This is a genomic window from Janthinobacterium sp. 1_2014MBL_MicDiv (assembly GCF_001865675.1).
GTDB lineage: Bacteria > Pseudomonadota > Gammaproteobacteria > Burkholderiales > Burkholderiaceae_D > Janthinobacterium.
Genome location: NZ_CP011319.1, coordinates 5,579,822 through 5,635,064 on the forward strand (window position 1 = coordinate 5,579,822; position 55,243 = coordinate 5,635,064).

General features: G+C 64.8%; 55 protein-coding genes (1 of these 55 only partly in view). 11 read left to right on the plus strand and 44 right to left on the minus strand.

Going from position 1 to position 55,243, the window contains the following annotated elements; genetic code table 11:
• Positions 1-53: 53 nt before the first annotated feature.
• Positions 54-572 carry a hypothetical protein gene (locus YQ44_RS24130; protein WP_071325546.1) on the plus strand — a complete coding sequence of 173 codons (519 nt, stop codon included), beginning with the start codon at positions 54-56 and terminating at the stop codon, positions 570-572.
• 1 nt (position 573) lies between these two features.
• Here YQ44_RS24130 and YQ44_RS24135 read toward each other — a convergent pair whose 3' ends face one another.
• From YQ44_RS24135 to YQ44_RS24165, 7 genes are all read right to left on the minus strand, one after another.
• Positions 574-1,374, minus strand: a complete 801-nt coding sequence (locus tag YQ44_RS24135; protein ID WP_071325547.1) for a hypothetical protein — start codon at positions 1,372-1,374, stop codon at positions 574-576.
• 12 nt (positions 1,375-1,386) lie between these two features.
• Positions 1,387-2,406 (minus strand): DUF4424 family protein, encoded by a 1,020-nt coding sequence (locus YQ44_RS24140; RefSeq protein WP_071325548.1) that lies wholly within the window; start codon positions 2,404-2,406, stop codon positions 1,387-1,389.
• A complete protein-coding gene (locus tag YQ44_RS24145) occupies positions 2,406-5,237 on the minus strand; it encodes an ATP-binding protein (protein WP_071325549.1) in 2,832 nt (943 codons plus the stop codon). The genes YQ44_RS24140 and YQ44_RS24145 overlap by 1 nt, the downstream gene beginning before the upstream one ends.
• Positions 5,238-5,245: 8 nt before the next feature.
• Positions 5,246-5,995: a hypothetical protein gene (locus tag YQ44_RS24150; RefSeq protein ID WP_071325550.1), complete on the minus strand. Its 750-nt coding sequence runs from the start codon at positions 5,993-5,995 to the stop codon at positions 5,246-5,248.
• Positions 5,988-7,358 carry a hypothetical protein gene (locus YQ44_RS24155; RefSeq protein ID WP_156894969.1) on the minus strand — a complete coding sequence of 457 codons (1,371 nt, stop codon included), beginning with the start codon at positions 7,356-7,358 and terminating at the stop codon, positions 5,988-5,990. Before YQ44_RS24155 ends, YQ44_RS24150 begins: the two co-directional genes overlap by 8 nt.
• Positions 7,359-7,582: 224 nt before the next feature.
• On the minus strand, positions 7,583-8,347 hold the full coding sequence (locus YQ44_RS24160) for a DUF3108 domain-containing protein (protein WP_071325552.1): 765 nt from the start codon (positions 8,345-8,347) through the stop codon (positions 7,583-7,585).
• Positions 8,344-9,471, minus strand: coding sequence for a DUF3108 domain-containing protein (locus YQ44_RS24165; RefSeq protein WP_083412026.1), 1,128 nt, complete (start codon positions 9,469-9,471; stop codon positions 8,344-8,346). Before YQ44_RS24165 ends, YQ44_RS24160 begins: the two co-directional genes overlap by 4 nt.
• A 148-nt stretch (positions 9,472-9,619) precedes the next feature.
• On the opposite strand from YQ44_RS24165, the gene YQ44_RS24170 reads away from it, so the two are divergent.
• A complete protein-coding gene (locus YQ44_RS24170; protein WP_071325553.1) occupies positions 9,620-10,348 on the plus strand; it encodes a PhaM family polyhydroxyalkanoate granule multifunctional regulatory protein in 729 nt (242 codons plus the stop codon).
• A gap of 28 nt (positions 10,349-10,376) precedes the next feature.
• Here YQ44_RS24170 and YQ44_RS24175 read toward each other — a convergent pair whose 3' ends face one another.
• From YQ44_RS24175 to pdxR, 11 genes are all read right to left on the minus strand, one after another.
• Positions 10,377-10,592 carry a hypothetical protein gene (locus YQ44_RS24175; protein WP_010394693.1) on the minus strand — a complete coding sequence of 72 codons (216 nt, stop codon included), beginning with the start codon at positions 10,590-10,592 and terminating at the stop codon, positions 10,377-10,379.
• 64 nt (positions 10,593-10,656) lie between these two features.
• Positions 10,657-12,387, minus strand: coding sequence for a tetratricopeptide repeat-containing response regulator (locus tag YQ44_RS24180; RefSeq protein WP_071325554.1), 1,731 nt, complete (start codon positions 12,385-12,387; stop codon positions 10,657-10,659).
• 11 nt (positions 12,388-12,398) lie between these two features.
• On the minus strand, positions 12,399-13,118 hold the full coding sequence (locus tag YQ44_RS24185; RefSeq protein WP_071325555.1) for a sensor histidine kinase: 720 nt from the start codon (positions 13,116-13,118) through the stop codon (positions 12,399-12,401).
• Between the two features lie 174 nt (positions 13,119-13,292).
• Positions 13,293-15,128, minus strand: coding sequence for a family 2A encapsulin nanocompartment cargo protein cysteine desulfurase (locus tag YQ44_RS24190; RefSeq protein WP_071325556.1), 1,836 nt, complete (start codon positions 15,126-15,128; stop codon positions 13,293-13,295).
• Positions 15,103-16,035: a family 2A encapsulin nanocompartment shell protein gene (locus tag YQ44_RS24195; RefSeq protein ID WP_071325557.1), complete on the minus strand. Its 933-nt coding sequence runs from the start codon at positions 16,033-16,035 to the stop codon at positions 15,103-15,105. The genes YQ44_RS24190 and YQ44_RS24195 overlap by 26 nt, the downstream gene beginning before the upstream one ends.
• A 118-nt stretch (positions 16,036-16,153) precedes the next feature.
• A complete protein-coding gene (locus YQ44_RS24200) occupies positions 16,154-16,378 on the minus strand; it encodes a helix-turn-helix domain-containing protein (RefSeq protein ID WP_034784364.1) in 225 nt (74 codons plus the stop codon).
• 7 nt (positions 16,379-16,385) lie between these two features.
• Positions 16,386-17,387, minus strand: a complete 1,002-nt coding sequence (gene epsC, locus YQ44_RS24205) for a serine O-acetyltransferase EpsC (RefSeq protein WP_071325558.1) — start codon at positions 17,385-17,387, stop codon at positions 16,386-16,388.
• Between the two features lie 19 nt (positions 17,388-17,406).
• Positions 17,407-17,904 carry a rhodanese-like domain-containing protein gene (locus YQ44_RS24210; protein ID WP_083412027.1) on the minus strand — a complete coding sequence of 166 codons (498 nt, stop codon included), beginning with the start codon at positions 17,902-17,904 and terminating at the stop codon, positions 17,407-17,409.
• A 240-nt stretch (positions 17,905-18,144) separates the two neighbouring features.
• A complete protein-coding gene (gene mnmC, locus YQ44_RS24215) occupies positions 18,145-19,776 on the minus strand; it encodes an FAD-dependent 5-carboxymethylaminomethyl-2-thiouridine(34) oxidoreductase MnmC (protein ID WP_071326734.1) in 1,632 nt (543 codons plus the stop codon).
• The gene (locus YQ44_RS24220; RefSeq protein WP_071325559.1) at positions 19,776-20,339 is read right to left on the minus strand and encodes a DNA-3-methyladenine glycosylase I; all 564 of its coding nucleotides are present in this window, start codon (positions 20,337-20,339) and stop codon (positions 19,776-19,778) included. Before YQ44_RS24220 ends, mnmC begins: the two co-directional genes overlap by 1 nt.
• 38 nt (positions 20,340-20,377) lie before the next feature.
• Positions 20,378-21,880 (minus strand): MocR-like pyridoxine biosynthesis transcription factor PdxR, encoded by a 1,503-nt coding sequence (gene pdxR, locus YQ44_RS24225; RefSeq protein ID WP_071325560.1) that lies wholly within the window; start codon positions 21,878-21,880, stop codon positions 20,378-20,380.
• 111 nt (positions 21,881-21,991) lie between these two features.
• Between pdxR and YQ44_RS24230 the strand changes: the two genes are divergently transcribed.
• On the plus strand, positions 21,992-22,453 hold the full coding sequence (locus YQ44_RS24230; RefSeq protein ID WP_071325561.1) for an OsmC family protein: 462 nt from the start codon (positions 21,992-21,994) through the stop codon (positions 22,451-22,453).
• Complete coding sequence (locus YQ44_RS24235) at positions 22,454-23,107, plus strand: FMN-binding negative transcriptional regulator (RefSeq protein WP_071325562.1); 654 nt, start codon at positions 22,454-22,456, stop codon at positions 23,105-23,107.
• On the opposite strand, the gene YQ44_RS24240 is transcribed toward YQ44_RS24235, so the two are convergent.
• From YQ44_RS24240 to YQ44_RS29180, 4 genes are all read right to left on the minus strand, one after another.
• Complete coding sequence (locus YQ44_RS24240) at positions 23,091-24,044, minus strand: AEC family transporter (RefSeq protein WP_071325563.1); 954 nt, start codon at positions 24,042-24,044, stop codon at positions 23,091-23,093. The genes YQ44_RS24235 and YQ44_RS24240 overlap by 17 nt on opposite strands.
• Before the next feature lie 115 nt (positions 24,045-24,159).
• Positions 24,160-24,600: a CHRD domain-containing protein gene (locus YQ44_RS24245; protein WP_071325564.1), complete on the minus strand. Its 441-nt coding sequence runs from the start codon at positions 24,598-24,600 to the stop codon at positions 24,160-24,162.
• Between the two features lie 191 nt (positions 24,601-24,791).
• Positions 24,792-25,349, minus strand: a complete 558-nt coding sequence (locus YQ44_RS24250) for a winged helix-turn-helix transcriptional regulator (RefSeq protein ID WP_071326735.1) — start codon at positions 25,347-25,349, stop codon at positions 24,792-24,794.
• A 75-nt stretch (positions 25,350-25,424) separates the two neighbouring features.
• The gene (locus tag YQ44_RS29180; protein WP_156894970.1) at positions 25,425-25,613 is read right to left on the minus strand and encodes a hypothetical protein; all 189 of its coding nucleotides are present in this window, start codon (positions 25,611-25,613) and stop codon (positions 25,425-25,427) included.
• Positions 25,614-25,623: 10 nt separating this feature from the next.
• On the opposite strand from YQ44_RS29180, the gene YQ44_RS24255 reads away from it, so the two are divergent.
• The gene (locus YQ44_RS24255; protein ID WP_156894971.1) at positions 25,624-25,851 is read left to right on the plus strand and encodes a hypothetical protein; all 228 of its coding nucleotides are present in this window, start codon (positions 25,624-25,626) and stop codon (positions 25,849-25,851) included.
• Here YQ44_RS24255 and YQ44_RS24260 read toward each other — a convergent pair.
• The 4 genes from YQ44_RS24260 to YQ44_RS24275 form a co-directional block, all read right to left on the minus strand.
• Positions 25,848-26,855, minus strand: a complete 1,008-nt coding sequence (locus YQ44_RS24260; RefSeq protein WP_071325566.1) for a Csu type fimbrial protein — start codon at positions 26,853-26,855, stop codon at positions 25,848-25,850. The two genes, YQ44_RS24255 and YQ44_RS24260, sit on opposite strands and share 4 nt — an antisense overlap.
• On the minus strand, positions 26,855-29,215 hold the full coding sequence (locus tag YQ44_RS24265) for a fimbria/pilus outer membrane usher protein (protein ID WP_083412028.1): 2,361 nt from the start codon (positions 29,213-29,215) through the stop codon (positions 26,855-26,857). The genes YQ44_RS24260 and YQ44_RS24265 overlap by 1 nt, the downstream gene beginning before the upstream one ends.
• Positions 29,216-29,281: 66 nt before the next feature.
• Positions 29,282-30,016 carry a fimbrial biogenesis chaperone gene (locus tag YQ44_RS24270; RefSeq protein WP_232250986.1) on the minus strand — a complete coding sequence of 245 codons (735 nt, stop codon included), beginning with the start codon at positions 30,014-30,016 and terminating at the stop codon, positions 29,282-29,284.
• 11 nt (positions 30,017-30,027) lie between these two features.
• A complete protein-coding gene (locus tag YQ44_RS24275; RefSeq protein ID WP_071325568.1) occupies positions 30,028-30,558 on the minus strand; it encodes a Csu type fimbrial protein in 531 nt (176 codons plus the stop codon).
• 348 nt (positions 30,559-30,906) lie between these two features.
• On the opposite strand from YQ44_RS24275, the gene YQ44_RS24280 reads away from it, so the two are divergent.
• On the plus strand, positions 30,907-31,713 hold the full coding sequence (locus YQ44_RS24280; RefSeq protein ID WP_071325569.1) for a response regulator transcription factor: 807 nt from the start codon (positions 30,907-30,909) through the stop codon (positions 31,711-31,713).
• 13 nt (positions 31,714-31,726) lie between these two features.
• Here YQ44_RS24280 and YQ44_RS24285 read toward each other — a convergent pair whose 3' ends face one another.
• Together YQ44_RS24285 and pnuC are read right to left on the minus strand one after the other, a co-directional pair.
• Positions 31,727-34,285 (minus strand): TonB-dependent receptor, encoded by a 2,559-nt coding sequence (locus YQ44_RS24285; RefSeq protein ID WP_071325570.1) that lies wholly within the window; start codon positions 34,283-34,285, stop codon positions 31,727-31,729.
• A gap of 329 nt (positions 34,286-34,614) precedes the next feature.
• Positions 34,615-35,205 (minus strand): nicotinamide riboside transporter PnuC, encoded by a 591-nt coding sequence (pnuC, locus tag YQ44_RS24290; RefSeq protein ID WP_083412029.1) that lies wholly within the window; start codon positions 35,203-35,205, stop codon positions 34,615-34,617.
• A gap of 228 nt (positions 35,206-35,433) precedes the next feature.
• Between pnuC and YQ44_RS24295 the strand changes: the two genes are divergently transcribed.
• The gene (locus YQ44_RS24295) at positions 35,434-36,186 is read left to right on the plus strand and encodes a substrate-binding periplasmic protein (RefSeq protein WP_071325571.1); all 753 of its coding nucleotides are present in this window, start codon (positions 35,434-35,436) and stop codon (positions 36,184-36,186) included.
• Positions 36,187-36,193: 7 nt separating this feature from the next.
• Here the strand turns inward: YQ44_RS24295 and YQ44_RS24300 are convergent, their stop codons facing one another.
• Positions 36,194-36,895: an isochorismatase family protein gene (locus YQ44_RS24300; protein WP_198043809.1), complete on the minus strand. Its 702-nt coding sequence runs from the start codon at positions 36,893-36,895 to the stop codon at positions 36,194-36,196.
• A gap of 87 nt (positions 36,896-36,982) precedes the next feature.
• Positions 36,983-37,849 carry a pirin family protein gene (locus YQ44_RS24305; protein ID WP_071325572.1) on the minus strand — a complete coding sequence of 289 codons (867 nt, stop codon included), beginning with the start codon at positions 37,847-37,849 and terminating at the stop codon, positions 36,983-36,985.
• A 119-nt stretch (positions 37,850-37,968) separates the two neighbouring features.
• Here YQ44_RS24305 and YQ44_RS24310 point away from each other — a divergent pair, with 119 nt between their 5' ends.
• Positions 37,969-38,874 (plus strand): LysR family transcriptional regulator, encoded by a 906-nt coding sequence (locus YQ44_RS24310; RefSeq protein WP_071325573.1) that lies wholly within the window; start codon positions 37,969-37,971, stop codon positions 38,872-38,874.
• A gap of 46 nt (positions 38,875-38,920) precedes the next feature.
• Complete coding sequence (locus YQ44_RS24315) at positions 38,921-39,724, plus strand: metallophosphoesterase family protein (RefSeq protein ID WP_071325574.1); 804 nt, start codon at positions 38,921-38,923, stop codon at positions 39,722-39,724.
• Here the strand turns inward: YQ44_RS24315 and YQ44_RS29400 are convergent.
• Positions 39,721-39,894, minus strand: a complete 174-nt coding sequence (locus YQ44_RS29400; protein ID WP_198043811.1) for a hypothetical protein — start codon at positions 39,892-39,894, stop codon at positions 39,721-39,723. The two genes, YQ44_RS24315 and YQ44_RS29400, sit on opposite strands and share 4 nt — an antisense overlap.
• Positions 39,895-40,216: 322 nt before the next feature.
• Positions 40,217-41,173 carry a subclass B3 metallo-beta-lactamase gene (gene bla, locus YQ44_RS24320; RefSeq protein ID WP_071325575.1) on the minus strand — a complete coding sequence of 319 codons (957 nt, stop codon included), beginning with the start codon at positions 41,171-41,173 and terminating at the stop codon, positions 40,217-40,219.
• A gap of 139 nt (positions 41,174-41,312) precedes the next feature.
• Here bla and YQ44_RS24325 point away from each other — a divergent pair, with 139 nt between their 5' ends.
• Positions 41,313-42,116, plus strand: a complete 804-nt coding sequence (locus YQ44_RS24325) for a metallophosphoesterase family protein (protein ID WP_071325576.1) — start codon at positions 41,313-41,315, stop codon at positions 42,114-42,116.
• On the opposite strand, the gene YQ44_RS24330 is transcribed toward YQ44_RS24325, so the two are convergent.
• Positions 42,113-42,640, minus strand: coding sequence for a dihydrofolate reductase family protein (locus tag YQ44_RS24330; protein WP_071325577.1), 528 nt, complete (start codon positions 42,638-42,640; stop codon positions 42,113-42,115). The genes YQ44_RS24325 and YQ44_RS24330 overlap by 4 nt on opposite strands.
• Positions 42,641-42,681: 41 nt before the next feature.
• Here YQ44_RS24330 and YQ44_RS24335 point away from each other — a divergent pair, with 41 nt between their 5' ends.
• Positions 42,682-43,269, plus strand: a complete 588-nt coding sequence (locus YQ44_RS24335) for a TetR/AcrR family transcriptional regulator (RefSeq protein ID WP_198043813.1) — start codon at positions 42,682-42,684, stop codon at positions 43,267-43,269.
• A gap of 9 nt (positions 43,270-43,278) precedes the next feature.
• On the opposite strand, the gene YQ44_RS24340 is transcribed toward YQ44_RS24335, so the two are convergent.
• The 11 genes from YQ44_RS24340 to YQ44_RS24390 all read right to left on the minus strand — a co-directional run.
• Positions 43,279-44,757, minus strand: a complete 1,479-nt coding sequence (locus YQ44_RS24340; protein WP_071325579.1) for a serine hydrolase domain-containing protein — start codon at positions 44,755-44,757, stop codon at positions 43,279-43,281.
• Between the two features lie 173 nt (positions 44,758-44,930).
• Complete coding sequence (locus tag YQ44_RS24345; RefSeq protein ID WP_071325580.1) at positions 44,931-45,710, minus strand: enoyl-CoA hydratase; 780 nt, start codon at positions 45,708-45,710, stop codon at positions 44,931-44,933.
• Between the two features lie 73 nt (positions 45,711-45,783).
• Positions 45,784-46,980 (minus strand): acetyl-CoA C-acyltransferase, encoded by a 1,197-nt coding sequence (locus YQ44_RS24350; RefSeq protein ID WP_046682137.1) that lies wholly within the window; start codon positions 46,978-46,980, stop codon positions 45,784-45,786.
• Between the two features lie 60 nt (positions 46,981-47,040).
• A complete protein-coding gene (locus tag YQ44_RS24355) occupies positions 47,041-47,538 on the minus strand; it encodes a PaaI family thioesterase (protein WP_232250987.1) in 498 nt (165 codons plus the stop codon).
• Positions 47,539-47,549: 11 nt separating this feature from the next.
• Positions 47,550-49,949, minus strand: coding sequence for a 3-hydroxyacyl-CoA dehydrogenase/enoyl-CoA hydratase family protein (locus tag YQ44_RS24360; RefSeq protein ID WP_071325582.1), 2,400 nt, complete (start codon positions 49,947-49,949; stop codon positions 47,550-47,552).
• Between the two features lie 14 nt (positions 49,950-49,963).
• On the minus strand, positions 49,964-51,754 hold the full coding sequence (locus YQ44_RS24365; RefSeq protein ID WP_071325583.1) for an acyl-CoA dehydrogenase C-terminal domain-containing protein: 1,791 nt from the start codon (positions 51,752-51,754) through the stop codon (positions 49,964-49,966).
• 66 nt (positions 51,755-51,820) lie between these two features.
• Positions 51,821-52,447: a TetR/AcrR family transcriptional regulator gene (locus YQ44_RS24370; RefSeq protein WP_071325584.1), complete on the minus strand. Its 627-nt coding sequence runs from the start codon at positions 52,445-52,447 to the stop codon at positions 51,821-51,823.
• A gap of 280 nt (positions 52,448-52,727) precedes the next feature.
• Positions 52,728-53,117: an RNA-binding S4 domain-containing protein gene (locus tag YQ44_RS24375; RefSeq protein ID WP_071325585.1), complete on the minus strand. Its 390-nt coding sequence runs from the start codon at positions 53,115-53,117 to the stop codon at positions 52,728-52,730.
• Entirely contained in the window at positions 53,114-54,277 is a 1,164-nt protein-coding gene (gene clsB / locus YQ44_RS24380) for a cardiolipin synthase ClsB (protein ID WP_071325586.1), read from the minus strand. Before clsB ends, YQ44_RS24375 begins: the two co-directional genes overlap by 4 nt.
• A gap of 9 nt (positions 54,278-54,286) precedes the next feature.
• Entirely contained in the window at positions 54,287-55,108 is an 822-nt protein-coding gene (locus YQ44_RS24385) for an endonuclease/exonuclease/phosphatase family protein (protein ID WP_071325587.1), read from the minus strand.
• 91 nt (positions 55,109-55,199) lie between these two features.
• Positions 55,200-55,243, minus strand: the 3' end of a protein-coding gene (locus tag YQ44_RS24390) for a hypothetical protein (protein ID WP_071325588.1). Its footprint extends 250 nt past the window's final position; 44 of the gene's 294 nt are visible here — the last part of the coding sequence; its start codon lies off the right edge, out of view — the gene reads right to left on this strand; it ends in the stop codon at positions 55,200-55,202.

The following is a 55,243-nucleotide window of genomic DNA, read 5'->3' on the forward strand; positions in this document are numbered from 1 at the left end:
CCTTCGCCCCCATCTGGCTTACAATCGCTGTTTTCTCCGCCCCGAATGCATACATGGAAACCACCACCCTCGCCCTGCTGCTCCTGGTCCCGCTGCTGGTCTGGCGCATCTATTCGCGCCTGAAGAAACTGGTGGCGCGCCAGAAATCGCAGCTGTGGCGTCACTGGACGGTGGCAATCGCCTTCCCCGCGCTGCTGCTGTTCCTGGCGACGACGACGAAATTCGAGCTCTTGCCCCTGTCCAGCCTGGGCGCGGCGGCGCTGGCCGGCGGCTGGCTCGGTGTGCTGGGCTTGAAGCTGACGCGCTTCGAGCACGTCGGCAAGGACTTCTTCTTCACCCAGCACCGCTATCTGGGCCTGGCCATCACGATGCTGTTCATCGCCCGTCTGCTGTACCGCGGCATGGAAATCTACCTGAACACGCGCCTCGACGTGCCCGTGCCGCCGCCGCCGTTCGGCCAGAGCCCGCTGACCATGGCCGCCTATGGCCTCGTCATCGGCTACTACGCCGTGTACGCGTGGGGCCTGGTGCGCTGGCGCCAGCGCAACAAGCCCTTGCAAGCCGCGGAATGACTCAGTAGTACTGGCACAAGCCGTCACAGCTGGTCACGGCCAGCGCCTGGCGTATCGTCGCCAGCGACGGCGCCAGCGCAGGATCGAGCTCCTGGTCCACCCCGTCCAGGCTGGCCAGCAAGCGCTCGCGCAGCGGCGGCGGCATCAGTCCCACATGCACAGCCGCGTGCTGCGCGGCCGCTTCCAGCATCCTTTTCTTTTGCGCCACGCTCCAGAATGGCGCCAGCACGAACTGCACCACGCCCGTGTAAGCGGTGGCCGATCCCTTGCTGAACGCGCGGGCGCGCAGGCGCTCGGTCCCGCTCACCTCCTGCACCGGCTGGCCGCTGAACTCCTGCGCCATCAAGCCGATCAGGTGCGCATGGCAATGCACGCCAAAGGCGAACATGGTGCTCATTTCATCGCCATACTCGGCCAGGTTCTGCGTCACCTGGTCCTTGCGCGCCTGCTGCAGCTCGGCGCCGGACAGCGGCAGCGGCCGCTCAAGGCCAAACGCGTAATAGGCCTTGCCCAGGTTGGTTGCCCGCTCGCACAGGGCCACGCTCTGGTTCATGTCGTGCAGCGCGCTAACGGGCGCCTGGAACAGGCGCGGACCGTCGGCGACGTGGGCAAACAGCTGCGCCACGGCAGGGTCGCGCAGGCGCGGCAAGCCGCTTTGCACGGTGGACGCGGCCATCATGGCTTGCAGGCGCGCGCTGGCTTGCTGGAAATCGGTATAACTGTCGGCCCAGGCGGCGGGCGCGGCAAGCAGCGCGCCCAGGCACAGGATACGCAGACGGCGGTGGAGAACAGTAGTGGGCAAGGTACGGTCTTTCTATTGCATTAACAAGTAATTGGCACGCAGCGCAGGCGCCTCGCCCGTATTCTCGCTGCCATCCTCGACATTGCCGAAGTAGACGTTCAGATCCTGCTGCGGGCGGAAGTTGCGCAGCTTGACTTGCAAGGTGGTGGGATTGATCTTGGTGAAGGTGCCGGGGAAGCACAGGCTGATCAGCTCATCCGGCTTGCCCTTGACCAGGTTCAAGGTAAAGTCTTCGATGCCGTTCTTCCAGGTGTTGCCGGTCTTCAAGATGTACGAGACCCACTTGGCATTGACGAAACCGCTCTCGCCCTGCTTTTTCGCCAGCCGGTTCCAGCTCGCGTAAAAGGCCTTGTCGCCGCAATATTTTTGTTCAAATTCCTTGCCTTCCCCCAAGTAGGAGGCACCAGGGCCGGCCGCCACGAAGGGGGCATACTGATGGCGCACGCGCACCGTTTTGCCAGCAGGAAATTTCTGCCGCCATTGGTAGACCACCGTCACGGACCAGGCCGGCACCCATGCTTCGTCTTCGGACAGCTTGGCCAGCAAGCCGTCGGCGATCATGGCCTTTTTCTGCGCGGCATTCAAGGGCGCCACCTCTTTTTCGAACGGGCTGAACGACGGGAAATAAGCGACTTGTGCATCCGACAGGCCCAGCTGCGCCAGGCGCGCCGTCACGTCAAGGCCGTCGAGCTTGGCGACCAGCACGGTCTGGTAATCCTTGCGCCTGCCGTCGACCTCGATCGAGAACTGCCGCGGCTGGCCATAGTACGTGGGCGACTGGTGGTAGCCGGCCTGGTAGGCGGGCAGCGGGAAGATGATGGTCTCTTCCACATCGCTTTTCGATTCGTTGAGAAACTCGTACTCGACCTTGATCAAGTCCGTGCTGACAGTCAGCACTTCCTTTTTCATGGCCACGGCGTCGGTCTTGCCGACGATAATGCCGCCGGCACTGACCGAGCCGATGCCGTCATTGGCCATGGCTGGCGCCGAGCATGCCAGTGCCAGCGCGGCCGGAAGCAGCCAGCGGCGCATCACGCCGCCTTGCCCGGCACGGGCTCGACCCGGCGCTGCAGCACGAAAATCGGCTGCGCCCATTGCGTATCCTTTTTCTTCTTGCTCGTGATCAGAGTGAGCTCCGAAGGGTCGTAGACGTCCGTGTTGTGCGTCAACGGCGTCGTCATCAGGTATTGCGCTTCCGTGTTTTTCAGGAACTCGCCGACCAGCTGGATGTTGCGGATATCGAGGTGGGCAAACGGTTCGTCGATGAAGACGAAGCCGCCGGAACCATCTTCCGATTTCAGCAGGCCAATCAGCAGCACCAGCGATTTCATCACCTGCTGGCCGCCCGACGCTTCGCCATCGTTCATGCCGATGACGCCCTTGCCGTCGAACTTGAAGCGCACGTGCAAGCCCGCCTGCGACAGCTGCACGTCGTCGTTTTCCAGGCGCACGGGGTCGGCATGCACTTCGATGCCGGCCAGTTCGCCCAGCTCCTTGATGTTCTTGCTGTAGGTCTTGATGGTGTAGCGCAAGCGTTCCATGTAGGCGCCACGGGCATTGCCCGTCGCTTCGATGGCGCGGTTGTTCTGGTAGCGGCGCTCGTCCGTTTCCGACTGGCGGCCATGCAGCTGGTCCGACAGGCGGTGGTGCTGGTCGATGACGGTGGCGTCGAGTTCCCAGTCGTCGCGCGCCAGGCTGCTTTGCAGGCTGGCCACGCGCAAGTCGACCTGGTGCGCATTCTGGTGCTCGGCCACGAGGGCCGCGCGGCGCGCGGGCCGGCGCCAGCTTTTCGGCAGGTGGCGCCAGGCGTGGCGCAAGGCCAGCAAGGCGCGCGCATGTTCGGCGCGCTGCTCGATCTGTTTCTTGTAGCCGAGGCGTGAACCGGCTTCCGCTTCCGACAGCGCCAGGCGCGCGTTTTGCCACACGGTATCGGCGCGCGTGCGCGCCACGGTGGCGTTCTTCGTCAGATTGCCCAACTCGCCCAGGCGTCCGCCCACTTCCAGGCGCTCGTCCTTCAACGGCTTCGAATTGCGCAGCGCTTCGGCGAACTCTTCCTGGCGCGCGCTGAGCTCCTTGGCCGCATCGACGCCGGCGATGCGCGCTTTCAAGGCGCCCACTTCGGCCGCCAGTTTCGAGATCGCCAGGGTCAGCGTATCTTCCTGGCCTTCCAGGCCTGGTAGCGAGCGCAGCAGTGCTTCCAGGCGGCCGCTGCGGCCAGCCTGGCCGAAGCGGTAGCGCGACGCTTCGACGAACAGCGAGCGCCCGCCGCGGCGTTCGCGGTGATACGCCTCGGGCGTGATCCACTCTTCGTGGCTGCCCAGCTTGAAACCGGCCTCGACGGAATCGACGCGGGAGATGCGCGACAATTGCTCGATCAGCCAGCTTGGCACGGGCGCGGAAAATTTCACCACGGCCAGCAGGCTTTCGTCTTTCGCGACCGGTGCCGTGACCAGGTCGGGCACGATGAAGTGGCGGTAGCGTTCCTTCTCGGCCAGGCGATAGGCGGCGGCCGCATCCTTGGCCTTGTCCAGCAAGACCACGGAGGCATAGCCGCCCAGCACGCCTTCGACGGCGCCCTGCCAGCGGCTGTCCGTCACTTCGACGATGTCCGACAGCATGGCGTGGGAAATCCCCGCATCGCGCAGCGCGCGGCGCATGCCGCGCACATTGTCCGGCTCCGGCATGGCCGTCTTGCCTTGCAGCGCGGCAATGGTTGCCTGTTCGCCCGCGATGCGCGCCGACAGGGCGTCGCGCTGCTGGCGCTGGCGCAGCAGATCCGCTTCCTTCTGTTCCAGCTGGGCCGCCACTTCGGCGATGTCGCTGCCCGAATCGGCCGCCAGCTTGTGCAAACGCTCCTTCTGTTCCAGCAGGCTGTCCAGCGGTTTCAGTTTCGCGTTGATCAGGGACAAACGGCTCTGCAAGCCGATCGACTCCTGCTCCAGCAAGGTTTCATTCATCTGCGCGTCGGACAGCGCCTTCGCCTGCGCCGCCAGCGCATTGCGTTTATCGGTCAGCTGCTGGTCCGCCTGTGCCATCGGTTTGCGCGCATCGCGCAATTGCCGGCTGGCCGCGGCCGCCTTTTCGCGCGCCTCGTGGTACTGCAGGCTGGGCAGCACTTCCTCGAGCAGGTTGCGGCGTTCCTTGTGCAAGCCTTCCCACTGATGGTAATTGGCCACGCGCAGGCGCAAGCCTTCCAGGTTGGTCTTCGACGCCTCGAGTTCCGTTTCGAAGCGTTTCAGCTCCACTTCCGTGTCGCGCTGGTGGCGCTTGGCTTCATCGTAGGCGTCCAGCACTTCCTTGTCGCCGAACACCTGGAACACGAGGTCGAGCAGCTGGCGCGGCGCGTATTCGCACAGCTTGTCCGTCTCGCCCTGCTCCAGCGCCAGCACCTTCGACATGGCCGGCGACAGGCCCGCATTGGCCAGGCGCTTGCGGTAGTTTTCCACCCCCAGCCAGTCATTGGCGTCCGTGATGTCCTCGATCTGCACATTGCCCGGACGCATCAGATACTGGCGCTTCCAGTCGCCGCCGTTCTTCTGGATCTGGCAAAACAGGGTCACTTCATCGTCGCTGAAGAAGCCGGAACTGCGGAACGGCCGGTTCGACAGCTGCTTGCCCACGTTCTTGTTGTCGACCACGGCGCGCAGCCAGGCCGTCTGCTGGCCCGAGTGGCGCGCATAATGCTTGTACGTGCGCCCCATCGAACAGTCGAGGCCGAACAGGGTGCGCAAGGCGTCGAGCAAGGTGGTCTTGCCCGAGCCGTTCTGCCCTGCGATGGTGATGATCTTCGCGTCGAGCGGAATATTCTTGATGCGCTGCCAGTAATCCCAGTGCACCAGTTCAAGTGATTTGATATGAAACATGGCCGCTTTCAGTGAGGGAGGTCGGACGACGGCGTATCACCCGCGTCGGTGATGTCGGTGGACACATCGGCGTCCACGTCGGCGTCGAGCTCGGCGTCCGCCAGCGCATCGCCGCCCACGACGACCAGGCGCGCTGGCGCCCGCTTGAACACGTCGGCCAGGGCGCCGTTGATGATGCGCTCCTTCAAGACGTCCGTGTCCATCATCAGGTCCAGCAGCGGGCCTTCGAGGATAAAGTCGCCGCGCCGCTCGATGAAGCCCAGCTTGGCCAGCGTGCCCAGGTTCATGTCCATGCGCGTCTTCTTGCCCAGCTTGTCGCCGAAGTCCGACAGCAGCGCCTTGTAGGAAATGCCGATCGACGCGTCTTCCGCGCGCGGCAGCGGCTTTTCCGTGCCGAACATGTCATTCTGGTCATCATCGGCGTGCTGGTGCGTTTCCTGGCGTTCGCGCTTGGGCAGGATGATCTGCGCCCACAGCACCACCAGCAAGGCCACGCCATCGCGCGCCAGGCCGAAATTATTGTTTTGCCACACGTCGCGCGCGCCGAAGATCTTCGGCTCGATGGTGCGCGTCAGGGCCAGCGTGACATGGTCGGCATACACGTTGTCGAGCAATTTCAGGCCGCAGGCCAGCAGTCGCGCATCGATCTCGGCGCGGAACAGTTCGTCCGACAGCACGCGCTTGACCAGCTTGTCGTCGCGGCGCAGGGTTTGATGCGTGAGCAGGCGCGCAATCAGGATTTGGGAATCGTCATTCATCGGCGGTGCCGCTATCTAAATCAAGTGAAACATTCAGTGAAAGCGAGGCGATCGACATGGCCGCCACGTGGGGGTCGGTCAGTTGGACCATCTCGTCGGTCGGTGTAAAGGTGATCGGCAAACGGGCCAGTTCGGCCGTCGAACCCTGCAGGCTTGCTTCGGAAACATCACCGAGCAGCGGCAGCATGGAGGCGCGGTACGAGGCAACGGCAAAGCTGGCCGGCAGCAGGGAATCCTGCACGGGCACGCTCTTCGGCCCCTCTTCGCCGATGCTGGGGAAATTGCCCAGGCTGGCGAAGTTCGACAGGCGGTCCAGCAAATCGTCGAGTTCAAGCTGCATGGCGGGTCCGTCGCTGATGGTGGTGGGCGCGTCCTCGCCGCTGGGCAGGCCCGTGTTGATGACGCCCGCCGCCCGTTCGGACAGCAGCTCCGTTTCGGCCACGTCGATCATCTCGGCCGGCGTGGCGAACAGGGGCACGACGGGCTGGTCGATGGCGCCCTCGGCCAGGCTGGCCAGGTCCTCATGCAGCAGCAGCCAGCGCTTGATGTCGGTCGTCGACAGGCCCGACTGGCCCAGGTGCACCCTCTGGCGCTCGATCTGGTTCAGCGCGCGCGAAAACATGCCTTGCATGTTCAGCAACTTGCTCTGCGCGCGGCCGATCGCCTGCGCCGCCTTGTGCGTGGCGCTGTCCGCGTTTTCATCGGAGGTAATCGCCACGAGGATTTCCGAGCCTTTTTCCACCCAGTCGCAGGCCATGTTCCACTTCGCCTGCGCCGTGCGCAAACGGAATTCGGAACCGGAGGCGATGGCGTCGGAGAATTCCTCCGTCAAGTCCACCAGGCGCCCCAGCAGATGTTGCAGTTGCTCCACCGACACGCCGCCCACGGCTTGCGCGCCCGCCACCTGCGACAGCAAAAAGCCCATCTCGGCTTCGTCTTCCGTCTGGCCCAGGCCCAGCAGGCTGTCGATGGCCGACAGCACGTTGCGCGCCATCGGCGTGACGCGGTACACGCCCTGCTGCGCATCCCAGGCCAGCAGCTGGTTCGAACGCAGGCGCAGCAAGACCGTTTCCAGGCTTTCCGGCAACAGATAAGCGAGCCGGGTATTGATGTCGGCGCGCGTGTAGGCGGACGTGGCCGCATCGGCGGCCAGCTCGCGCAACACGAGCAGGCGCACCAGCACGCCATCGAAACCGCCGTGGAACAGGGCCGTAAACACTTGCAGCAAGGGTTGCGCCCGCTTCAAATGGAATACCTGCTCGATCTCGTCGGCCGAAATATTGGGCTGGAAATGCGCCTGCAAGGAATCGTGATGCTCTTGCTCTGTCTGATTTGCATCCGTAGCCACGGCTGCACTTGCCATTATATCAATCATTCTATTCCGGATGAGTGTTCAGCGGGCGGCGCTGCGGGCTAACGCGGCGCTGCGGGGCGGGGGCGTCAGTATATCAGTTCTGACATGCAATTCGACACGTGGCGGGGGGCACTGCGGACAGGGCGCAACACGCAGGCGGCACCAGCGCACGCGGCGCCTGCCAGATGGCGGGGGCGATCCGGCAGATCAGCCCCCGCAACAACAGTGAACGCTTACTTTTTAATGATCTTCTGCAAAGTCTGCTCGACATAATCGCCGTCTTCATCGGCAAATGTCACCTTCACGGGATACCATTCCAGCGACGGCGCCAGCCACAGGTCCACCTGCTGGCCCTGCTTGTTCGACGGCGGCGCCTTGACCAGGTGAATGGCGGCAACTTCGCCCAGGCCCGTAGCCACCTTGTCTTCCTTGACGACCTTGAAAGTCCACGGTTCGGCGTCGCGGCGGCCGGCGACGAAGAACGTCCATTCCGAGCCGGCGACGAATTTCTCGGGCGCGGCGCGCGCCACGCTGGCCAGTTGCCAGACAGTGCTGTTGCGGTCCTGCTCGCCGCCTTTCAGCGGATAACTGTCATCGCCTTCGCTGAAGACGATGGTCTTGCTGTCGCGCTTGAACGTGGTCGTGGCCGCCTCCTTGCGGAAGCGTTTTTCCACGAACTGCGCGGGCGCCAGGCCGTAATCGTCGACCGTGCCTTCGCTGCGCTGCTCGAAGATCTTGCCAAACAGGGCAGCCTTGGTTTCGGCCAGCAGCGAATACTTGCCGTCGCCCGCGCGCCAGTTGCTGACGGACTCGCCGGCCAGCGAAATGCCGCGCTGCCGGGCCTTGATGGAATAGACGAGGTCTGCCGATGGCGCCAGCTTGTACGGGCGCTTGATGACGGGATGCTCCACGGGCTCGTCCGCCGCCATGGCGGGAGACAGGGTGGCGGCCAGCAAGCCGGCGGCCAGTACATGTTTCAAGGTGCTCAAAGAATTCATTTATTTTCCTGTGATGTCGGTGCTGCGTTGACGCTGATCTTGGTCACGGTTTGCGTGGTCAGCGCCCCGTTCGCTTCAGTATTGCGTATTTGTACCGGATACCATTGCATGGACGGCGCCAGCCAGATATCGAGTTGCGACGAATAGGTGCCGGGTTTCGGCGGCCGGCGCAGATGCCAGGTCACCAGGCGCCCCATCTTCGTGTCGAGCTCTTCCTCGCCCACCAGCTGGAAGCGGAACACGGTCGCTTCCTTTTCTTCGCCGACGAGAATGTCGATATTGCCCACCAGCTGGTTGACGTCGGCGCGGCCGATGGCGGCCAGCTGGAATGGCACGGTGGCCTTGTCCTGCACGCCCTCCTGCCACGGCGCCGTGACCGTGCTGGCCGAGAACGTGATGGTCTTGGCATCGCGGTTGAAATGCGTGGCCGTCTGCGCGCGGCCCTTGCGTTTTTCCGTGGCCGTGACGGGCACGACGCCGCTGGCATCGATCATGCCTTCGCTCGTCAAGACCAGCAGGTTGATGCGCGTGATCAACATGCTCAAGCCCACTTCCAGCTTCAACTGGTAGCTGTCGCCGTGGTTTTGCCACGCCATGGATGCGACGCCCTGCCATTTGGTGCCATCGGCATCGCGCCGGTCCACGTGCAGGTCGAACTGGGCCGACGCCGGCGCATTCGCCTTGTAACGCCGCGCCTGCTCTACCGCAGGCGGCGGCGCGGCGGCCGGCGCCGGCGGCGCCGCTTCGGCTGGCGCGGGCGCCGTGATGGCCGGCGCGCCTGCCGCCGCGGGAGCGGGCGCGGCGGGGACTTCCGGCACGTCGCTGGGCGGCGCCGTCAGCTGGGCCGTCTCGCTCGACGGCAACTCGGTCGGCGGCGGCGGCGGTGGCGGCCGCGGCTTGGGCACGGGCTTGGGTGTCGGCGGTGGCGGCGGCGTCACCGGCAAGGGCTTGGGCGCTTCGGCAATCAATGCCATGCTGACCACATGCGCCTTGTCCTGTCCCGCAGGCACCGTGCCGGCATGCGACGTGAGCCACTCCAGCGCCACGTAATGCAGTGCGCCGATGATCGCAACAAAGACGACGGTGCGGCGGCGCGGCGGTGAGAAGAAGGAAGCTGGCATCATAAGCCGTAGTGTAACGCTTTCGCCCCGCCACTGCCCCTTGCCCGTGCTCAACTCCTGATGTTTTATGTAAGAAAATGTTGGCGACTTTGCGTCAGTTGCAAGCTGATATCTGCTACGCTAGGACTATCCATCCAACAGGAGATTTCGCATGGCAAACCCGCAAATGCCCCAGATTCCGGGCGCAGCAGTTGTGACCGATACGCTCGACTTCGTCAAAAACCTGTGGGGCAGCATGAGCGTGCCTGGCATGGGCGTGCCTGGCATCACGGCACCGACCATGTCGGTGGAAGAGCTGGACAAGAAAATCAACGACTTGAAAGCCGTCGAAGCCTGGCTAAACCTGAACACCAGCATGCTGCGCGGCAGTATTCAGGCGCTGGAAGTGCAGCGCGGCACCATCGCCACCCTGAAGTCGATGGGCGCCTCGCTGGCCGCCGCCATCACCCAGCCTGGCGCCAGCGACACCTCGCTGTTCGAATCCGTGCCGTACGCGTCCGCATTTTTCCAGCAGCCGACGCCCGCAGCGGCGGCGCCGAAAGCGCCCGCACCGGCCCCCGCACCAGCGCCTGAGCCGGCGCCCGCACCAGCGGCCAGCGCGCCCAGCGAGGCGAATGCCCATGCGGCAGCCCAGCTGGCCAATCCGAGTGCTTGGTGGAATTTGTTACAAGATCAGTTCAAACAGGCGGTATCGACGGCAATGTCGCCCGATACGGCCAGTGCGGCGGCCAGTGCAGGCAGCGCGGCCAAGGCCAGGCCGGCAGCGGGCAAGCCGGCCAAGCCTGCCGAGACCGGCGCGGTAGCCAAGGCCAAGGCGGCGCCACGCAAGGCGCCGGCGAAACGCGCGGCGCCCAAGGCCAAAGCGCCAGGCAAGTCCTAGCGCTTCAAGACCTCAAGCAGCGATATGATCAGGCGATACGATGAATGCGGATCGCCTCGATCATATTGTCGGCCTGGCGTTTTACGTCACCGATCGTGATCAGGCCTTCGTCCGCCAGCGCCTTGGCGTGCTCGTACGAAGACTGGAATGTTTCCAGCGTGTCTCCCTTGGCGGCGACCGGGCGTACCCAGGCAATGCTGCCGACTTTCATTTTTTTGTACACTTCATTGACCACATCACGCATAGTTTCTTCCTTATTGTTGTAAAGCAACTCAAGCACGGGCAAGCCCACGCTGGCCCCTAGTTTATCATCCGGCGCGCTCGCGCACGGATTTTCCGGGATTTTCGGCTGCCGGCGGCGCTTTTTCCAGGGCCACGAGTTCCGCTTCCGGCGCGGGCGGCGGCGTCAGCTGCACCAGTTGCTCCATCAATTGCGCGAAACGCTGCTGTCCTGGTGCAATTTTGTCTACATACAACAACACCTCCATGGCCTCGGCCGCCAGCTCCGCCTGGTAGCCGCGCTGCTGCAGGAAAGAGACGATGATTTGCGCCGAATTGAACAGGATGCGCAGATTGTTCGGCAGTTTTTCGCGCGCCGCGCGCATCCAGCTGACCGCTTCGTTGAGCTTGTCCGTCTTCCACAGCAACACGCCCTTGTTCATCAAGTCCGACGCTTCCTTGCGCGACGCGATGATCATGCTCGTGCCTTCGTCACCCATCTTCGCCTTGTCGAAGATTTTCTGCACCTCGTCCTGCACCACCTGGTTGTCGTGGTTGTTTTTCACCACGTAGCACAGCAGGCCGGCCGGCGCGTCCTTGACGCCGACGGCGAACAGCAGGGTCGCCAGCTCCATGCAGATGCTTTTCTCGGGCCGCGCCGGATCCTCGGCCAGCATGGCTTCGAGCTCGTCGCCGCACTTGCGCGCGCGCCGGTAATCGCCCGTTTCGTGGTGCACCATGCCTTCCGTGATCTTGGCGCGCAAGCCGATCTGCTCGGGAGAAAATTCGCGCTGCGCCAGCAGCAGCCACTGCAGCGCCTCCTTGGCATCCTTTTTGAGGCCGCATACGCGCGCCAGGCCCAGGTAGGCATCCGGCGTCTTCATGACGGAAAACTCGCCGATGGAAATGCACTTGCGGAAGGCCTTTTCCGCCATGCCGACATTGCCGATTTTTAGCGCCGCCAGTCCCAGGTTGCGCTGGCGCGGCACGGAGTTGGGCGACAGGCGCGCCGCTTTTTCCAGCACGCCGCACGCTTCCTCGTGCTGGCCCATCAGCTGGTAGGCGACGGCCATCTGGTCGTAGGCGTCGATGTAGTACTTGTTTTCAACGATCACGCCCTGGAAGATCTGCCGCGCCGCCTCGTGTTCGCCGTTATTCATGCGAATCTTGCCCAGTCCCGCCCTGGCCCAGCTGTAATCGCGGTCGGCCAGCACTTTTTCATACACGGCGCGGGCTTTTTCCGGTTCGCCGCTTTTCAGCAGCAGGGAGGCCTTCATGCGCAGCAGTTCCAGCTCGTGCAGCTTGTTGACCTCGATCTGCGCATCGCACAATTTGGCCGCGCGCAGATAATCCTTTTCCATGCACGCCTGGTCGATTTCGCGGAATACCTGCTTCTTGTGCCAGACGCGGTTCAGGCGCGTCAGCAGCACGCCTTCCGTGATGGGCTTGATCAGGTAGGCGTCGGGCTGGTGTTCGGCCGCGCCCATCACCGATTCCACGCTTTTCTCGGCCGACACCATCAGCCACACGCTCGATGGCGCCGTCAGGTTGCGCACGCGCGTCTCTTCCAGCACCTGCTGGCCGTTCTTGCCTTCGCCGAGGTTGTAATCGCACAGCACCACGTCGTAGCGCGTCTTGGCCAGCAGTTTCATGGCTTCGCCGCCGCTGGCCGCCTGGTCGATATGGCGCGCGCCCAGATTGCGCAGCGATTCGCGCAGCAGGATGCGGATGCCGATGAAGTCGTCGACCAGCAGATAATGCTTGTCGGCCCAGTCGGTGCTGCCCGCTTCGGCGGCGGTGGCGTGGCTGTCTGTCGTCATGGCGTCCTCGTTCAGGGCAGGCGCAGGATGAAGCAGCCGCCGCCCAGGGCGCCGCCATTTTCCAGCGCGATGCTGCCGCTGCTGCCCCGGTGCTTGTGCATCTTCGCCACTTCGCTGGAAAAATACAGGCCCAGGCCCGTGCTGTTGGTGGAGAAATTCACGCCGGCCGCCATGCCGTCCATGGCCGCGCTGCCCGCCTCGAGCAGCGCCTGCGAATAGCCGTCGCCATTGTCTTCCACGCGCAATTCCAGCAAATCGCCGTGCTCCCGCACGGACAGGCGGATCGTGTCCCGCGTGTAGCGGATGGCGTTGTTGATCGCATGCGCGAGCACGCCGATGACGAGGTCTTCATCGAGTGTCCAGATCAGGTCCGGCGGGCATTGCGTCTCCAGGCGGATGCCCTTCGACAGCAGCAGGATCTTTTCCTGGTCCACCACCTGGTCGATGACCTGGCTGACCAGCTGCGGCTGCACGTCGAACGGGTAGCCGGGCTTGCCCACTTCCTTGTACAGGGCCAGCAGCTGGATCAGGTTATCGTTCAGGCGCTTGGTCTGGTACAGCATCTGCGCCATCTGCAGGTAGGCGGGGTCGGCCTGCGGGACGTCTTTCGCCTGCTCGGCCGCCAGCAGCGATTCCAGGGTGCCGCTGACCACGCTGATCGAGTTTTTCATGTCGTGCACGGTCGACGCCAGGAACAGGAAAAGCTCGGGCGAGCTGTGTTGATCTTCCACCGGATATCTCCTTGGGCGCCAGCGGCACCGCGCCGCGGCTCAAATGTTGCCACAAGCAAATTATACCGTTCGTGCCGGGCAGCGCTCCAGCATAGCGCAGAAGTCTGTGATCTGACGCAACAAAGCCGCCCCGCGTGGCGCGCGGGGCGGCTTTCAGCCAGCAGCAGGGCTGTCTCAGCGGCGCGCGCCCGCCAGGCGGCGCACCACCGCGATCATGCGGTCGATCTCCTCGTACGTGTTGTAGAACGCGAACGAAGGCCGCACGGTCGCTTCCACGCCGAAGCGGCGCAGGATCGGCTGGGCGCAATGGTGGCCCGAACGCACGGCGATGCCCTCGTCGTTCAGGGCGCGCCCCACTTCGGCCGGCTCGTAGCCGGCCAGCACGAACGAGGCCACGCTGGCCTTGTCCAGCGCCGTGCCGATCAGGCGCACGCCGGCGATCGCCTGCAAGCGATGCGTCGCGTAGTCGAGCAGCGCGTGCTCGTAGGCGGCGATGTTTTCCAGGCCGATGCGCTGCACGTAATCGATGGCCGCGCCCAGGCCCACGGCGTCGGCGATATTGCCCGTGCCCGCCTCGAAACGGTTCGGCACGCCCTGGTAGACGGTGCGCTCGAACGTGACGTCGGCGATCATGTTGCCGCCGCCCTGCCATGGCGGCAGCTGCTCGAGCAAATCGGCCTTGCCATACACGGCGCCGATGCCCGTCGGAGCAAACACCTTGTGCCCCGAAAACACATAGAAATCGGCGCCCAGCGCCTGCACGTCCACGCGCAGGTGCGACACGGCCTGCGCGCCGTCGACCAGCACGCGCACGCCGGCCGCATGCGCCAGCGCGATGATCTGCGCCACGGGCGTCACCGTCCCCAGCGCATTCGACACCTGCGTCATGGACACCAGTTTGGTGCGCCCGTTGAGCAGTTTGCGGAATTCATCGAGGATGATCTGCCCGCTGTCGTCGACGGGAATCACGCGCAATGTCGCGCCCTTCTCCGCCGCCAGCTGCTGCCACGGCACGATGTTGGCGTGGTGTTCGAGCTGCGAAACGATGATCTCGTCGCCGCTGCCGATGTACTTGCGGCCAAAGGTATTGGCGACCAGGTTGATGCCTTCCGTGGCACCGCGCACGAAGATGATTTCATTTGCCGAGGCGGCGCCGAGGAAACCGGCGACCTTGGCGCGCGCCGCCTCGTACGCATCGCTGGCGCGCGCCGCCAGCGCGTGCGCGGCGCGGTGGATGTTCGAGTTCTCGTGCGCATAGAAGTACGCGATACGGTCGATCACCGACTGCGGCTTGTGCGTGGTGGCCGCATTGTCGAACCAGGCCAGCGGCTTGCCGTTGACCCGTTCGGCCAGCACGGGAAAGTCGCGCCGCACGGCATGCACGTCGAACGGCGCCGGCGCCTGGTGTTCACCCGGTGTCGCCCCCGCCGGCTGCGCGGGCAGCACGGTCTGGAAATAGAACTCGGGCTGGCTGTTTGACGGCGGGACAGGCAGCTGGCGCGCAGGTGCACGCTGCGGCGTGGCAGACAGGCCACGCAAGTCGTCCGCATCGTGCTGTCCCCGTCCCTGCCGCGCCAGGCCGTCGAGACCATGGCCCGACGCGGGATAGCCGTGCGCGCCACCGATGAAATAATACGGCGATGGCGCACCGGGCGCGTTGATCGCCGACAGGCGCGGCGTCGGCACGGAGGCCGGCGCCGGCGCAATCGGCGACTCCAGCGGAGGCGTCACGGGCGGCACCTGCGCCGTCGCCACGCCGGGCGCGATGGCGGCGAACGCAGGACCGGGTTGCGGCGGCGGACGGTTCGCATAGCGGGGCGCCGCATCGAGCACGCTGCCGGAACCGCCGAGACTGGGCGATTTGTCCACTGCAGGCGCGAGCCCCGGCAGGCGCGCGAAAAACTCGCCCGCCAGGCGGTTCAGCGTCGCTTCGTCGGGTAACAGCGATGCAGGCGGCGAAGACGGCGCCAGGGCCGCCGCACCATCACTTGTAGGTGTCTGGGTAGTCATGGTATTTACCGATCTCCACGTCTTCCAGCACGGCCAGCGCATCGTCCGTCAATACGGCCAGCGAGCAATACAGCGAAATCAGGTAGGACGAAATCGCATGGCGGTTGATGCCCATGAAGCGCACGGACAGGCCCGGGCTTTGCTCGCCCGCCAGGCCGGGCTGGAACAGGCCGATCACGCCCTGGCGCTGCTCGCCCGCGCGCAGCAAGATAATCTTGGTCTTGCCGTCTTCGATCGGCAGTTTGTCGGACGGCACCAGCGGCACGCCGCGCCACGTGAGGAACTGCGAGCCGAACAGGCTGACGGTCGGCGGCGGCACGCCGCGGCGCGTGCATTCGCGGCCGAAGGCGGCAATCGCCAGCGGATGGGCGAGGAAGAAGCCGGGCTCCTTCCACACTTTCGTCAGCAGTTCATCGAGGTCGTCCGGCGTGGGCGCGCCCGTCAGGGTAAAGATGCGCTGGTCATCGTGCACGCTGGCCAGCAGGCCGTAATCGGGATTGTTGATCAATTCGCTTTCCTGGCGCTCCTTGATCGTTTCGATGGTCAGGCGCAGCTGCTCCTTGATCTGGTCGTGCGGGCTGCTGTACAGGTCCGACACGCGCGTGTGCACGTCGAGCACCGTGCTGACGGCATTGAGGAAATACTCGCGCGGCTGGTCATCGTAGTCGACGAAGGTTTGCGGCAGTTCCGACTCGTCGCGCTGCGAACACGCCACGCGCACGTCCTTCGGATTTTTCACGCGGTTCAGGCGGTAGATACCCGCTTCCACGGGCAGCCATTGCAGCAGGTGCACGAGCCAGCGCGGCGTGATGGTGGACAGCTGGGGGACGCTCTTGCTGGCATTGGCCAGCTGGCGCGCGGCGTTGTCGCCCAGCGCAAACTGGCTATCGGGGGTTGCTTCGGCCATCAACTACTCCTAATGAGAAAAGTGAATATGCTTATCTGAAAAACAAATAAAGTATCGGACGCCCCTCTCGTTTACTCAACATGCTATCGCCACCAATGCGGCGCTTAATCGACCCGCCTTAATCGACCAATTCCGGTTCGCAGCGCGCCATCAAGCCCGCCAGGCCGATGCCCAGCGCGCCGGCCAGCTTTTCCACCGTCAGCAGCGACGGCGTGGCCGCGCCCCGTTCGATTTCGCCGATGAAGGAACGGTTCAAGTCGGCCGCTTCGGCCAGCCGCTCCTGCGACCAGCCATGCCCTTCGCGCAACTGGCGCACGGCCAGTCCAAACTGTTTGATCAACATGCTGTCCTCATGGGTGGTGGGCAAAGGCGGAGTGCGGTGCAAGTGCGGCGGCGGGCAGCGATACCTCGCCCGCTTCCTGCTGGTTGTGGGCTTGCGTGACGTTGCTGCCGGGCGCCACGTTACGGGTCAGCCAGACATTGCCGCCGATGACAGAACCCTGGCCGATGGTCACCCGCCCGAGTATCGTGGCGCCGGCGTAAATGACCACGTCGTCCTGCACGATGGGGTGGCGCGCCAGCCCCTTTTTCAGCACGCCGTCGGCGCCAGCGGGAAAGCGCTTGGCGCCCAGGGTGACGGCTTGGTAGATGCGCACGCGTTCGCCGATGATGGCCGTCTCGCCGATCACCACGCCCGTGCCATGGTCGATGAAAAAGCTGCTGCCGATGACGGCGCCCGGATGGATGTCGATGCCCGTCTGCGAATGGGCCACCTCGGCGATGATGCGCGCCACCAGCGGCGCGCCCAGCGCATACAGGGTGTGCGCCAGCCGGTAATGGATGATGGCCAGGATGCCCGGATAGCACAGCAGCACTTCATCGACGCTGTGCGCGGCCGGGTCGCCATGGAAGGCGGCCGCCACGTCCGTGTCGAGCTGGGCGCGGATGCGCGGCAGCGCGCGGGCGAAGCGCTGCACGATGGCCAGCGCCTGCTGTTCGATGGGTACCGTCTGCTGCAAGCCATGCTGGCGCGCGTGGTAACTGAGTTCGCGCCGCACCTGTTCGTGCAGGCCGGTCAGGGTCGTGTCGAGCGTGTGGCCGACAAAGAAATCCTCGCTCTCCTGCTGCAGGTCGAGTGGCCCCAGGCGCATGGGGAACAGCGCCGCGCACAGGGCATCGACGATGTCGCGCAAATGCTGGCGCGACGGGAATTCGCGCGCGCCGCACTCCTGGTGGCGCAACAGCCCTTCGCGCCACTGCTCGCGCACGGCGCGCAATTCATCGACGATCTGGCGCAGCTCCCATTGCGGCTGCGCGGCGAGGGGAACGGGAGGCAAGGCACGCTGGTTCATGGTGGTCCTGAGAGGTGAATTAGTCCTGGATCCAGGGCAGGGAGTGCCAGCGCCAGCCGCCACTGTGGCCGCGCTGCTGTTGTCCGTCGAGGTCTCCCTCGAAGCCTTGCGCGATATTGAACACGTGCGTGAAACCGGCCTTCGCGGCCGCTTCGGCGGCAAGGGCCGAACGCTTGCCGCTGCGGCACAGCAGCACCACCACGGCGTCCTTGCCGCCCGCCTTCGCTTCCAGTTCGCGCGTGAAGCGGGGGTTGCGGTTCATGGCCGTGCCGGTGGCCCATGCCACGTGCAGCGAGTCGGGCACGTAGCCGACGAAGGTGCGCTCTTCATTCGTGCGCACGTCGACCAGCACGGCCTTGCCGGCCTGCACCAGCTGCCACGCATCCTGCGCGCTGACGATGCCCGCATACGGCAAGCCTTGCGCCTGCGCCTGGGTGCGCGCGAGATTGAGCACTTCGTCGAACGCCGCCTCGCCGTGCGCGGCGCGCGGGTCGAATACCAGTTCTGTCGCTGCCATCTGTCCACCTCTTTATTCCGTCGTCAAAAAACAAGCACGAGTCCACTGTAGCGAACTTATGTTGTTCGGAAAACAAATTAAAAAGAGTTTGGAAAGATGAAAAACGTATATGGGGTCACGTGTATGGGGCAGCCCCTCACACGCGTTGGCGCCATCTCTTGACGGCGTATCCAAGAGCAGGCACCGGGGTCGGACCCTGAGGTTCCTCCCCCGGAACTTGCTTCCGGGGGGGGGGGGCAATCAGGAAGCCCGGCGACGCTCGCGCAGCAGGAAACGGGCGGGATCGAGCGCCTCGGCCAGCTGGCGCTCCAGCGGCAGCGGCTCGCCCTCCAGCTGGCAGGCCAGCAGTTCGGCCGCCAGCGGCGCCCAGATCAGGCCGCGCGAGGCATAGCCGAGCAAGCCAAACAGGCCGGGCCAGCGCGGCACGTCGCGCAGGCGCTCGCAGCGGCCCGGCATGCCGGGGTCGGGCACGGCGCCCGCCAGCGGCAAGCGGTCCGGCGCCACGCAGCGAAAACCCGTGCGTCCGGCCAGCGGCGCGTCGAACGGAGGGACGCCGAGGATATCGGCGCTCTTGTGGATGTTCTCGTGCTGGCTCGATGCGCGCACGCTGGCGTCGGCATCCGCGTCGTAGCTGGCGCCCACGCAGACGATGCCGCCATGTGCCGGCGTCATGTAGGCTTCGCGGCAGACGACGAATGGCGGCACGGGCAAGCTGCCTTCGGCCAGGTGCGTGACCTGGCCGCGCACGGCATCGAGCGGCAGGCCGGCCGCCTGCTCGAACTGCAGCGCGCCCGTGCCGGCGGCCAGGATGACGGTGGACGCCGCCGCGATCAAGCCGCCCTGCGCATCGCGCACCAGCCACTCGCCGTCCTGGCGTTCCAGGCGCAGCACACTACTGGCAAAGCGCCGCGTCAGCAAAGTGCCGCAGGCGTCGAGCATGGCCGCGCAGAGGGAAGACGGGCGCGCCCAACCGCCTTGCGCGAACCACCAGGCGCCATCGGGCGCGGGGCAGCCCAGCATGGCTGTCGCCTCGGGCGCTTCCAGCCAGCGGGCAAAATCGGGCGGATACAGGCCGCTGGCGGCGATCTGCCGCTGCACCTGCGCATGCGCGCCGTCGCGCGCCAGCTGCAGCACGCCGCACTGCGCGCCATCGAAGGCGGCGCCGATGCCGCCCAGGCGCTGCCAATGGCGCAGCGAATACAGATACGCGGCGCGCACCAGGCGCGTGGCGATATTGTCGTCCTTCGACAGTTGCGGCATGAAGATGCCGGCCAGGTTGCCGGATGCCTCGCTGGCCGGCTGCGCGTGGCGTTCGACCAGCGTCACCTTCCAGCCGCGCGCGGCCAGCCGTTCGCAGGCCGCGGCGCCCGCCACGCCCGCGCCGATGACGATGGCGCGCCGTTCGGGCGCCACGCGCGCCTCGCTGTCGCCGCGCCGGGCATAGAACACGGCGCGCAAGCGGCTCTCGTCGAAGACAAAGCCATTTTTTTGCAGCGCCGCGCGCTGCGCCTCGTCGAGGTGCACGGCGTGCAGGCGGGCGCCGTCGACCATCAGGCGCGCCAGCATGGCGGTCGCCGGCGGCACCCACGCCAGATGCACTTCATTGACGCGCGCCGACAGCTGCGCCAGGCAAGCGTCAAGCTCGCCGATCAGCACATCGAGCGTGACCAGGCCATCGCGCGACACCATGCGGTGCAGGCCGGGCACGCAGGGCGGCCATTGCGCGCGCCACTCCTGCGGCAAATGGCTGGCATCGATGGGACGGGGCGCCAGCGCGATGTAGTGCAGGCGGCGTCCGCCATGCCGGGCACAGGCGGCGCGCAGGCGCGCGCCGTCGAAATCCGTGTCGAGCAGGACCAGCGCGTGGCGCATCAGCGCCCCGCGCGGCAAAAGCAGGCGGGCGCATGGTCGTTGACCATGCCGATGCCCTGCATGTAGGCGTAGATGATGGTCGAACCGACGAACTTGAAACCCCGCTTGAGCAAGTCTTTCGACAACCTGTCCGACAGGGCCGTCTTGGCGGGAAACTCGCCCGGCTGCCAGCTGTTGACGATGGGCTGGCCATCGACATACGCCCACAGGAAACTGTCGAGCGTCTGCCCCTCTTCGCGCAGGCGCAGGTAGGCTTGCGCATTCGTGATGGCGGCCGCCACCTTCAGGCGGTTGCGCACGATGCCGGGGTCCAGCAGCAGCTGCGCCACCTTGTCCGGGCCATACGCGGCGATCTTTTCCGCGTCCCAGTTGTCGAAGGCGGCACGGTAGGTTTCCCGCTTGTTCAGGATGGTTTCCCAGCTCAGGCCAGCCTGCGCCCCTTCCAGGTTCAGCATCTCGAACAGGCGGCGCTCATCATGGCAGGGCACGCCCCATTCCGTGTCGTGGTACGCGACGTAGCGGGGGTTGGCCGGATTGGCCCAGGAACAGCGGATGAGATTCATGGTCGTATTCTTCGTGTGCGGGTAACTGCCAGTATAGATTATCGGCCGCGCAGGATGCGCCCCAGTTCAAGCAGGCCGTGCTGAATTTCGGCCGGCGGAATGGCGGCAAAGCCCAGCAGCAGCCCGGGCGGCACGGCGCAGGCAGGACTGGCGTCAGGGTCCGCATAATGGCCCAGCGGGCGCAGTTCGATGCCCCGCTCGACGCCCGCGCGCGATACGGCCTCTTCATCGTGCGCGGGCGCCTGGCGAAAGTAGGCGCACAGTTCCAGGCCACTGTCGGCCGGGCCGCACGCGAGCTGGTCGTCGAGTTCGCGCGCGATGCCGCGCAACAGCAGGTCGCGCCGCTCGGCATTGCTGTCGCGCGTGCGGCGGATATGCCGGCCGAAATGCCCCTCGGCGATGAAGTCGGCCAGCGCCATCTGCGGCACGATGGCCGTGTGGCGGTCCATCACGGCCTTGGCCTGCACCAGCGCCTCGGCCAGCGCCGGCGGCGCCACCATGTAGCCCAGGCGCAGCCCGGGGAACAGCACTTTCGACAGGGTGCCCACGTACACCACGCAGCCGGCCCGGTCCAGGCTTTGCAGCGACGCCAGCGGCGCGCCCGTGTAGCGGTACTCGCTGTCGTAATCGTCCTCCACCAGCCACGCCTTGTGCTGCGCGGCCCAGGCCAGCAAGGCCAGGCGGCGGGGTAAACTCATGCTCACGCCCAGCGGCATCTGGTGCGACGGCGTCACGTACGCCAGCTTCGCCTGCGGACAGTGCGCCACGCCGTACGCCACGTCCAGCCCCTGCGCATCGACGGGAACGGGAAACACGCGCGCACCGGCCGCGCGCAGCGGGCCGCTGGCGCCGCGGTAGCCGGGCGACTCCATCCAGGCAGCATCGCCCGGCGCCAGCAGGATGGTCGACAGCAAGAACAGCGCCTGCTGCGAGCCCGAGGTGATGACGATCTGCTGCGGCGTGCAGTGGACGCCGCGCGCCGCCTTCAGGTACACGCACAGCAGCTCGCGCAACGGCAGGAAGCCGGCCGGATCGCTGTAGCCGAACTGGTGGTCGGGACGGCGCCAGCGCCGCGCTTCCAGGCGGTTCCACACGTCGAAGGGAAAGTGGTCGATGCGCGGCATGCCGACGCGAAAGGCGCGCAGCGGCCCCCGGTGTATCGCCACCTGGCGCATGGCCGCCACCACGCCCTGGCCGCGCGCGGACAGCGGCCGCAGCAGGCCGGGCGCCTCGGCCTTGCCGGCCGGCGCGGCCATGGGCACGGGTAGCGGCACGTCGCCGCTGACAAAGGTGCCGCGCCCCACGGCGCCATCGAGGTAGCCTTCGGCCGTCAGCAGCGCATACGCATTGAGCACGGTCTGGCGCGACACGGCCAGCAGCCGGCAAAACTCGCGCGTGGGCGGCAGCTGCATGCCGGGACTCATGCCGCCATCGAGGATGGCCGCCTTGATGGCCGCATACAGCTGGCGGAACAGCGGCTCCGGCGCGCCGCGCCGCAGCGGCAAGGCCGCGATGATCTGGTTCAGGTGGGAGGCTGGCATGCTGGGATGGCAGTTGAATTGGTAGCTTCAAGATAGCACTTATTGGCTGTTTTAAATAGCCAAAACTGGCGCTAAGATGAAGGCATTCCCTTTCACTCTCGCGGAGCATCCATGCATCAGTTTTTCGCCACCGTGGCCTGGCAGCGCGACGGCCAGGATTTCGCCGGCCAGCGCTACAGCCGTGGCCATGAATGGCAATTCGACGGCGGCCTGACCGTGCCCGCCTCGTCGTCTCCCCTGTCCGTGCCGCTGCCCATGTCGGTGGCGGCGAATGTCGATCCGGAAGAGGCGCTGGTGGCCGCCACGTCGAGCTGCCACATGCTGTTCTTCCTGTCGCTGGCGGCGCAGCGCGGTTTCACCGTCGACGCCTACCGCGACGCCGCCGTCGGCGAGCTGGGCAAGAATGCCGCCGGGAGGCTGGCCATGACGCGCATCGTGCTGCGCCCGCGCATCGCCTTCGCGGGCGCAGCGCCTTCGCCCGAGGCGCTGGCCGCCCTGCACCACGACGCGCACGAGCGCTGCTACATCGCCAATTCCCTGACGGCCGACGTCGTCGTCGAAGGCGGTGCCTAGATGTACACGCCATCCAGCTTTCGCGAAGAGCGCCTCGAGGTGCTGCACGGCCTGATCCAGGCGCATCCGCTGGGCGCGCTGGTGCGCCACGGCGCCGATGGCCTGAGCGCCGACCACCTGCCGTTCGAGATCGGCGCGCCGACGCCTGACGCGCCGTTCGGCATCCTGCGCGCCCACGTGGCGCGCGCCAACCCGCTGTGGCGCGCGGCCGGCGGAGACGCTGCATGCATGGTGATCTTCCAGGGGCCGCACGCCTACATCACGCCCGCCTGGTATGCGGAAAAGCAGCACAGCGGCAAGGAAGTGCCCACCTTCAATTATGCGGTCGTGCATGCGCACGGCCCCCTGCGCGCCATCGACGACGCGGCGTGGCTGCTGGGATTGGTGGAGCGGCTGACGGCGCGCCACGAGACAGGTCAAGCCACGCCGTGGCGGGTGAGCGATGCGCCGGCCGCCTACATCGACAAGCTGTTGAAAGCCATCGTCGGCATCGAAATTCCCCTCACGCGCCTGACGGGCAAATGGAAGCTGGGCCAGAACCGCAGCATGCAGGACCAGGCCAGCATGGCGCACGGCCTGGCGGCCGACAACCAGCCCGGCGCGGCCCGGGCGCTCGGTGCGCTGATCGCCGCCAACGTCACGCCAGCCAGCTGACGGCCGCCGAAAACGTCAGGAACGACAGCGCCGTCGACACCAGGATGATGCGGGCGATGCGCGCCGTGTTTGCGCCGAAACGCTCCGACAGCAGGGTGACGTTGCTGGCGCTGGGCAGGCAGGCCACGAGCACCATGCAGGTCAGCGAAAAAGGATCGAGCGGCGCACCGAGCGCCATGGCCGCGTGGCCGATGCCCCATACCAGCAGCGGATGCAGCAGCAGCTTTTTCAGCGCCACCGGCACGTACTCTTTCATCGGCGCCGGATCGCTGGTGCTCATCTGCGAACGGGCCAGCACGGCGCCGATGGTAAACAGGGCCACGGGCGAGGCGGCGTCGGCCAGCAAGCCCACCGTCTGCGTCAAAGGCTTGGGCAAGGCCAGTTCCAGCCACGACGACAGGGCCCCCAGCACGATCGCCCACGGCATCGGGTTGCCGGCCATGCCCTTCATGGCATTGGCGATGGCCGCGCGGCTGCCGTGCGCGCCGCCGCTGCCGATGCGCGACAGGGCGATGCACAGCGAGCTGGTAATGAGCATGTCGACGACGATGGTGACGATGACGGGCCCCGACGAACGGGGGCCCAGCAAGGTCAGCAGCAAGGGCACGCCCATGAAGCCCGTATTCGGGAAGGCCGCCACCAGCGCGCCGAAGGCGGCGTTGTTCCAGTCGATGCGGTGGCTCAGGGTCATGGCCATGGTGACGCCGACCATGATCAGCGCGCACAGCAGGTACACGCCGAACACGCTGCCATCGAGCAGCTGTGCGATGGGCGTGGCGGCGCCGAAGCGGTACAGCATGCACGGCAGCGCGAAGTAGAGGACAAAACTGTTCAAGCCGCCGATGGCGGCCAGCGGCAGCAGGGTGCGCCGCACGGCCAGGTAGCCGCACAGCACCAGGGCGAAGAAGGGGAAGGTGATGGCGAGGATGGTCAGCATGGAGAGCCATTGTAACGGCGCCCTCGTCCGCCGTCAGCGCGGCGCAAAAAAAGGGCCGCTCGCGCGGCCCCAAGGAGGTTCTGGGGAGAAACCGGATTGGGTGCAGGCCAGGGCCCTACTTCGGCTTGAGCTGGGCGCGGATCTCGCCGCCCGGGTAGCTGGCGCTGTGCACATTCACATACAGGTTGCCGGCCTGGTAGCTCGCGTACTGAGGCGGCGTCAGCGTGGTATTCGGCGGCACGGCAAACATGCCTTCGGCGGTCTTCACCAGCGGGACGATGACGGGGCCATTCGCGCCCACGGGCGCTTCGTGGATATGCGCCACGGTGGCCACCATGCCCGTATAGCGCACGCCACCGCTGACGCCGCGGTCGGCGGCCACGCGGATATCGCTGCTGCCGCTGGCCGTGCTGGTATTGGCCGGTACTTCCTGCGCACCCGACAGGGTGACGCCCTGGCCGCCAGGGGGGTGCGGTCCATGGGAACAGGCGCCCAGCAGGGCCGCCAGCGCCAGCGCCGCGGTGGCGCGGCCGGCGTGTTGATGCAATGTGCTCATCGCAGTACTCCTGGAACGGACATCGGATCACGGATGGCGCCCTGCCCCGGATCGCCGGGCGCACGCCGCACTGGTGCTGCACGTATGTCGCGCAAAAAAATCTTGCCGTAGTGCGACAGTAACCCCATGCGGCATTGTCCGTTTTGCTTTTTGCCAAACTTGCCGCCGGTTGTCTGCACCGGCACGTTGCCTCAGGCCAAATGGCCTTCCGCCACCCAGCCGCGGTTGGCGGCCGGCGCCTTCGGCTTCGGTGCAATGCCGCTGCTTTTTTCCGCGTCGAGGATGATGCTGCGCATGCTGTCGCTGGCGGCCGGCCCTGGCGCGAATGCGTAGTACTCGTCATTGATGGGCAAGCCCGTCATGGCGTCGACCAGCACCGGATCGGCGGCCAGGCCCGTGTCGCGGCTGGCGATCACCAGGCTGGCGCCTTCCGGCGCGAAATTCTCGTTACCCCAGGCAATAAAGGCCAGCAGGACGGGCTTGAACGCGCGTCCCGACTTGGTCAGCACATAGTCATAGCGGGGCGGCTTGGCGCAATACAGGCGGCGCGTCATCAGGCCGCCCTCCACCAGGTCGGCCAGACGGCGCGTCAGGATGGTGGGGGCGATCTTCAGGCTCTTTTCAAATTCGTCGAAGCGCGTCTTGCCGTAAAACGCTTCGCGCAGGATGAGGATGCTCCACCATTCGCCCACCTTGCCCAGGCTGCGGGCGATCGGGCAAGGCAAATTATTAAAGTTGGTATGTTTCATGACCATCTCCTCACAGAAATTCCAGCACAACAATCGAAAAAAATCACGGTTACGTCAATTTGCACGCTACAGACTTCAGTTACTATCCATGTGATAGCCACTCGCACCCCATGGCGGTGGCTTGAAAATACGCAAAAACTCACTTTTTTCTTGCTCTAGTACAATAATGTCTTGTTCAAACACCCTAAACCCGGTGCGGAAAACGTTGCCAGCCAGGCCAGCACGCGCGACTGCCAACAGGCGTTTTTCACTCGATGCGTACACGATGACTCCTTTGAAGTTTGCAGTCCTGCCAGCCTTGCTCGCCCTTTCCCTCTGCCAGACCACCACCGCCGGTACCGTCTCTTCCGCGTCGCTCCAGGCCAGCTTCGTCATCCGTGAGGCTTGCACCATCCATGCGCACCGCGCGCAGGCGCAGGTGCAATGCAGCCACGACACGCCCTACCTGATGCAGCGCCAGGTCACGCCATCTGGCGCCAGCCTCGTCACCGTCAGCTTCTAGAAGTAAATCGTCGCCGTCACCGTATCCTTGTAGTCGCCGGGACGCGGCGACACCTGCGCCGGTACCCGGCCATACACCGTCACCGGCACGCTCACGCCCGTGCCCGTGCCCGTAAACATGCTGGTGCCAGCCGTGCCATCGCCCCATAGCGGGCCATCGAGGGTCGACGAGAGGCGATAGCTGACCTTGTCCGTCGTCAGCGTATTTTTCATTTGCCGGTTGGCCACATTGGCCGCCACGCTGCCGCCGTTGAAGGCGATCTGGTAAGCATTGTTGTTCACGCAGCGCACCGACAGGGTGCTGGTGCTGCGCAGGTTGCCCGTCAAAATCGACGCATTGGCGAAAGCCATCGGACTGGCCGTGATCGTGCAATCGTTGACGGCCGTCGCATTCACCGTGAAGCCGAAGCTGCCGCTGTTGACGGTGCAGCCGAACAGGTTGACGAGGCCATACGTGGTGTAGGTGTACGTGCCCTGGCCGGCAAAGCTCGACGTGTAGACGGTATTCGCGTTGGCCACCGTCGGCACGGCCGCCAGGCTGGCGCCGGCCGGTATCTTCGCGTACACGGTAAACGTCGTGGAATACGTGCCGGCCGGGGCCAGCAAGCCGGCCGACAGGAATATCGTGAAGGTCGACGGCGCGCCCGGCACGCCGGCGCCGCCCCAGATCTTCGCCGTCGCGTACGAACTGTCCACGTAGACGTTGTATTCCATCCGTTGCGTGCCGTTGCCCAGCTTGCGCGGCAGGGCCGAGGTGGAATTCGTGCCCAGCCCCAGCGAGATGCACGCCTGCGCATTTGGCGTGAGCAACTGCCCCAGGTTCAGCGAGAAAAACTGGCAGCTGAGGGTGCCTGTTGCCTGTGCCACATAATCGGTGCCGGAAATCGGGCTGACGTTGCCGAAATCGATATTCGTCATGCTGACCGTGCACGTGTCGGCCGCCTGCGCCGCGCCGCCCCAGGCGCAGCCCAGCAGCAGGATCAGGCATGGCAGCAGGCGGCGCATCAGCGGCCTCCCCCGGCGCCGCAGCGCAGCGGGCCGATCGCGGGCAAGCCGCCGGTTGCCGGGCGCACATAGGCAAAGCGCACCGTGCACAGGCTGTCGCCCTCGCCAATCTGCAATTGATTTTCCTCAAGCAAGTCATCGACGAAGGCGATGCCGTCGAACCCCACCACCGTGCGCTTGCCGCTCTGCACGTGCAATACGGGCAGCCCGGGCGCCAGCGGCTTGCCGTCCGCATCGTGGATGATGATGGTGGCCGCGCTATAGCGTTCGATCGGGAAGGCGGCCAGCACGCCCGCCAGGTGCTGCGGCACCACGTTCAGATTGGTCACGGGCACGCGCGCATCGACGTCGAGTTCATCCGTGGCGATGCTGATCTGGTTATTGCCATAGGGATTCAAATTCGGCACCAGCAAATAGCCGCTGCTGCCCGTCACGCCGATCTGGCGGTTTTCATGCAAGACGGGAATATTCGCCACGCCGGCCGTCGATACCAGCGCGAAGCCGTTGCCCACCTGGCGCGCCGCCGCCACGTGGCCATCCATCAGCACCAGCGCGCCGGTAGCCCCGAGCGAGGAGGCATTGCCCGTGTCGCCGTGCTGCGTGCGCGCGGACACGCGGCCGTAATTGCCCAGGTATTCCAGCTGCGCCTGGCGATAGGCATTGCTGCCGACGGTGCCCGCCTGCACACCCCAGCCGAAGCCGCCGCCAAAGTCGGCCGTGCGCTGCACGCTGAGGCTGCGGCCATTCTCGCCATTCTGCCGGTTGCCGTTCACGCTGACGGCCAGGTTGTTGTCGAACGCCATGCTCAGGCCAAAGTAGAAGCCCCGCTTCGCGCGCTGCCGCAGATCCTGGAACAGGCTGGCATTGAAGAACAGGCCGTGGAACAGCGTGGCCGAGTAGCCGACGGTGGCCAGCTTCGATGGCGGCGCGCCGGGCGTGCGGTAACTGATATAGCTGGTGCTGACGCTACTGCCTGCCGGCAATGGCAAGCTCACGGTAAGGCGGTCCGCCGCGCGCACCACGGGGCTGCCGTCGCGCGAGGCCAGGTCGCCGAAGCCGGCGCTGGCGCGCACGCTTTGCGCATCGACGCTGAAGCGCGGGCCCAGGTATTGATAGCCGGCGCTCAGCTGCGCGCCGCGGCTGCTGCCCGTGCTGGCCGACAGCGCGCCGTTGAGGACACCAGCCTGGCCCAGCCGCCACAGCACGCCCGCGCCCGCCTGGTACAGGCCGGCGGCCAGTTCCGCATGGCCTTCGACGGTGAGGCTGTCGCTGACGCCATAGCGGCCCGACGCGCTGGCGACGAGCTGCCGCTCATAGCCGAACAGGCGGGTGCCGTAGTCGCGCCGCACGGCGCCGGCCTCGAACGAGTAATCGCTCAGGCCGCCGGCCAGCATGCGCGTGTCGACATACAGGGGCAGGACGGTCGTCACGCTGCGCCCCAGCGCATCGTGCGTGATGATGGTCGCTTGCCCGGCGCCATTGATGCCGGCCACCTGGTTCAATACGAATGGGCCGCTGGGCACGCTGGCTGCATATTGCTGCACGCCATTGACGTACAGGCTCAGCGACGAAGGCACGAGCGCCGTGCCGTCGACGGAGGCGACGGGAAACGTCAGCAGGTCGGGACGCAGCTGGAAATTCTTGCGCCACTGCACGCCACCGACGCGCACGGCGCGGCTCCAGCTCAGCGAGGAGGTAATCAGGTCGCCCACCTGCCAGGTGCGCAGGGTGTCGGGATCGGCGTGGCTCCAGAACGTGTCGAAGCGCATGTACTTGCGCTGGCCCGTTCCCAGGTTCAAGGTGCCCGTATTGCTGAACACGCCGCTGTCATTGAAGTAACGCACATCATTGAACAGGGCAACGCGCCGCGTCTGGCCCAGCTCCGCGTACGCTTCGTAATTGAGGACGGCGCCCGGCGTGACGCGCGCCGGCGGCGTCTGCGCCAGCGCGCGCGCGCTGATGCGGTAGGGCGAACGCAACTCGTCCGCCACCTGCAGCGAAATGCTCTGGCGCGCCGCGTCATAGTCATAGCCGAGTCCGGGAATGGCATCGAGCGCCACCTCGGTCTGGCCGGGCGCACCGAGGCGCGCCGGGTCCAGCCCAAGCTGCTGCAAGTTCGCCACACTGCTGCGCAAGCCCTTACCCACCTGGGTAAAACGCAAGATCAGCCCCGTTGATTCAGCATTCACACTCACCTCCAGATACAGTTCATTCGGCGTCGCCGGGTCGCTGGGCAGGCGGGCCGGGCCGGGATCGGCGCCCGACTCGCCGCTTGCCGCCGCGCCATCGGCCCTGGCCAGCGGCACCATGGCCAGCAGCAGCAAGGTCCAGCAGGTCCGCCATGTCAGTGCGCGTTTCATGGTTTAACCCGGTTGCGCCCGCTGCCGTGGCACGCCACCAGCGCGCCCGCCATGACGGCAGTTTTGTTAAGGTGTCGAGTTCTTGGCAACGAGCGCCTTTGCATTCACATTGACCGTTATAGTCAGCGGCCCGTCGAGTTCCGCTTCCCGCGCGACGGGCAATCGCCAGACGCGCATGCGTTGCGCCAGCACATAGCCAAACAATCCCTTGCTGATGACAAATTCCTTGCCGGCCTGGTTGCTCAGTGTCATCGCACCGATCTGGGCGTGGAAGTTGCCGCTGTTCTTGACGCGCAGCATCCATTCCCCCTCCTGGCGGAACACGTGCCAGTCGAGGATTTCCTTGCCTGGCGCGCCGCTGGGCAGCACGAACACGGGCACCGAATAGCGCAGGCGGATATCGACGCCGCTGCGGCCCGCCTCATCCTCGCGGCTGACTTCATCGATGAGCACGCGATACGTCTTTTCCTGCGCCGCCGGACCGGCCTGGGCGCGCACCAGGCGGATGGTCTGCCGGCTGTTCGCGGCCACTTCGACAATCGGCGGACTGGCCACCAGCTCCTGCGTCGGCGCCAGCACTTCCTCGCCATTGCGCTGCTCCCAAGCGAATACCCGCACCTGTCCGTACATGGGCTGGTCGCCGAGGTTTTGCAGGTTGATTCCCGCCGCACTCTGTTCGGCGCGAAAATTGATCGTCACCGGCGAGATCTGCAGGTTGGCAGCCTGCCCGCCCGCGGCGCAGCACAGCGCAGCGAGCAGCGCCAGCAGCGGCCTGAACAAGGAGGCGGAGCGGACCTTCACGCGGGCCCGCCTTAAAAGTACACGGTGGCGGTGATGGTCGACTTGTAGGTATCGGGCGCCGGTGTCGCCTGTGGCGGAATGTTGCCGTACACGGTGATGGGCTGGGAAGAACCCGTGCCCGTGCCGCCCACGGTATCGGTGCCCTGCGTGTCGCCCCACAAGGTGGCCCCCGCCGTCTGGTACAGGTTGAACTGCACCTTGCCGAGGTTGCCGCCGGTGCCGCTCATGTAGCGCGTGGTGCCGGTCGACCCCGTGCCGGAACCGGCGGTCAGGCCCACGTTGTAGGGCGTGGTATTGGTGCAGGTGACATTCACGGTCGTATTGACGTTAACGGCAGTAGCCAGTACGCCCTGACTTTGGCCAAAGTCGAGATTGGCCGCCGAAATGGTGCAATTGGCGATGATTTTCAGGGTGACGTCAAAGGTCGTGTTATTGCTGCCGTTCAAATACACGGCCGCATCCGCCGAGCCAGGCAGAAATGCCGTACCGGCGATGGCGACGCTGGCGACAGCGATCAAGCGGGGGAAAGTAGCTCGCAACATAATACCTCCTGATGATGGAACATCATTAATGAGCCCTCCAATATGAAGGGCATCGAGGATAGTCACGGTATTGCCGGCGTTTTCTTGGGCACGCAAACCAGGACAACAAATTACAGGGCTGAGAGCCAGGAACGTGGGGGCATCAGCTTTTTTTGCCGCATTTGCAAAACAGATTTTTTAACAAGCGACATTGCTTAAAATCAATGCCTGAGTGAATTATTAGCGATCTGGGAAATCGCCGCTTCTGCTGGCGGCGAAACATCTTTTGAAACACGAGAAAAGCAGAAAAAAAAGAAAAAGCGAGGCATAATAAGCCACAACTTGCTTTTTGGTTAAGTCATCCATGCCATGCCATTGACCAGCGAAACCATCAAAAAAAACATCTTGATCGTGGACGATTCCGCGTTCGAGCAGCGCATGCTGATGGAGCTGCTCAGCGAGCAACCGTACCGTTTCAGCATCGCCTTCAACGGCTACCAGGGCTACCAGCTGGCGCTGGCCACGCGTCCCGACCTGATCCTGCTCGACGTGCGCATGCCGGAAATGGATGGCTACACGGCATGCCGTTTGCTCAAGGCCAATCCCGATACCGAGCAGATCCCCGTGATCTTTCTCAGCGGAGCAGATGCCGCGAAAGAACGCATCATGGGCTTGCAAGTGGGGGGGGTCGATTACATTTCGAAGCCATTTACGCCGGAAGAGCTGGCCGCGCGCATCCATATCCACCTGGGATTGATGCGTAAAAGCAACAGTACGCCGCCCGCCGTCACGCCGATCGGCGAGCGCCAGCAGCATCCGGACCTGGTGTTCGTCAATGCCGTCAAACAATTAATACTCGATAACCTGGGCAGCCTGCCCAACCTGTCCGAGATCGCCCGCAGCGTGGGCACCTACCGCGAAAAGCTGACCCTGATGTTCCGCGAGCAGACGGGCATGACGGTATTTGCCTTCATCCGCGAAGCGCGCATCGCGCGCGGCGTGGAATTGCTGCAGCAGACCGACATCGACGTGCAGGATATCGCCCTGCTGATCGGCTTTCACAATGCGGGCAACTTCGCCACGGCCTTTCGCGAACGCATGGGCGTCACGCCCAGTGCCTACCGCCAGCGCCTGCAGGAGCAGACGGGCCAGCGGCAGGTATCGAACGGACACTAAGGCTGCCGCCAACTCAGAACTTGTAGTTCAGCTTGAGGGACGCGAAGCGGCCGCGCGGGTCGGCCTGGGTATAGTCGAAGCCCGACGCCGAGTAATCCCACGGCGCGCGCTTGTTGGCCAGGTTCTGCACGATGAAGGTGACGTTTGCGGCCGGCGTGACTTGCCAGCTGGTGGTCACGTCGAACGTGCTGAAGGCGGCCACCGATTCATCGAGATGCGTGTTTTGCGCATAGCTGCCCACATAGTTCCACGTCAGGGTCGACGACCATTTGCCCTGCTCCCAGGTGGCCGAGGTGACGCCGCGCCATTTCGGGATCGAGCCGAAATAATTGGTGCCGGCGCCATCCGTCAGCGGCGCGCCATCGGACAGCGGCTCGGCAAAGCGCAGCACGCGGCTCAGCTGGCCGGCCAGGGTCAGCTTGCCCCAGTCCTTGTCGACGAAGCGCTGGCGCAGGTCCAGGTCGATGCCGGACACTTCGCGCTGGCCCTGGTTGCGGTACTGGCGGTACAGCGTGGTGATGCGGCCGTCGGCGTCGCGCGTGATTTTTTGCGGCGCCGTCGCCTCGTTGGCGATGGTGGTGGTGGCGCTTTCCGTGCCGATCACGCCATCCTGCTTGATGCGGTAGTAATCGAGGCCGATGCTCGAGCTGCTGGTGGGCGAGACCACCACGCCCAGGTTCAGGTTGTTCGAACGCTCGGGCCGCAGCGCCGTATTGGCGATGGTGATGGCCGTCACGCCGCGCGTCTGCGTCGGCGTGATCGGGTCGCGCGGATCGAGCACGCTGACATAGCTGACGGCCGTGCTTTGCGTGATTTCCGGCAGCGACGGCGCGCGGAAACCGCGCGACACGGTGCCGCGCAGCAGCAGCCACGGCGCCGCCTGGTAGCGCGCGCTGGCCTTCGGCGAGAACGCATTGCCAAAGTCGCTGTAATGGTCGGCGCGGCCGGCCAGGTTGACGGAGACGTCTTTCACGACGGGGACGTTAAATTCGGCAAACAGGGCCGACACATTGCGCGAGCCATTGATGATGTTGATGGCCGGGCGCAGTTCCGTGCCCGACAGCACGGCCGTCGAGGTTTGCGAATCCATCTTTTCGCGGCGCCACTGGGCGCCGGCGGCAAAGCCCAGCGGGCCGGCCGGCAATTGCCACAGGTCTTTCGCCGCCGAAAAGTCGACCGTGTCGAGCGTCGATTCGGCCGGACGCAGGGTCGACAGGCGCAGGCGGTTGCGCACGGCTTCGCTGTTTTGCGACTGGTCGAAGAAATTGTAGCTGCCGTCGGCCAGCACCTTCTGGAATTCATAGCGGTTGACGAAGTTCTGCACCGTCTCTTCCAGCTTGCTGCTCGAGTGGCCCACGGCCGCATCCCAGTCCCAGCCCGCCAAGGTGCCCTTGACGCCGGCCAGCGCGCGGTAGAACGTGACCTTGTCCTGCTTCAGGCGCGGCCCCAGGTCGAACAGGGTGGCCGTGAACGGCAACGGCGTCGCGCCCGGATTGTTCGGATGGCCCACGGGCAGCACGACGGGAATCGTGTCGAGCGCCTGCGTGGCGTTGTTCCACACGCGCGTGGCATTGTTGACGGTCAGCGGCGCGCTGAAGGTCTGGTCGGCGCGCGAGTAGCTGTGCAGCAAGTCGACATATGCTTCCGTGTCCGCGTTCAGCTTGACGGTGGCGCGCGCGGCCGTATGCACGCGCTGGATGCCGGGAATCAGGGTCTTGTACGGCGACGGGTTGTAGGCCAGCACCTGGCCCGTCTTGCCGGGCGTGATGTCGCCATAATTGACCAGTTGCAGCGGTCCGCGCACGCCGCCCAGTGTCCGCGTCGGATCCGTGCCCGCGTAATTGGTGATGGCCCAGCCCAGGCTGCCCCGCTGCTGCTGGCGGAAATCCGCATCGCGCATCCACGCCACGTCGCTTTGCTGCAGCTTGTCGCGTTGCTGCGCATCGATCGAGAAGACCAGGCTGTAGCCATCTTCCTCGAGCTTGCCAAAGCCCGTCTGCAGCGCCGCGCTCTTTTCGTGCTGGCCCGTGCCTTCGGTCGAGCCGCCCCACTGCGCCGTGATGTCCGTGCCCGTGAATTCCTTGTACAGGATGATGTTGACCACGCCGGCCACCGCGTCGGAGCCGTAGACGGACGAGGCGCCATCCTTGAGCACCTCGATGCGCTGCACGGCCGCCATCGGCAGGCTGTTCAGGTCGACAAAGGTTTCCTGCAGGTTCTGCGCCGTCGCATAGCTGGCCACGCGCTTGCCATTGACGAGGATCAGGGTGTTTTTCTGGCCGATGCCGCGCAGCGACAGGCCCGAAGTGCCGGCCGAAAAACTGCCCGTGTACTGCTCGTTGTAGCTGTTGCCGCTGTTGGCGGAGATCGCACGCAGCACGTCCGAGACGCTGGTCTTGCCGCTGGCTTTCAACTCCTTGGCGGTGATGACCTGCACGGCGCTGGCGCCCTCCTTTTCGCTGACGCGGATATTCGACCCGGTGACGTTGACGCGCACCATCTCCTCCTCGGCGTGGGCGAAGGCGGGAAAGGCAGCGGCGATGGCAAGACTGATGGCGAGTGGTTTGAACATGGTTTCCTCTTATTGGGATTGCAGCCTCTTTCAGATAAAAAAGGCCGAGCGGGGGCACGCGGACCGGGTGGGCCAGCGGACAACAACAAACGGGGGCAGGAACGAATTACGGGATGCGTGGACGCGCACGCATCGGCATCCACTGCGCCATGCATTGCATGGTCAGCTGGTGCCGGGTGGCGGAAAAAATGGCAGAAAAAGTAAAGCGCAACATAAAAGACACCGGTAAGCGGGGAAATGCCACTATATCGCGGTGCCTTTATGGCGTGAACGAATTAAAAATTGAATGTATATACGATTTGGATCTAAGGACTTGGTTTTTGGCAACGTCAGGCGTCGGCCAGCGCTGCCGGTGCGGCCGCCGCGCGGCGGGCCTGCACGCCCCACCAGTACCAGGAAATCAGCGCATTGACCCAGTAGGCGGCGTACAGCACGGCCGTCAGGTGCAGGCCGCGGCTGTAATAGAGCGGCACGGCCACGGTGTTGACGAGCAGCCAGAAGGCCCAGGTTTCGATGCGCCGGCTCATCAGCAGGAATTGCGCAATGATGCTGAACACCAGCACGGCCGAATCGATGAACGGCGCGTACGCATTCGTGAAGCGGTGCAGCAACAGGCCGTAGATCGCCACGGAGGCAATGCCGGCCGGCACGATCCAGGCCAGGCTGCGCCAGCCCGTGCGCGTGATCGGCAACGGCTTGCCGCCCGCGCCGCGCCGCCATTGCAGCCAGCCGATGACGCAGGTGACGATGAAAAACAGTTGCAGCATCACGTCGGCGTACAGGTTGACCTGGTAAAACAGCGCGGTAAACAGGACGCAGCCGACGATGCCGACCCACCAGGAATGAATGTTGTTGCGTCCGGCCAGGATGATGGAGACGGTCATCAGCGCGTTGGCGGCGATCTCGAGCGGGGGAGTCAAGCGGTGGTCCTTTGCGGGGCAGTGGGTGGGTGCACCGCGCCACTATAGCCGATTTGCAGCGCCCGGTGTCCCGTACGCCGGGCGGCCATGCCAGCGTGCCTGGCAGCGGAAAACGCGCAAAAACCTACGAAAAGCAAACAATGCCGGCCATCAGGGGCTGCGCCCCTTGACTTCCGTGGCCATTCTGGCAAATTGAATATCAAGTTGAAACTCTATGGAAGCACCCGTATGCGCCTGCGCCATTTCCTGTTTGCGGCAGCGCTTGGCATCTCCGCCCTGCCCGCCCTGGCTTGCCGCATGACGATGGCGCTGGAGCAGTGGCCGCCATATGTGTATCGCGATGCGCAGGGCCGCTATACGGGCCTGGACCTGGAATTGCTGCAGGCCATCTTCAGGGAAGCGCGCTGCACGCTCGTCACCTTGCCGGAACTGCCGACGGCGCGGCGCCAGCTGCTGTTCCAGCAAGGCGGGCTGGACCTGATGCTGGCCGCGTCGGAAACACCGGAGCGCCAGTCGTATGCGCGCTTTTCCATTTCCTACCGCGACGAAACGGTGGGCATCTTCAGCAAGCCAGGCAACCAGCGTCCGATCGACAGCTTCGCGCAGCTCGCGCGCGGCAAGTCAACCCTGCTGGCGCCGAAGGTGGGCTGGTATGGCCCGCAGTACGCGGCGGCCAGGCCGGTGCTGGAAAAAGAGGGCCGCCTGAATGCGTTCGGCAGCTTCCAGCAAGGCATACGCATGCTCGACGCGGGCCGCGCCGAGCTGCTGATGGGCGACGTGCTGGCCGTGCGCCACGAGGCGCGCCTGCAGGGCGTCGCCCTGAACGCCCTGCCCTTCCTCGCCCTGCGCGCGCCCGTGCACCTGATGCTCAATACGCACAGCACCAGCAGCGCCGACCTGGCGCGCCTGAACGCCGCCATCACGCGCCTGGAACAGCGCGGCACGCTGGCGGCGATACGCGCCCGCTACGAGGCGCCGTAATCGTGCATCAGCCCTGGCTTGCCCCTTCCAGTATCTCCAGCTTCGTCTCGCGGCCATTCTTTTGCACGCCCTGCGCCTTGTCGTAGCTTTCGATCAGCGCGCGGTATGGCGGCACGATATGGTCGGTCATGATGGCGGCGAACTCCATCGCATCGGCGCGGTTCCACGTGCTCATCACTTCTGCCAGCACGGCATACGTGTCGATCGGCACGGCGCCGGCCTGCGTCACGCGCGCCATGGTGATGTCGGTGGCCATTTTCGACCAGTTGCCCGAGGCGTCGATGATGGCAAACACCTTGTAGCCGGCCGCCAGCGCGCTGATGGTGGGGAAGGCCATGCACACGCTGGTGAGCGTGCCGGCGATGAGCAGGGTCTTGCGGCCCGTCTTTTCGATGGCGTCGACCCAGGCCGGATTGTCCCAGGCATTGATCTGGCCCGTGCGCGGGATGTAGACGGCTTCCGGGTTGAAATGGTGGATTTCCGGGATCAGCGGGCCATTCGGGCCATCGGGCACGGAAGCCGTGGTGAAGGTCGGCATGTTGGCCAGGCGCGACAGCTTGGCCAGCGCCGTGACGTGACCGCGCAGCACGTGCTGCTCGATGTCGCGCACCAGCTGGAACAAGCCGCTCTGGTGGTCGATCAGCAGCATGACGGCGTCGTCGGGATCGATCATCGGTGGCAAGCCTTGGAAGTTGGCGGGGGTGCTCATGGTAGTCTCCTTGAGGTGGCGCCGCCAGGCGGCGCCGCGTGAATTCCCATGCCGCGGGATGCGGCATGGGTTACTGCATAAAACGGCTTACTGCCCGATGCGGGCAAAGCGGCCGCTGTTGAAATCCTCGAACGCCTGCACGATTTCCGCCTCGGTATTCATCACGAACGGGCCATGGCCGACGATGGGTTCGTCGATGGGCTCGCCGCTCAGCAGCAGTACCACGGCGTCGTTGTTCGCCTCGATGGCGATGCTGTCGCCATCGCGCTCGAACAGCGCCATCTGCGCTTCGCGCAGCACGCTCTCGCCGTTGACCAGCACCGTGCCGTGCAGGACGATCAGCGCCGTGCTCCAGCCTGGCGTGACAGGCAGCTCCGTCAGCTTGCCCTGGGCCAGGCGCATGTCCCACACCTGCATCGGCGAGAACGTGCGGGCCGGGCCATGCTGGCCGTCGAACTCGCCGGCGATCACGCGCACCGAACCTGCGCCGCCGGGCAGCGCCACCGTCGGAATCGTGTCGCTGGTGATGGCCTGGTAGCCGGGCGCCGTCATCTTGTTGCTGGCCGGCAGGTTCACCCACAGCTGCACCATTTCCAGGGTGCCGCCCGACTGCGTGAAGGCGGGCGAGTGAAACTCTTCATGCAGGATGCCGGCGCCGGCCGTCATCCATTGCACGTCGCCGGGACCGATCACGCCACCCTGGCCCGTCGAATCGCGGTGCGCCACCTCGCCCTTGTAGACGATGGTGACCGTTTCAAAGCCGCGGTGCGGATGCGAGCCGACGCCGGGCGGACGGGTGCCGGGGGCAAATTCGGCGGGACCGGCATAGTCGAGCAGCAGGAAGGGGCTCAGCTGCTTGCCATGGCCGCTGTACGAAAACATCGAGCGCACGGGAAAACCGTCGCCGACCCAGTGCTGGCGGGGTGCGCTGTAGATACCTGTGATTTTGTTCATCTCGATCTCCTGTTGGGGTTTGCATTACGATGGAGACAGAATACGCTTGCAACGATGAGGGCGGTAGACGGTAAAATCCGCCATCAGCGTTCCAAAAATAGAACGATCAAGGAGGCGGCATGCAGGATCTGAATGACTTGTATTACTTTGTGCAGGTGGTCGACCATGGCGGCTTCGCGCCGGCCGGGCGCGCGCTGGGCATGCCGAAATCCAGGCTGAGCCGGCGCATCGCGCTGCTGGAAGAGCGCCTTGGCGTGCGCCTGCTGCAGCGCACGACGCGGCATTTTTCCGTCACCGACGTGGGCCAGTCGTTTTACGAGCATTGCAAGGCGATGCTGGTGGAAGCGGAAGCGGCGCAGGAGGCGATCGAACTGACGCGGGCCGCGCCGCGCGGCACGGTGCGCCTGTCCTGCCCCATCGCCCTGCTGCATACCCTCGTGGGCCCGATGCTGGCCAGCTTCATGCGCGACCATCCGCAAGTGACCTTGCTGCTCGAAGCGAGCAACCGCCGCGTCGACCTGGTGGCCGAAGGCATCGACGTGGCCATCCGCGTGCGCCCGCCGCCGCTGCCCGACAGCGACCTGGTGCTGCGCGTGCTGGCCGAGCGCAGCCAGTGCATGGTCGGCAGCCCGCTGCTGTTCGCCGGCGCCTCCATGCCGACGGCGCCGGCCGACCTGGCCGACTGGCCCAGCCTGGCCATGGGCACGCCGCAGCAGCATTACCAGTGGGACCTGCATGGACCGCATGGCGCGCGCGCCCAGCTGCGCCACACGCCGCGCTTCGTCACGGGCGACATGCTGACCCTGCGCGACGCGGCCGTGGCCGGCGTGGGCGTGGTGCAGCTGCCGACCATGATGATAGGCGAACAGATCGCCAATGGCAGCCTGCTGCCGCTGATGGAGCAATGGCGGCCGCAGCGCGAAATCATCCATGCGGTTTTCCCGTCGCGGCGCGGCCTGCTGCCGGCCGTGCGCACGCTGATCGACTACCTGGCGCACAGCTTCGCCGCCCTCGGGGAAGAGTGAAGCATTTCAGGTAGGATGGGGGCCTCTGCAACGGCCTGAAAACAGCATGCGTTTATTGATACTGTCGGACCTGCATCACGAATTGTGGCGCGACGAAGCGCCACAGCCAGACCTTGCGCTCAGCCGCCCCGACGTCGTGATCCTGGCCGGCGATATCGACACGGGCAGCCGCGCCATCGCCTGGGCAACCACCACGTTTGCCGGCCTGCCCGTGCTGTACGTGCATGGCAACCATGAAGGCTATGGCCACCACCTCGACAAGGTGCGCCAGGAACTGCGCGCGGCCGCGGCCGCCACCGGCAACGTGCACTTCCTCGACTGCGGCACGCACGTCGTCGAAGACCAGGCCGGCAACAAGGTGCGCTTCCTCGGAGCCACCCTGTGGACGGATTTCCGCCTGCTGGGCGACGACACGCGCCAGGCCGCCATGCGCGACGCGGAAGCGGCCATGAACGACTACCGGCGCATCCGCCTGGCGAACATGGGTTTTCGCAAGCTGCGCGCGGCCGACACGGCCATGTTCCACGCGCAGCAAAAGGCGTGGCTGGCGCGCGAGCTGGCGCAGCCGTTCGATGGCCGCACGGTCGTCATCAGCCACATGGCGCCGTCGCTGCTCTCGGTCGATGACGCGTATGGCAGCGAAGCATACTCGCCCGCGTATGCGTCGCGCCTGGACGCGCTGGCCGCACAGGCCGACCTGTGGGTGCATGGCCATATCCACGTCTCGCGCGACTACCGTATCGGCAACTGCCGCGTCGTCTGCAACCCGTGCGGCTACAAGACGCGCAGCGGCACGCCGCAAAATCCCCGCTTCGACGCGAATTTCATCGTCGAGCTGGCCGCACGCTAATCGTCGGGTTTCAGGCGTCCTGCCAGCAATTGCTGCAGGCGGTGCTTGCCGGCCCGGCGCGCCGCGCGCGGCGCGGCTTCCGACTGGTGCGCGCCGGCGCCGCCGCGCAATCTGGCGGCTGCCACCAGCGGATTGCGCGGCTTGGGCGTGGCTTTCACTTTAATTTTCATGGTTGCTCCGTTCAAGCGCTGATGCAGACAAGCTGCGATGCATGGTCATCAGCGTCATTCCTGTCGGTATGCCGGGGTCGCCTGAAACAAAAAACCCCGGCGAGTTTCCTCACCGGGGTTTTAAAGGACACCGGCTCGGGATCGGCGCTATGCCGATGGCCCCGAGCGCCATGCGCGGGGCTAGTGGTCGTACAACTTGCTGCCAGCCTGCTCGAACATGGGTTTCCTTTCTATGTCATGGTTAATCTGCACTGCGGACGCTGATTCTGCACCGGATGCTGCAGTGCGTCAACCGCTTTCCATGGCGAACGCGCCAACGTTGTTATTTTGGCGCGGACTCGCTGGCCTTTGCTTTTTCCTTTGCGATGCGCGCATCGAGCTTGGCCTCGTTGCTGGCCGCATACTTGCTGCACGCTTGCGTATCGATGAAGGGGTTCGGCGTGATGCCTACCAGCAAGCGCCTGAGTTTTTCATCGGCGCCGGAGTGGTCGGGATGGGCCGAAATCAGGATGTCGCACGGCAGTTTGGCGAAGTCCTGCATGACGCGGCGAAAGGCCGGCGTCAGGTCCGCATGGCGCGCGTCAGCCAGATAGTGAAAATCGTCAGCGGCCACCGGCGTGAGGCTGGCGCCGAACACCACGCTCAGGCATTCCTCGCGCTCCGCATCCTCGCAGGAAACCCACGTCCAGCTGGTGCTGCCCGGCGTATGCCCAGGCGTGTAGCGCGCCATCACGCCGACTTCACCGAGCTGCAAAATCTCGCCGTCGGCGATTTCACGCACGTTCTCCACGGCCGGCATGGGGTCGATTTCTCCCGCCTGCGGATCGCTGTCTATCACCTTCCCCGCGCGCAGCGCCTGTGCGCCGAGCGGACTGGCGACGACTTGCGCGCCGCTGTCGCGGGCCAGCGCGGCGATGCCGCCCGAATGGTCGAAATGCGCCTCCGTATTCAGGATGAATTTGATGTCCTCCACGCGGAATCCCAGCTCGAGGATATGCTCCTTGATGGCCTCCACCGACTGCGGCAGCGCGCCATCGATCAGGATCAGGCCCTCCTGCGTATGGATCAGCACCACGCTCAAGCCGCCCACGCCCACGTAATAGGTGTCGCCATGGATGCGCGCCGGCTGCTGCGGGCGGTTCCACTGCTCCGCATACGGCGAGGCGATGGGCTGCGTCAGAGGGTCGAGGGCGGGCGTGGCGGCCTGCGCCGCCGGCAGCAGCGCCATGCTTGCCAGCGCGATGCCGAGTAAGGTAGTGGGAAGGGAAAAAGGCTGCATGCTGCTCCAGGAGTGAGGGTGCGGTAGTCGATGCCACAGGGTACCGTCGTCGCCCATGCGCGGTCAAGCAGGCAAGCATGGCGACTTGCGCTACGATAGAGGCCCAGCCACTTTCATGCGCCTTGCCGCGCCTCCTGCCATGCGTTTGCTGATCCTGTCCGACCTGCACCTGGAAGTATGGCGCGACGACGCGCCCGCCATCGACCTCGCCGCCAGCCGTCCCGACGCGGTGATCCTGGCCGGCGACATCGACACGGGCAGCAATGCCATCGCCTGGGCCGCGCGCACCTTCGGCGCCCTGCCCGTGCTGTACGTGCATGGCAACCACGAAGGGTATGGCCACCAGCTCGAACACATGCAGGACGCCGTGCGCGACGCCTGCGCCAGCGCCAACGCGCATGGCGCGCATATTCGCCTGCTCGACGGCGATTCCGTGGTGCTCGACGGCGTGCGCTTCCTCGGCATCACCCTGTGGACGGATTTCCTGCTGTTCGGCGCGCAGCGCCAGGCAGAGGCCCTGAGCGCGGCGCAAAACTACATGCCCGACTACAAGCGCATCAGCACGGGAGGCGATGCGCCGCGCCTGCTGTGCGCGGCCGACACGGCGCAGCTGCATGCGCGGCACAGGGCCTGGCTGGCGCAGCAACTGGCGCAGCCGTTCGCCGGAAAAACCGTCGTCATCACGCACATGGCGCCGTCGATGCTGTCGGTGGAAGAGCAGTACGCCAGCAACCTGGGCTCGCCCGCCTTCGCCTCGCACCTCGATGAACTGGTGGCGCAGGCCGACCTGTGGGTGCACGGCCACATGCACGCCTCGCTCGACTATCGCATCCAGGATTGCCGCGTCGTGTGCAACCCCTGCGGCTACAAGCGGCCCGACGGCACGCCGGAAAATGAACGCTTCGATCCCGGCTTCATCGTCGAACTGGAAAGCCCGGCTTAACGCTTTCCATAGCGCAGCTGCACCACGCCGCTGGGCAACTGGTGCGTGCTTTCCAGCCGCCAGTCGCTGCGCGGCAGCGCCTCGTCGAACAGCCGCACGCCGCTCCCCAGCACCACCGGCAGCACGGACAAGGCCAGGTTGTCGATGACGCCTTCGCGCAAGCCGGCGCGGATGACGGCGCCGCCGTCGAGATACACGTGGCGGCAGCCCTCCTCGGCCAGGCCTGCCAGCACTTCCCGCACGCTGCCTTCGCGGCGCTGCTCGCCATGGCGCGGCGCGAAGTCGCGGTGGCTCAATACCACCACGCGCTTGCCCGCATACGGCCACGGCTCGAACCCCAGCACGGCATCATACGTGCTGCGCCCGATCAGCAAGGTATCGACTTGCGTCATCAATGCCGTGTAGCCGGTGGCGTCGGGCGAATCGGGCGCCAGCTCTTCCAGCCAGGACAGGTCGCCGTTTTCTCCCGCGATGCAGCCGTCGATGCTGATGCCGAGAAAGACGCTGACGAAAGGTTTTTGCATGATGTGCTCTCCAATTAATTCTACAGTGTAGAATTATGCCCATGAAAACCAAAAAACTTCAAGCCATCGAACCTCCCGTGCGCCGCGCCGGGCGACCGCGCCGCGCCGCGCCCGCGCTGGACAGCGCCGCCATCCTGCAGGCGGCCCTGCCCCTGCTGGAAGAAAAAGGCGAAGCCTTCTCGATGCGTGCGCTGGCGCAGAGCCTGGGCGTCGATGCCATGGCCCTGTATCACTATTACGCGGGAAAACAGGAATTGCTGCTGGCCCTGATGGCGCAGCGCTTCGCCGCGCTCGACCCGCGGCAGCCGCCCTTCACACGGCGCCAGGCGCCGCAGCGGCGCTTGCTGGCACTGTGCACGCTATACCTGGAGCTGGTCGGCGCCACGCCCTATTTCGTGCGCCTGATGGCGCGCGGCCTGGTGGCGCAGAGCGATGTCGCCGAGCGCTTTACGGCACTGTTCGAGCTGGCCATCGATGGCCTGGATCTGCCGCAAAAACTCCGCTTGCGCGGCCGCGATGCCGTCGTCGATTTTTTACACGGCTATACGCTGGCGGGACGGCCGGCGGGCGAGACGCAGTGGCACGCATCGGTCGCCCTGATCCTGGCGGGGATGCGGGCGCACGGTTGAAGCCTGCCCTCAGGGCGCCTGCAGCACGCGCAGCCGTTCGCTGGCATGGCTGTTGCCGGCGTTAAGCGCCAGCGACTTGCCATAGTTGGCGATCGCACCTTGCCTGTCACCCGCCTGCTCGAGGATTTCCGCCAGGCTGTCGTAGGCATTCCAGCTGGCCGGATGCAGGCTGGCGTTCAGGCGCAGGATGGCCAGGGCCTGCGGCAGCTGCTGCTGGCTGCTCAATTTGTAACCCCAGACATTCAACGCCTCCTCGCCCGGCAGTGCTTGCGCATCGCGCGCGCGCAGTTCGGCCCACGCCTGCGGTGCCTGCCCGAAACCGCGTTGCAACAGCAGCTTGCGCAAGGGCAGGACCGACGGCGGCAGGCCGAACCCCGTCGACGGATGCATGGCGGGCACATAGAAGCCGGCGATTTCATCGATGAACAGTTCCGGGTTGACGCCCTGCAAATTGGTCAGCACCACCACCGACAGGTCGTCTTCCGGATACACGAAGAAGGCCGAACGCATGCCGCCGATGGGGCCGGCAGCGCGGTGTTCGCCGCGCACCGTCACGGGCCAGCCCAGCGCCGAACCGTTGAGCAGTTCGTTCGGCCCCTGCGTCGTGCCGTTGTTCAGCAGATACGGGCTCCACATGGCTTGCAGGCTGGCCTTGTCCTTCAGCAGCTTGCCGCCCTGCAAGGCCAGCAGCCACTGCGCGATATCGCCGGAGGTCGACAGGATGCCGGCGGCCGGGCGGAAATAGGCGGGGAAGGTGACGTAGGCGATCGCCAGCCGCGTGCCCGTCAGCCACTTGCCGCCCTCGTTGCGCGAATAGGTATAGGCGCCGGCGGAGTGCGGGACCACGTCGCTGGAGTCGCCGAAACGCGTGTGCGTCAGGCCCGCCGGCTTGAACTGGTGGTTTTCCACGAAGCGCACGAAGGACTCGCCGCTGAGCTTTTCGATGATCTTGCCGATGAGAGCATAGCCAGTCTGGTTGTAGCTGTAGCGCTCGCCCGGCGCGAACTCGAACGGCAGGGCCTTGACCTTGCTCCAGGACAGCGCTTCATCCTCGCCGCCCAGCAGCCTCTCCTGCTCGTCGATGATGTTGGGCAAGCCGGACGTATGCGTCATCAGCTGGCGTATGGTCAGCGCGCGCCAGGATGGCGGCAGGTCGTCCAGGTACAGCGAGATGGGGTCGGTAAGCTTGAGCTTGCCCGCCTCGACCAACTGCATGACGGCCACGCCCGTAAACGCCTTGGTGCAGGAATTGATCGAGAAAACGCTCTCGCCGGTGGCCGCCACGCCATTTTCCACGTTGGCCGTTCCCAGGGCGGCCAGTTCGACGACCTTGCCGCCCTGGATGACGGCCACTTGCAGCGCAGGAATCTGCTGCTGCGCCATCTGTTGCCGCAGGAAGGCCATGACCTCGGCCGACGTCCCTGGCGCAGCGTGCGCCCAGACGGGCAAAGCCAGGCACAGGCCGCTGATCAGCGCTACCAGTTTCATGTTGTATCCGTTCACGTGGGGGGCGCCGGCCACGCAAGGGGGAGCGTGGAGCGCCTCGGCAGCCACCTTAGCGGATTATGCAACTTTGCGAAACAGAAATATCCGTATCAATCTGGCCCCCAGGCAAAAACAGGCGCCCCGCGGGACGCCTGTTGCACCAGGCAGGACAAGGCTCAGGCGAATTGCTTGAAATCCGGCTTGCGCTTCTGGAAGAAGGCCGTAAACGCTTCCTTCGCTTCCGCGCCGCCCAGCATGGCGCTGAACAGCTTGTTTTCTTCCGCGATGGCGGCCTTCATCGGTTCCATGCGGCTTTGCTTCATCAGGCGCTTGGTGGCGCGGATCGAGGCCGCCGGCAGGGCCACCAGCTTGGCGGCCTGGCCTTGCGCGAACGTCATCAGCTCGTACAGGGGAACGACTTTCGACACGAGGCCCATTTCCAGCGCTTCCTGTGCGGGGAAGGACTCGCCCAGCATCAGTTTTTCCGCCGCGCGCGGATAGCCGGCCAGTTGCGTGAGCAGCAGGCTGGAGCCGAATTCCGGGCACAGGCCCAGCTGCGTGAACGGCATCGAGAAGCTGGCATTGTCGGCCGCGTAGACCAGGTCGCAGTGCATCAACAGCGTCGTGCCGATGCCGATGGCAGGGCCGGAGACGGCCGCCACCACGGGCTTGCTGCTGCCGTACAGGGCGCGCATGAACTGGAACACGGGACGGTCAAGGTCGAGCGAACCGTCGGCGGGGCGCGTCGTCTTCATGAAGTCATCGAGGTCGTTGCCGGCCGTGAAAATCTCGCGCTTGCCGCAGATCAGGATGGCGCGTACGGCATCGTCGGTTTCCGCCGCCACCAGCGCGTCGGCCAGGGTCTGGTACATGGCGCCCGTGATCGCATTCTTGCGCTCCAGGCGGTTGAATTCCAGTGTGAGGATGCCCTCGCTCTTGCTGCACAAAATATCCATGTCGTCTCCAAAAAGATAAAGGGCGCCGGGGTAATCCCGCAGCGCCCTGTTTTATTGCTTTACCCGGCCAGGCTTATACGCGTTCAAAAATTCCGGCCGCGCCCATGCCGGCGCCCACGCACATCGTCACCATGCCGTACTTCTGCTTGGTGCGCTGCAGTGCATGGATCACGGTGGCCGCGCGGATGGCGCCCGTCGCGCCCAGCGGGTGGCCCAGGGCGATCGCGCCGCCCATCGGGTTCACTTTCGCCGGGTCCAGGCCCAGGTCGCCGATGACGGCCAGCGCCTGTGCGGCAAACGCTTCGTTCAGCTCGATCCAGTCCAGCTGGTCCTGCGTGATGCCGGCGGCGGCACACGCTGCCGGAATGGCGAACTTCGGACCGATGCCCATGATTTCCGGCGGTACGCCGCGCACGGCGAACGACGAGAATTTCGCCAGCGGGGTCAGGTTATGCTCGCGCAGGATTTTTTCGCTGACGATCAACAGCGCGCCGGCGCCGTCGGACATCTGCGAGCTGTTGGCGGCAGTGACGCTGCCCTTGGCTGCGAAGACGGGCTTCAGCTTGGCCAGCGACTCCATCGACGAATCGGCGCGCGCGCCTTCGTCGGTGTCGACCGTGCGGCGCGTTACATCGACCTGGCCGGTGGCCAGGTTCGGCGTGCGCGTGATGATTTCCACAGGCGTCGTTTCAGCCTTGAAGAAACCGGCTTGCTGCGCGGCGATGGCGCGGCGGTGCGATTCGACGGAGAACGCGTCCTGCTGTTCGCGCGACACTTTCCATTGCTGCGCCACTTTCTCGGCCGTCAGGCCCATGCCGTAGGCCATGCCGATGTTCTCGTCGCTGAACATGTCCAGGTTCATCGATGGGTGATGGCCCATCATCGGCACCATCGACATCGATTCGATGCCGCCGGCGATCATGACGTCGGCTTCGCCCACGCGGATGCGGTCGGCCGCCATGGCGATGGCCGTGATGCCCGACGCGCAGTAACGGTTGACGGTGACGCCGCCCACGGTCTTCGGCAAGCCGGCCAGCAGCACCGAGTTACGCGCGATATTGAAGCCCTGCTCCGCTTCCGGGAACGAGCAGCCGATGATGGCGTCGGTGATCAGCGCCGGATCGAGGCCAGGCGCTTGCGCCAGTGCCGATTGCAGCACGCGCACCAGCAGGTCGTCCGGGCGGGTGTTCTTGAACATGCCGCGCGGCGCCTTGCCGATCGGGGTGCGGGTTGCAGAGACGATGTAGGCGTCTTGAAGTTGTTTGCTCATTTTATTCTTTCAAAGATGTTGAACGAGGTTCGTGTTCTGTCGAATATCCGGGGTACTGGCTTATCGCTTCTGCGACAAATACCAGTCCACCGTCACCTGTGCCGCCAGCGTGCCTTCGGAGTCGAAGATATCGACTTCCACGGGAAACGCCACCTTGCCATCCTGCGCCAGCTGCGCCTTCAAGGCAGCCAGGTCGCCCGGTACCCGGCCTTCGGCGCGCGTCGCGCCCCGGGCCACCTTCTGGTACCGAATGCGCGACTCCTTGGCCACCGGGCGCAAGCCCAGTATCAGTTCGGCGAAGCCGCCCGCCATGGCCGCGCCGGAAGCCGTTTCGGCCAGGGTAAACAAGGCGCCCGCATGCTGCGTGCCCAGGTGGTTATGCAGTTTGGGATCGTCCGGCATCGACACCCTGGAGGTGCCGGCGCCGATGTCGTCGATGCTGATCCCCAGCAGTCGCACGAAGGGCAAGGTGTCCATCATCTGTTGTTTGATACGGTCATACACCATGCTTGGCCTCACGCGCAGCAATACTTTAAATACGAGGGACAGGATCGACATCGACGCTGTGCTTAGTTGCGTACCGGCTTACCGGTCTGCATCATGCCCATGATCCGTTCCTGGGTTTTCGGATGGTTCAACAGCTCCAGGAATGCCTTGCGTTCCATATCCAGCAGCCACTGTTCGCTGACGAAACTGCCCTGGTCCACATCGCCGCCGGATACGATCTCGGCGATCATCTCGCCCAGCTTGAAATCGTGCGCCGAGATGAAGCCGCCGTCGCGCATGTTGACCAGCTGCGCCTTGATGGTGCCCCAACCGTAGCGGCCCGTGACCTGGATCAGCGAAGGCAGTTGCGGACGGAAGCCGGCGTCGAACATGGCGCGCGCTTCGACCTTGGCCACGTGCAGCAGCTCGTAGGCGTTGAACACGATCACGTCGTCTTCCTTCAGGTAGCCCATCTTCTTCGCTTCCAGCGCCGATTTCGACACGTTGGCGGTGGCCGCGTTGGTGAAGCCCGTTTTCAGGAATTGCAGGATGTCGTTGCCCTTGGCTTCCTTGTAGGCGCGCTGCGCCGCTTCCTTCAGGCCGCCGCCGGCAGGAATCAGGCCCACGCCCACTTCCACCAGGCCGATGTACGACTCGATCGAGGCCACGCGCTTCGATGCGTGCAGCGCCAGTTCGCAACCGCCGCCCAGTGCCAGGCCAGCGACCGCGGCGATCACCGGCACGTTCGCGTATTTCAGCGACATGAAGGTGTTCTGCAGTTCAGCGATGATCGGATCGACGGCTTTCACGCCGCCTTGCATGAACGCCGGCAGGGCCGATTGCAGGTCGGCGCCGGCCGAGAAGGCACCGCCTTCGGCTGCGTCGGCGTGCCAGATCACCAGGCCCTTGAAGTTTTTCTCGGCTTCGGCCAAGGCCAGTTTCAGGCCATTGATCACGCCTTCGCCGATCACGTGCATCTTGGTCTTGAACGAGATGATCAGCACATCGTCGCCCGTATGCCAGACGCGCACGGATTCGTCTTCGAAGACGGTGGTGCCGGCGGTCTTGCCGTCGATGGCGCCGCTGCCCAGGACCGGCGCGCGGAATGGCTGGCGGTCATACACGGACAGGGTCGAACGCGGCACGAAGCTGTTCGACACGGCGGAGTACGAGCCTTCCGGCGTGTGCACGCCGCCTTTTTCAGCGACCGGACCTTCGAAGACCCAGGCTGGCAGCGGTGCGTTGCACAGCGCGTGGCCGGCGTCGATGTCTTCCTTGACCCAGTTGGCCACTTGCAGCCAGTTCGATGCCTGCCACGTTTCAAACGGGCCGACGTTCCAGCCGAAGCCCCAGCGCATGGCGAAGTCGATGTCGCGCGCATTGTCGGCCACGGTGTCCAGATGGATGGCGATGTAGTGGAAAGCGTCGCGGAAGATCGCCCACAGGAACTGGCCTTGCGGGTTCGTCGATTCGCGCAGCGCCTTCATCTTCTTGACCGGATCCTTTTCCTTCAGGATGCGGGCGATGATGTCGGCAGCCTTGGCGCCGCCGGCCACGTACTCACCGGTGGCGAAGTCCAGTCGTTGAATTTCCTTGCCGACCTTCTTGTAGAAGCCCGCGCCGCTCTTCTGGCCCAGCGCGCCTTTTTCCACCAGCGATGCCAGCACGGCCGGCGTCTTGTAGACGGCGGCGAACGGGTCGTTCGGCAGGTAGTCCTGCATGGTCTTGATCACATGACCCATGGTGTCCAGGCCGACCACGTCCGCCGTGCGGAAGGTGCCCGACTTGGCGCGGCCCAGCTTGGAGCCGGTCAGGTCATCGACGACGTCCACGGACAGGCCGAATTTTTCCGCTTCGTGCACGATGGCCAGGATGCCGAACACGCCAACGCGGTTGGCGATGAAGTTCGGCGTGTCCTTGGCGCGTACCACGCCCTTGCCCAGGGTGGTGGTCAGGAAGCCTTCCAGCTGGTCGGAAATTTCAGGCTTGGTGAACGCGGTCGGGATGATCTCGACCAGGTGCATATAGCGCGGCGGGTTGAAGAAGTGCACGCCGCAGTAGCGCGATTTCAGGTCGGCGTCGAAACCGTCGGCCAGCTTGGTGATCGACAGGCCCGAGGTGTTCGAGGCGAAGATCGCGTTCGGGCCGATGTGCGGAGCCACCTTCTGGTACAGGTCGTGTTTCCAGTCCATGCGCTCGGCGATGGCTTCGATGATCAGGTCGCAACCGGCCAGCAGGTCCAGGTTGTCTTCGTAGTTGGCGACCTGGATCAGCGCGGCGTCATCCTTGTTGCCCAGCGGCGCAGGCGACAGTTTTTTCAGGTTTTCGATGGCGCGCAGCACGATGCCATTCTTCGGACCTTCTTTGGCAGGCAAGTCGAACAGCACGACCGGCACTTTCGCGTTGATGCAATGGGCGGCGATCTGCGCGCCCATCACGCCGGCGCCGAGGACGGCTACTTTTTTAACGATGAAATTGGTCATATTTTCCTCAAGTCTTAGAACAGGTCTGCGTCGAGTGCCATCAGGTTGGCCGAACCGGAGCGCGCCTGACGGATCAGGGTTGCCGTTTCAGGCTGCAAGCGGGCGAAGTAGAAACGTGCGGTAGCCAGTTTGGCGGTGTAGAACTTGTCGCCGCTGGATTCTTTTTCGAGGGCGATCTTGGCCATCTGCGCGAACAGGTAGCTGTAGATCATATGGCCGACGACACGCAGGTAAGGCACGCATGCCGCACCCACTTCGTCCGGATTCTGGAATGCCTTCATGCCGATTTCCATGGTCAGCTTGGTGACTTTGTCGCCCAGGTCGCCCAATGGCGTCACGAATTCGCTCATCGCTTCATCGGTGCCGTTGTCTTCGACGAAGGCCTTGATCTTTTCGCCGAACTTGCGCAGCTTGGCGCCGTTGTCGCCGAGGATCTTGCGACCCAGCAGGTCCAGCGACTGGATCGTGTTCGTGCCTTCGTAGATCATGTTGATGCGCGCGTCGCGCACATACTGCTCCATGCCCCATTCCGAGATGTAGCCGTGGCCGCCGAACACTTGCATCGCGTCCGAGGTGGCGATCCAGGCGTTGTCGGTGATGAAGGCCTTGATGACGGGCGTCAGCAGCGCCACTTCGTCGGCAGCTTCCTTGCGCACGTCGGCGTCAGGGTGGTGCAGTTCGCGGTCGATCTGCAGCGCCACGTAGGAAGTGAAGGCGCGCGCGCCTTCCGCGTAGGCCTTGCCGGTCAGCAGCATGCGGCGCACGTCAGGGTGCACGATGATGCGGTCGGCCGGCAGTTCCGGGTTCTTGATGCCGGACAGCGAACGCATTTGCGTGCGGTCCTTGGCGTAGATCAGCGCGTTCTGGTAGGCGATTTCCGTCAGGCCCAGCGACTGCATGCCCACGCCCAAACGGGCCGCGTTCATGAAGACGAACATGGCGTTCAGGCCCTTGTTCGGCTGGCCGATGATCCAGCCCTTGGCGCCGTCCAGGTTCATCTGGCAGGTCGAGTTGCCGTGGATGCCCATCTTTTCTTCGATGGCGCCGCAGGTGATCGGGTTGCGCTCGCCGACGGAACCGTCGGCATTCGGCAGGAATTTCGGCACCAGGAACAGCGAGATGCCTTTCGAGCCTTCCGGCGCGTCCGGCACGCGGGCCAGCACCAGGTGCAGGATGTTTTCCGACATGTCGTGCTCGCCGGCGGAGATGAAGATCTTGTTGCCGGTGATGGTCCAGGAACCGTCCGCCTCGGGCAGCGCTTTCGAGCGCAGCAGGCCCAGGTCGGTGCCGCAGTGCGGTTCGGTCAGGCACATGGTGCCCGTCCATTCGCCCGACACCAGCTTCGGCAGATAGACTTCCTTCTGGTGCTCGGTGCCGTGTTCCTTCAGGCACTCGTAGGCGCCGTGCGACAGGCCAGGGTACATGGACCAGGCCTGGTTCGACGAGTTGAGCATTTCATAGAACGAGTTGTTCAATACCACTGGCAAGCCCTGGCCGCCGTATTCCGGATCGCAAGCCAATGCCGCCCAGCCGCCTTCGACATACTGCTTGTAAGCCTCTTTGAAACCTTTCGGCGTCGTCACGTTTTTCGTGACGGGGTCGTGGTGGCAGCCTTCGCGGTCGCCGGAGTGGTTCAGCGGGAACAGGACTTCGGAAGTAAATTTGCCGCCCTCTTCCAGCACCTGGTTGATGATGTCGGCGTCGACTTCCGCATAGTGCGGCATTTGCTTCAATTCTTCTTCCACTTGCAGGAATTCATGCAGGACGAATTGCATATCCCGGATTGGCGCGACGTATTGACCCATAATTTTCTCCTGAAGGCGTTTAGCTAAAGTGTGTACTGGTGAATTGCGTGTTCGTTGCTGCGAAAACTACTGATTCCTGACGGCTTGTTCCTGACTGGCTGCAGCGGGATTCTGGTACGACGCCAGCAGGCGGACAAAGCCCGCCTGCGCCCGTTCGATGCTCCCCGGCACGCGCAGGAAGCGCGCATCGTGATGCAGGGCCAGGATCAGGCCATACATCTCGTACACGAGCTGCTGGGCGTCCGTGTCCGCTTTCAGGTCGCCCGTGGCGATCGATTGCTCGACACAGCGCAGCAGCGCGCCCTGCCAGGCCCGCACCATGGCCACCAGGGCTTCGCGGATCGGGCCCGGGCGGTCGTCATACTCGACGGCGCCGCTGATATAGATGCAGCCGGAAGCGATTTCCACGCTGACCCGCTTGACCCAGCGCGCAAACATCGATTGCAGGCGCTGGATGCCGCGTGGTTCTTTCATGCTGGGGAAAAAGACTTCTTGCTCGAAACGGTAGTGGTAGAGCTTCAGCACTTCCATCTGCAAGTCTTCGCGCGAGCCAAAGTGGGCAAACACGCCCGACTTGCTCATGTTCATTTTGTCCGCAAGCAGCCCAATGGTCAGGCCTTCCAGGCCGTCGCGGCTGGACAGGTCCAGCGCCACGTCGAGGATGGCTGCACGGGTCAGTTCGCCCTTGCGCATGAATTTGACTGAAGTATTCAAGAGGTCCGTTCTCAAAGTGATGTTGCCGATTTGGCGGACTGAAGCGCGGGTAAAAAAAAGCACGCCCCGAAAAAATCCGAACGCTCGTACTATTATCCACTACCACGTAAAAGTCAAACGGGAACTTTAGAGCCGGTGTTCTATTGGTGCAGCGCAGCATTCTCTGGCCGCGTTGTTGATAGTGCTTTCAGGGCGGCAAAGGCGGGTTTTGCCGGGGCTCGCCCCCGGTTTTCCCCGCCCGCGCCGCTGGCGGCGTGCCTCAGCCGAGGCCGCCTGCCTTGCTCAGTTGACGGCGGTCGCGCTTGGTCGGCCGCCCTTTGATAGTGCTGCCCGGTTCGCGGAACAGCTTGCGTTCTTCCGCCAGCAGTTCGCGGCGGGCGATGCTGGCCGGCGTTTCCCCATACAGCAAGCGCGCCACGGGCGCCGCGCCGCGCTTGTCGGACAGGCCCAGCACGGCCACTTCCCACGTTTCCGCGCCATTGTCGATGGCCAGCTCATCGCCCAGGCGCACGCTGCGCGCCGGTTTCACGCGCTCGCCGTCCACTTTCACCTTGCCCGTATCGACGGCCTCGCTGGCCAGCGAGCGCGTCTTGAAGAAGCGCGCCGCCCACAGCCATTTGTCCAGCCTTACCGTTGTCATTTCACTCATGCGTACTTGCCCACTGAAAAAATGCGCATCACCAGCCGGTACACGAGGAACGCGGCTTCGTAGCCGATGCGCCGGAAGCGGCCGATGTGCTTGAAATCATCCTGGTGGATGACGATGCCGTCGGCCACGCCCTGCTCGATATGCTGGCGCAGGCTTTGCGCAAACGCCACGTCCTTGATGACCACGTTCGCTTCCTGGTTCAGGAACAGGCTCAGCGCGTCAATATTGCTCGAGCCCACCGTTGCCCAGTCATCGTCGACGACGGCCACCTTGGCGTGCAGCTGCGTCTTGCGGTATTCGACGATTTTCACGCCGGCGGCCAGCAGCTTCGGATAGAACGAGTGCGCCACGGCATCCTGCATGCGGAATTCGCCCACGCCGATCAGCAGGACCACGTCGACGCCGCGCTGGGCCGCCTGCGCCAGCGCGCGGCGCAGCTTGTGCCCGGGGGCGAAATACGGGTTGGCCAGCATCACGCTTTTACGCGCCTGGCCCAGCGCCTGCAGATAGGCGCGCTGGATGGTGCGGCGGTTGCGCAGGTTGTCGCGCACGACAAAGCCGGCCACGACGGGATTCTTCGCCAGCTCCTTGCTGACGACGCGCATCTTGCGGTACAGCTTGATGCGCCGCACCAGGTTCATCTTGCCCAGCCGTGCCCACTGCGCCTGTACTTCTTCGTGGATGGCGTCCACCAGCGGGCCCTTCACCTGCACGGCGAAGTCCCAGCGCGGCGCTTCCAGGCTGATGTTGTGGTCGTAGTCGCAAAACATGTCATCGTTGATATTGATGCCGCCCACCAGGGCGATCTCGCCATCGGCCACGCAGATCTTGCGGTGCGTGCGCGTGATGCCGCGCCGGAACCACGGATTGAAGATGCGGTGGTGCACGCCGGCCGCTTCCAGCTGCGCATGCATGGCATTGACCCTGCGGTTGCCGGTGCCGAACCAGTCCGTGATCATGCACACCAGCACGCCGCGGGCGGCCGCGCGTTTGAGCGCATCGAGCACCAGGGTGCCGGTGGCGTCGTCGGCAAAGATATAGGTTTCGAAATAGACTTCGGAACGCGCGCCGTCGATGGCCGCGACCAGGGCGGGAAAGTAATCGGTGCCGCAATACAGCAGCTGGATGTCGTTGTGGGCGATGAAATTGACTGTGCGCATGCCGGCAGTCTACGCGAGTTTCAAAGCAGCAACTATCGGCGCGTGGTCCGACAATTTTGCCCACAGGGTGCCATGCATCACTTGCGCCCCTTCCACCTGGAAACCGCGCACATAGATGCGGTCCAGGCGGAACCACGGCAAGGCGGCGGGAAAGGTGCGCGCCGGCACGGGAATCGGCGTTTTCGTCTGGCGCCGCGCCAGGGTGCGCACGAGGTCGCCCAGGGCCGAGTTCGATGCGCGCTGGTCGAACACTTCCACCACGCCCAGCGCATTGCGCAGCTTGTCGCTGAGCGTGTTGCGCCAGTCGTTGAAGTCGCCGGCAATGATGACGGGCTCGCCATTGGGCGCCGACTCCATGACGGCGTCGATCAGCGCCTGCGTCTGCCGGCCCCGTCCCGATTCGAACAGGCCCAGGTGGACCACGTAGCAATGCACATCGGCGTGCGGCGTGTTGAGCACGCAATGCAGGATGCCGCGTTGCTCGTAAGCATGATCTGAGACGTCGTGGTTGGTTTGCGAGGCGATGGGGAACTTGCTGAGCAAGGCATTGCCGTGGTGGCCATGGTCATACACGGCGTTCATGCCGTAGGCCGTGTGGTGCTCGGGGCCGGCAAAGAATTCATGCTGCGATGCTTCCGGCCAATGCTTGTGGCCATTGTTCTCGGCGCCGAAGCGGGCCGCATTGCGGTCATGCTTGCCCTGCACTTCTTGCAAAAAAACAACATCTGCATGGAACAGCGCAATCGCCTGCTTCAATGCATGGACCCTGGGCAAGCCCCGCACGGAGGAAACGCCCTTGTGTATATTATAAGTTGCTACGCGGATTTTCATGCATCGATTCTACTCCCAGACAGGCCCCGCGCGGCGCCAGCGTAGGTGCGCGTGCGCACCTACACGGGCAGAATCATCGTGCCGGACGCGATCAGGCCAGCATGCGGCCCACGCCTGCCGTCACGCTCACCAGCA

Excerpts from the sequence above, each read along its gene's own strand:
- YQ44_RS24130 (WP_071325546.1), top strand. The coding sequence starts at position 54 with ATGGAAACCACCACCCTCGCCCTGCTGCTCCTGGTCCCGCTGCTGGTC.
- YQ44_RS24140 (WP_071325548.1), bottom strand. The coding sequence starts at position 2,406 with ATGCGCCGCTGGCTGCTTCCGGCCGCGCTGGCACTGGCATGCTCGGCG.
- YQ44_RS24145 (WP_071325549.1), bottom strand. The coding sequence starts at position 5,237 with ATGTTTCATATCAAATCACTTGAACTGGTGCACTGGGATTACTGGCAG.
- YQ44_RS24150 (WP_071325550.1), bottom strand. The coding sequence starts at position 5,995 with ATGAATGACGATTCCCAAATCCTGATTGCGCGCCTGCTCACGCATCAA.
- YQ44_RS24155 (WP_156894969.1), bottom strand. The coding sequence starts at position 7,358 with ATGGCAAGTGCAGCCGTGGCTACGGATGCAAATCAGACAGAGCAAGAG.
- YQ44_RS24160 (WP_071325552.1), bottom strand. The coding sequence starts at position 8,347 with ATGAATTCTTTGAGCACCTTGAAACATGTACTGGCCGCCGGCTTGCTG.
- YQ44_RS24165 (WP_083412026.1), bottom strand. The coding sequence starts at position 9,471 with ATGATGCCAGCTTCCTTCTTCTCACCGCCGCGCCGCCGCACCGTCGTC.
- YQ44_RS24170 (WP_071325553.1), top strand. The coding sequence starts at position 9,620 with ATGGCAAACCCGCAAATGCCCCAGATTCCGGGCGCAGCAGTTGTGACC.
- YQ44_RS24175 (WP_010394693.1), bottom strand. The coding sequence starts at position 10,592 with ATGCGTGATGTGGTCAATGAAGTGTACAAAAAAATGAAAGTCGGCAGC.
- YQ44_RS24180 (WP_071325554.1), bottom strand. The coding sequence starts at position 12,387 with ATGACGACAGACAGCCACGCCACCGCCGCCGAAGCGGGCAGCACCGAC.
- YQ44_RS24190 (WP_071325556.1), bottom strand. The coding sequence starts at position 15,128 with ATGACTACCCAGACACCTACAAGTGATGGTGCGGCGGCCCTGGCGCCG.
- YQ44_RS24195 (WP_071325557.1), bottom strand. The coding sequence starts at position 16,035 with ATGGCCGAAGCAACCCCCGATAGCCAGTTTGCGCTGGGCGACAACGCC.
- YQ44_RS24200 (WP_034784364.1), bottom strand. The coding sequence starts at position 16,378 with ATGTTGATCAAACAGTTTGGACTGGCCGTGCGCCAGTTGCGCGAAGGG.
- epsC (WP_071325558.1), bottom strand. The coding sequence starts at position 17,387 with ATGAACCAGCGTGCCTTGCCTCCCGTTCCCCTCGCCGCGCAGCCGCAA.
- YQ44_RS24210 (WP_083412027.1), bottom strand. The coding sequence starts at position 17,904 with ATGGCAGCGACAGAACTGGTATTCGACCCGCGCGCCGCGCACGGCGAG.
- mnmC (WP_071326734.1), bottom strand. The coding sequence starts at position 19,776 with ATGCGCCACGCGCTGGTCCTGCTCGACACGGATTTCGACGGCGCGCGC.
- YQ44_RS24220 (WP_071325559.1), bottom strand. The coding sequence starts at position 20,339 with ATGAATCTCATCCGCTGTTCCTGGGCCAATCCGGCCAACCCCCGCTAC.
- pdxR (WP_071325560.1), bottom strand. The coding sequence starts at position 21,880 with ATGCCAGCCTCCCACCTGAACCAGATCATCGCGGCCTTGCCGCTGCGG.
- YQ44_RS24230 (WP_071325561.1), top strand. The coding sequence starts at position 21,992 with ATGCATCAGTTTTTCGCCACCGTGGCCTGGCAGCGCGACGGCCAGGAT.
- YQ44_RS24235 (WP_071325562.1), top strand. The coding sequence starts at position 22,454 with ATGTACACGCCATCCAGCTTTCGCGAAGAGCGCCTCGAGGTGCTGCAC.
- YQ44_RS24240 (WP_071325563.1), bottom strand. The coding sequence starts at position 24,044 with ATGCTGACCATCCTCGCCATCACCTTCCCCTTCTTCGCCCTGGTGCTG.
- YQ44_RS24245 (WP_071325564.1), bottom strand. The coding sequence starts at position 24,600 with ATGAGCACATTGCATCAACACGCCGGCCGCGCCACCGCGGCGCTGGCG.
- YQ44_RS24250 (WP_071326735.1), bottom strand. The coding sequence starts at position 25,349 with ATGAAACATACCAACTTTAATAATTTGCCTTGCCCGATCGCCCGCAGC.
- YQ44_RS24260 (WP_071325566.1), bottom strand. The coding sequence starts at position 26,855 with ATGCGCCGCCTGCTGCCATGCCTGATCCTGCTGCTGGGCTGCGCCTGG.
- YQ44_RS24265 (WP_083412028.1), bottom strand. The coding sequence starts at position 29,215 with ATGAAACGCGCACTGACATGGCGGACCTGCTGGACCTTGCTGCTGCTG.
- YQ44_RS24275 (WP_071325568.1), bottom strand. The coding sequence starts at position 30,558 with ATGTTGCGAGCTACTTTCCCCCGCTTGATCGCTGTCGCCAGCGTCGCC.
- YQ44_RS24280 (WP_071325569.1), top strand. The coding sequence starts at position 30,907 with ATGCCATTGACCAGCGAAACCATCAAAAAAAACATCTTGATCGTGGAC.
- YQ44_RS24285 (WP_071325570.1), bottom strand. The coding sequence starts at position 34,285 with ATGTTCAAACCACTCGCCATCAGTCTTGCCATCGCCGCTGCCTTTCCC.
- YQ44_RS24295 (WP_071325571.1), top strand. The coding sequence starts at position 35,434 with ATGCGCCTGCGCCATTTCCTGTTTGCGGCAGCGCTTGGCATCTCCGCC.
- YQ44_RS24300 (WP_198043809.1), bottom strand. The coding sequence starts at position 36,895 with ATGAGCACCCCCGCCAACTTCCAAGGCTTGCCACCGATGATCGATCCC.
- YQ44_RS24305 (WP_071325572.1), bottom strand. The coding sequence starts at position 37,849 with ATGAACAAAATCACAGGTATCTACAGCGCACCCCGCCAGCACTGGGTC.
- YQ44_RS24310 (WP_071325573.1), top strand. The coding sequence starts at position 37,969 with ATGCAGGATCTGAATGACTTGTATTACTTTGTGCAGGTGGTCGACCAT.
- YQ44_RS24315 (WP_071325574.1), top strand. The coding sequence starts at position 38,921 with ATGCGTTTATTGATACTGTCGGACCTGCATCACGAATTGTGGCGCGAC.
- YQ44_RS29400 (WP_198043811.1), bottom strand. The coding sequence starts at position 39,894 with ATGAAAATTAAAGTGAAAGCCACGCCCAAGCCGCGCAATCCGCTGGTG.
- bla (WP_071325575.1), bottom strand. The coding sequence starts at position 41,173 with ATGCAGCCTTTTTCCCTTCCCACTACCTTACTCGGCATCGCGCTGGCA.
- YQ44_RS24325 (WP_071325576.1), top strand. The coding sequence starts at position 41,313 with ATGCGTTTGCTGATCCTGTCCGACCTGCACCTGGAAGTATGGCGCGAC.
- YQ44_RS24330 (WP_071325577.1), bottom strand. The coding sequence starts at position 42,640 with ATGCAAAAACCTTTCGTCAGCGTCTTTCTCGGCATCAGCATCGACGGC.
- YQ44_RS24335 (WP_198043813.1), top strand. The coding sequence starts at position 42,682 with ATGAAAACCAAAAAACTTCAAGCCATCGAACCTCCCGTGCGCCGCGCC.
- YQ44_RS24340 (WP_071325579.1), bottom strand. The coding sequence starts at position 44,757 with ATGAAACTGGTAGCGCTGATCAGCGGCCTGTGCCTGGCTTTGCCCGTC.
- YQ44_RS24345 (WP_071325580.1), bottom strand. The coding sequence starts at position 45,710 with ATGGATATTTTGTGCAGCAAGAGCGAGGGCATCCTCACACTGGAATTC.
- YQ44_RS24350 (WP_046682137.1), bottom strand. The coding sequence starts at position 46,980 with ATGAGCAAACAACTTCAAGACGCCTACATCGTCTCTGCAACCCGCACC.
- YQ44_RS24355 (WP_232250987.1), bottom strand. The coding sequence starts at position 47,538 with ATGTCGATCCTGTCCCTCGTATTTAAAGTATTGCTGCGCGTGAGGCCA.
- YQ44_RS24360 (WP_071325582.1), bottom strand. The coding sequence starts at position 49,949 with ATGACCAATTTCATCGTTAAAAAAGTAGCCGTCCTCGGCGCCGGCGTG.
- YQ44_RS24365 (WP_071325583.1), bottom strand. The coding sequence starts at position 51,754 with ATGGGTCAATACGTCGCGCCAATCCGGGATATGCAATTCGTCCTGCAT.
- YQ44_RS24370 (WP_071325584.1), bottom strand. The coding sequence starts at position 52,447 with ATGCGCAAGGGCGAACTGACCCGTGCAGCCATCCTCGACGTGGCGCTG.
- YQ44_RS24375 (WP_071325585.1), bottom strand. The coding sequence starts at position 53,117 with ATGAGTGAAATGACAACGGTAAGGCTGGACAAATGGCTGTGGGCGGCG.
- clsB (WP_071325586.1), bottom strand. The coding sequence starts at position 54,277 with ATGCGCACAGTCAATTTCATCGCCCACAACGACATCCAGCTGCTGTAT.
- YQ44_RS24385 (WP_071325587.1), bottom strand. The coding sequence starts at position 55,108 with ATGAAAATCCGCGTAGCAACTTATAATATACACAAGGGCGTTTCCTCC.